Origin of the sequence: Sphingorhabdus sp. (assembly GCF_040079335.1) — a bacterium.
Classification (GTDB): Bacteria; Pseudomonadota; Alphaproteobacteria; order Sphingomonadales; family Sphingomonadaceae; genus Sphingorhabdus_B.
On the sequence record NZ_JBEBKL010000008.1, the window covers coordinates 1 to 57,671 of the forward strand.

Genomic DNA, 57,671 nt, shown 5'->3' on the forward strand with positions numbered 1-57,671 from the left:
AAGATGCCCCCCGCCCGGTCGCGCATCCAAACGCTTTACCGCACGATACACACGCAACAGCGGCCTAATTTGGCACCTTGACACTCGTTCATCTGACAGCAAGGTCGCCTTCAACAGGCTTTTCGCAAGGGCATTTGGAAGGAGTTTATAATGCGTGTCGCAACAAAAAGGGCGGGTGGATTGACCCTGCTCGCAATGCTTACGGTTCCCGTTTCGGGCAGTCTTTATGCACAACAGCAGAGCTATGATCCCATCATAGTGGAGGGCAGTTTGCCCAATCCGAGCACGATGGCCAAGGGGCCTGATATAAAGGGCGTGATTGTTGCCCGTACGGGCGAGAAGCTGAAGGTCAAGACCGAGGACGGCAACAGCACGATTATTGCGATTACCGAAGAAACTAAAGTCAAAACTAGTTCGGGACTGTTCGGAGGGCGCAGCAAATTGGGCAATGACGCATTGCTCAACGGTCTGCCCGTAACCGTCAAAACATTGCAATGGGAAGGCGGGCTCGTCGCTAGTCAGGTTAGCTTCCGTAAAGGCGACTTCAAAACCGCCAATATGATCCGCAACGGCACCGAACAGCAGTTTTCTGAGCAAACCGCCGCGACTGAAGCCTTGCGCGGGCGGATGGGTGATATCGACAAATATAACATCAAGGGCACAACCAACGTCTATTTCGACACTGGCAGGTGGCAGTTGTCTTCGCAGGCCAAATCGGAGCTTTGTTCTGCAGCGTCCGAGGCCGAGGCGACGGACAATGCTCTGATGCTGGTCGTTGGCTACACAGACTCGGTCGGAAGCGAAGACTATAACCAGACGTTGAGTGAAAAGCGTGCCAGCAGCGTGATCAACTATCTGCAGCAAGCGTGTCGCTGGAAACCCTATCGCATGCTGACGCCGACCGGGATGGCTGAATCCGATCCGCTGGCAAGCAATGACACCGAGGAAGGCAAGGCGCAAAACCGCCGTGTTTCGGTGAATATCCTCGTCAGCAAGAGCGTCGACGGGCTATAAAATCTGCAGGGTGGGCTCATGCCCACCCTGAGAGTTACGATTGAACGCAAGTTCAGGCGGGTTTTGCGCCAAATCAATTGGCGCGCCCGTCAAGCGGTGCTAGAGGCGCGGGCGAGTCATATCATATGCACCGCTTTGCAAATCCCGCCCGCTTTCTCGGCATTGCCAGACCGCTGACGCCACTACTGTTGTGGACCGGCCTGCTGCTCGCATTTTGCGCGTGCTGGTGGGGGATCACGCAGGTTCCGGCGGAGCGGTTGCAGGGCGATTCCGTCAAAATCATGTTCGTCCATGTGCCCGCCGCATGGCTCGGCATGGGCGGCTGGACGGGGATTGCAATTGCAAGCATCGTGCAAATTGTGTGGAAGCATCCGCTTGCCGGGGTTTCGGCACGCGCGATTGCGATGCCGGGGGCGGTATTTGCTGCACTCTGCTTAGTTACCGGTTCGATTTGGGGGCGCCCCGCTTGGGGTGCATGGTGGGTGTGGGACGGTCGATTGACCTCGATGCTGATCCTCTTTTTCCTCTATCTGGGTTATATCGCGCTCGCCAATGCCTCGAGCGAAAAGGGCAGCGTCAGTCGCACAGCGGCGGTGTTTGGTATTATCGGTGCGGTCAATATCCCGATCATCAATCGCTCGGTGGTCTGGTGGGAGAGCCAGCATCAAAAGGCCAGCATCACGCTGGGTGGATCGTCTATTGATGCCGCCTATCTCTGGCCACTATTTGCAAGCGCGCTCGGCTTTACTCTGATCTTCGGTGCAGTCGTGCTGATGCGGATGCGAGCGCAGCTCGCCGAAATCCATATCGAGGCGCGGATGCGCCGCATGGCGGAGGATTGATCCGGTGAACCACACGCCTTTCATCATTGCCGCCTTTCTGGTGACCGCACTGGGCACACTGGCACTTGTTGGTCATAGCTGGATCGCGATGCGGAAATCCGAAGCGTTAGCAGACGATCTTAAGAGCCGGAAATGAAGCCCAAGCACCAACGCCTTGTTCTTACGCTGGTCGCGCTGGTTGCGCTGATCGGAGCCGGTCTGCTCGCGGCTTCTGCGTTGCGTGAGGAAGCAAGCTATTTCTATACACCAACCACACTTTCCAAAGCCAAGGTCGAGGAGGGCAAGGCCATCCGGCTGGGCGGGATGGTGCAGCGAGGTTCGATCAAGCGCGATGCGGACGGTGTAACTGTGCGCTTCACTGTGCAGGACCGTGATGCGACGCAGCAGGTGGTCTATCGGGACATCGTTCCAGATCTATTTGTCGAAGGCTCAGGCGTGGTTGCCGACGGCCGACTGGACAAAGACGGCATTTTTGTTGCCGACAAATTGCTCGCCAAACATGACGAAAATTATGTGCCGCGCGAGTTGAAAGACATTGATATGTCGACCGCCGAGAACAGCAAGGACAGCCTCGCCGAATGATCGCAGAGTTCGGCCTTGCAGCGCTTTGGCTTGCGGCGGCGTTTGCGTTGCTGCAAGCCTTTGCGGGAATCGGCCATTGGCGCGGCTTCTCGCCTGCGCTTGCTTCGCTTACCCGGCCGGTGGCGGTGGTGCAGGGAGTGCTGTGCCTGATCGCATTTGGCTGTCTGATATGGCTGTTTGCGGTCACCGATCTGTCGGTGCTGCTCGTCGCCTCAAACAGCCATATCGACAAGCCAATGATCTTCAAGCTGGCAGGCAGCTGGGGCAATCATGAAGGCTCTATGCTGCTGTGGGTGACTGTGTTGTCGCTTGCAGGGGCGGCGATTGCGTTGTTCGAAAAGCGTCTCGACCAGCAGACCTTGGGTGCCGCACTGTTTGCCCAGTCGCTGCTCGGGCTGGGCTTCTTCGCTTTTCTGCTATTCTCGTCCAATCCGTTCGAGCGGCTTGATCCAGCACCGCCAACAGGGGCAGGGCTCAACCCGCTTTTGCAGGATATCGGTCTCGCCTTTCATCCGCCGACGCTCTACATTGGCTATGTCGGGCTTTCGGTGGCGTTCTCCTTTGCGGTGGCCGCCTTGTTGACCGGTAAGGTTGGACCGACCTTCGCCCGCGCCATGCGGCCCTGGGTGCTTCTGGCTTGGATTTTCCTGACGATCGGGATCACCGCTGGCAGCTATTGGGCCTATTATGAGCTCGGCTGGGGCGGCTGGTGGTTTTGGGACCCAGTCGAAAATGCTTCGCTGATGCCCTGGCTTGCGGCAACCGCCTTGTTGCACTCGGTAGCGGTGCTAGCAACACGCGATGCATTACGGGCGTGGACGATCATGCTGGCGTTGGTGGCCTTTGCGATGGCGATGGCCGGGACTTTCCTAGTCCGGTCAGGCATATTAACCAGCGTGCACGCCTTTGCGGTCGATCCTGAACGCGGGGCGTTTATCCTTGGTCTGCTGGCTATCTATGTCGGTGGATCCTTTACCCTGTTCGGGTTACGCATTGGCGTGGTGCGCGAGGGCAAGACTTTTGCCCTGATGAGCCGCGAGGGGGCAATTGTCGGCAACAATATCTTCCTCTCGGTGATCCTCGCTATCGTTCTGGTCGGCACGCTCTGGCCGCTGGCGGCAGAGGCGATGGGGGACAAGATTTCGGTCGGCCCACCTTATTTTAACCGCACCACGGTGCCTATCGCCTTGTTGCTGATGTTATTGCTGATTGTCGGGCCGATGCTGCGCTGGCGCGGTGACCTGCTTTCGCGACACAAGGCTGTTTGGGTGCCGATTGGTATATTCGTGCTTCTGCTCGCCATATTGATGGCGACGCAAGCACGGGCGGGCATCTGGCCGATCCTCTCGCTGTCACTTGCGGCGGCCACCGCTCTGGGTGCAATCCTTCCGCTGATCGGGCGTAGACTGATGCGCATGCCTTTGTCAGTATGGGGCATGGCGCTGGCGCATTTTGGCTTTGCGGTAAGCGTTGCCGGGATGGCGGCAGAGTCTGGGTGGAAGAGCGAGAAGCTTTCGGCGATGCGCGTGGGTGATAGCGTGGTTGTTTCCGGCTGGACGGTCAAACTCGCCGATGTGCGCCCGGTGGTTGGCGACAATTGGGTCGCACTGGAAGGGCAGGTTCAGGTTCGTCGCGGCGACGATGCTTCCGACATGATTCCACAGTCGCGCCTATTTTCGAATCCCAAACAGCAGACCAGCGAAGCCGCCTTGCTTACCCGTTGGGATGGACAGCTTTACGCGGTTATTGCGGCACCTGCAAAAGGTGACACGTCAGACCGCTGGCAGGTTCGCCTCTGGTGGAAGCCGTTTGTGACGCTGATCTGGTTTGGTGGCCTGCTGATTGCATTGGGCGGAGCGCTCGCGCTCATCGGACGGATAGGCTTGTTCCGTCGCAAACGCGCGCGCGGCAATCCCTGGAGCGACGCATGAAAAAGAGCTGGCTGATCTGGGCGCCGCTTGCGCTGTTCGCATTTCTTGGTGGAATTTTCCTCTACGGTCTCATTGAGCCTAAGGACGAATATGTTCGTTCGAAACTGGTCGGGCAGCCATTGCCCGAATTCTCGCTGCCTGCCGCAACTGAAGGCGTAGCAGGCCTTTCGAACAAGGATTTTGCCGACGGAAAGCCGCGCATGCTCAACATCTTTGCCAGTTGGTGCCTGCCGTGTAAGGCCGAGGCACCGTTTCTTGAACAGATCAAAGAGGCGGGGGTCGAGATTCACGCTATCGCTATTAAGGACAAGCCCGAGGATGTTGCGGGCTTTCTGGCCGAACATGGTAACCCCTTTGTTCGCATCGGGGCCGATATGGACATGCTGATCCAGCTCAAGCTGGGCTCGTCCGGCGTGCCGGAAACCTATCTGATCGACGGCAAGGGTCGTATCATCCACCAGCATATCGGCGATATCCGCGCCGAGCATGTTGCGCTTTTGATCGAAAAGCTGAAGGAAGCGGAATGAGGCGGGTGTTGCTGCCCTTGTTGTTGGCGATTTCCGCGGTTCCTGCGGCTGCGCAGGAAGGTGCGCCGCCGCCGCTTGCCAACCAGCAGCTTACCGATCCTGCACAAGAGGCTCGCGCGCTAGAGCTGATGCAGCGGCTGCGCTGCATCCAGTGCCAGGGCCAGTCGATTCATGACAGCGATGCACCAATTGCCGCTGCTATGCGTCATGAGGTGCGCGAACGCATCAAAGCAGGCCAAAGCGAAGCTGAAATCGAAAGCTGGCTCATCGAACGTTATGGCGACTGGATCAGCTTTGCTCCGCCCGCTAGCGGGGGAGGGCTCGTTCTGTGGCTGTTGCCTGTGCTGTTATTAGGCGGCGCGGCACTCGTCGCGCGCGGTCGCTTCATAAAGAGCGTGGCATGAGCGGCTGGGTTGTCATGATAGGGATGGGCCTCGCATCGGCGCTTGTCATACTCGCCTTTGTAAAAGGACGACGGCAATTGTGGCAGCCGGTGCTTGCCACTGTCATCCTCGCCATGGCTGGCTATGCCTGGCAAGGTAGTCCTGCGCTACCTTCGGCCCCGGCCAAGCCGATCGCGGCAGAGCGAGGTGCAGCCGAAGCGCTGATTAAGATGCGCAGCGATATGGATCAGAATTATGGTGTCGCAAAAATGTGGCTGGTGACTGCGGATGGTTTCGCGCGTGACGGCAGCTATGCAGCGGCATCGGGATATATTCAGGCCGGGCTGCGTCAGCATCCAGAGAATGCTGACCTATGGTCGGCGCTTGGCCTTGTGTTGATGCTGGCTTCTGATGGGGAGTTGACGCCGCCAGCAAAACTCGCCTTCGATAAGGCGCGCACATTGGCCCCGAACCTGCCGGCTCCTGATTATTTTGAGGGGCTTGCTGCACTTTTTGATCGCAAGCCCGACCAAACAATTGCCAAATGGAATCAGGTTCTGGGGCGTGCGTCGCCCAAGGCAAAATGGCGTCCAGCGGTTGAGTCGCAGCTTGCCGGGCTTGAATCACTGCTCGCTGGCGCATCGATGTCGTCAGATGAAAAAGAAAAGTAATGAAATTCATATATTTAATTAGATCGAATTTACAACGATAGTGCGTTGTTTGGGCTATGATGGCGTGCTATCGGCGCGCGCTGCGCTCCGATAAGGTGCGAGGAAGCTGAACATCTCGCCTTTGGGGGGCGCATGGCAAATAGCGAAACCGAGATTTCCGAAAACCCGCAGGATCATGCAGGGCACGGCCATAAAAAGGCGTCGCTAATAACTCTATGTATGGGTACGGTTGGCGTCGTCTTTGGCGACATTGGTACCAGCCCGATTTATGCGTTCCGCGAAACTTTTGCCGGCCATCATCCGATCGAGCCCGATCCGATGCACATCATGGGTGTGCTCAGTCTCGTCTTCTGGTCGATGATGCTGGTGGTGACGTTTAAATATGTCTTCACCATCATGAAAGCGGACAACAAGGGGGAGGGCGGAAGCCTCGCCTTGCTCGCGTTGATCAGCCGCAAGACACAGGGTGAAAAGTGGACCGCGCCGATCATCATGCTCGGCGTGTTTGCGACGGCGCTGTTTTACGGTGATTCAATGATTACTCCGGCGATGTCGGTGTTGTCAGCGACTGAGGGTCTCAACTATGTCCATCCCGGCTTCAAGGGCTGGGTGATCCCTATCGCTCTTGCCATCTTGGTCGGCCTGTTTGCAATACAGGCGCGCGGAACGGCAAAGGTCGGTGCGCTCTTCGGGCCGATTATGGTGTTGTATTTCCTGACGCTGTCCGGCCTCGGGCTCATGTATCTGGTCGAAATGCCAGAGATTGTTCTGCATACGCTCAATCCCTGGAACGCGATCAATTTCTTTTATATCGATGGATTCCGGGCCTTTGTGTCGCTCGGCGCGGTCGTGCTCGCGGTAACCGGTGCCGAGGCGCTCTACGCCGATATGGGGCATTTCGGGCGACGGCCGATTAAATTTTCCTGGCTGTGGTTCGTGCTGCCTGCTCTGATGCTCAACTATATGGGGCAGGGGGCGATGATCCTGTCTATGAGCCCGGTTGAGGCGCAGGCGGCGATCAAGGATCCCTTCTTCCTGATGCTGCCCGACGCGCTCAGGCTACCGATTGTTTTCCTTGTCATTCTGGCGACCATCATCGCCAGCCAGGCCGTGATTTCGGGTGCCTTCTCGCTGACCCAGCAGGCAATCCAGCTCGGCTTCATGCCGCGCCTGCGGATATTGCACACCAGCGAGAGCGAGGCAGGGCAAATCTACATCCCGGCGATCAACTGGGGCTTGATGATCATGGTGATCGTCCTCGTGCTCTTCTTCCGCTCGTCGAGCAATCTCGCGGCGGCCTACGGTATTGCGGTGACCGGCGCGATGTTCATCGACACCTGCCTGATCTCGGTGGTGCTGCTTACATTGTGGCAATGGCCGAAGTGGAAGGCGCTGCCGATCCTGGCTGTCTTCTTCATCGTCGACATCGCCTATTTCGGTGCTAACCTGCTCAAGGTGCCGCAGGGCGGCTATTTCCCGCTGCTGATCGGTCTGGTTATATTCACGCTGTTGACCACCTGGTCACGCGGGCGTGCGCTAATGCGTGAACGCATGGCCGAAAGTACGATGCCGATGGAAATTTTCATCAAGTCAGCGAGTGGTAGTGCGCAACGGGTTCCCGGCACAGCAATCTTCATGGCTTCGACCAGCGCGGGCGTTCCGTCGGCGTTGCTGCACAATATCAAACACAACCGCATCCTACACGAACGCGTCATCATCCTGACGGTGGACATCGCGGAAATGCCCTTTGTCGATGAAAGCAAGCGGGCGACCTGCAAGACATTGGGTGAGGGGTTCTACCGAGTCATCCTGCGCTATGGTTTCCTAGAGGAAACCGATGTGCCGGCGGCACTCGCCAAGGTGGATCTGTGTGGTCCGCCATTTGATATGATGCAAACCAGCTTCTTCCTGTCGCGGCAGACCCTGATCGCTTCCAAGGTGCCCGGAATGGCGATCTGGCGCGAGAAAATATTCGCATGGATGTTACGCAACGCCGCAAATGCGATGGAGTTCTTCAAACTGCCGTCGAACCGTGTCGTCGAACTAGGCAGCCAGGTAGAAATCTAGTCCATTTCGGATGGTTATTTGAAAGCAGGTTGCCTCATTCCGAAAACTAAACTAGAACAAATAAGGAACTGGGGAATCTAGAGCTTTGGAAACAAGTCCGCCTTTGCTGCTTTTGTTTGATGTTTCGCAATCTGAAGTGCGCAGCAAATTTGATGCACTTGTTGTTGGTGACCGCAATATGTCGGTTGATCCGCTCGGGCAGGCGGAAAAGTCGAAAACAACAATCCTTTTCGACGGCCTTACTTTTCTGTGCGACTGGAGTGTCAGTCAGCCGAATGTGGCAAGTTCGAAGAAGATCTTCTCGACGATCAGTGACGATATGTTTCGAGGTGCAATGGGGCTCGCACTCCATCCACACATTGATCAAGGTTTAAGGATTCCGGAAATAGCAAAGGCATTTCTGGCGCTGGGCGCTTCTTTCGCCAAGCAACTGGGCGCGATTGGCCTGCTTTGGCGGCCAGCCTCCCTGCAGATCGACCCTGACTATTTTGTTGAAGTAGTCGATTCTTATCTGTCGGGTGGCGTGTTTCCGGTTTTGCCAATCGTCGACTTTGAATTCGAAGATGCTGAGGGTGTTTTGAGGTCGAGTGGTCTGCACCTCTTCTGCGGGCAGGAATTTGAGATCCAGTCAGATCATATGGAACGTCAGGAACTGATCCGCCGGGCAATTCGTCTCGCGCACGACCTAGCGACAAATGGCGCGGTCGAGGAAGAACAGGATGTGCCCGATATTGACGTTGGCAAAATCATTCGTCTGACCCCGAACACCAGCGGGAATTTGCTGAAATGCCAGATTAATTCCAATGTGGAGCAAATTGTAACGCTTGGTTGATTGCTTTCCGCGCCGTCTCCAATAGCTTGGGGCAGCAAAAGGAGGGCAAGCGGGCATGCTATCATTTCGTGAAGTGAAGAAACGCGTCAAAATCCCCGGCTTTCACTGTCACCACATCATACCGCTCGAAATAATCGACAAAGCCGCTTTCCGACCCCTATTTCGCACGATGAGTGAATTGGGGTTCGATTTTGACGATTTCCACCAAAATGGCATGTACCTTCCCTGCACAGAAGCGAATGCTGCAGCGTTTCGGCTTCCACTGCACAGAGGACCGCATCCGGTTTACAATCAGCTTGTTAGTGAGCGCATCGCGGCCTTTGACAGACATGGTCGCAATAGCCAGCTGTTTGAAATACGGCAGCTGCAAGGCGCATTGAAGGCCGCGCTTCGCAAGAATGAGCTTCCGTTGCGCAAGGGCAATCGCAACCCATTCACCTCGAACGCCGATTTCGAATATATGGAAATCGCCGCCTACCGTCTATGGAACCTGCTGCCTTCGCATTGACGCACATTCTGTTGCGCTTTTTTCTGGACGTTTGAAATTTTGTGTGAAAAAGCGCGGGCATCATGAAAGCTCGTTCGCTCTCGCTTCTTCTTCGACTTACGCGCCCTTAGGCGCGTGATAGCCTCCGGCTGCGGCCGGAGCCGCCCTGCCTAAGGGTTATAACGAAAACCAGACCCAGAACATGAGGTGCCAAGGCGCGCCCGAACCATTGAGAAGTAAGATGCTGAACGATCCATCCCGCAAATATCGCGCGTTCCCTCAGGTCGACTTGCCTGATCGCCAATGGCCAAGCCGAACCATCGACAAGGCCCCCCGCTGGCTCTCCACCGACCTTCGTGATGGCAATCAGGCATTGATTGATCCGATGGGCGCCGAGAAGAAAAACCGCTTTTTCGACCTGCTGGTCAAAGTGGGCATCAAGGAAATCGAAGTCGGTTTCCCCTCATCGGGTGCGACCGATTTCGACTTCATCCGCGAACTGGTCGATGGCGATCGTATCCCGGATGATGTGGCGATCCAGAGCCTGACCCAATCACGCCGCGACCTGATTGAAAAGACATTCGAGGCGATGGCGGGCGCGAAGACTGCCATTGTTCATCTGTACAACGCCGTTTCGCCTGCATGGCGGAACATCGTGTTCAATCTCGATAAGGCGGGCGTGAAGGCAATTGCCATCGAGGGTGCAAACATCCTTGCCGAACAGGCCGCGAAATATCCGCAGACCGATTGGCATTTCGAATATTCGCCAGAAACTTTCTCGACCGCCGAACTCGATTTCAGCCTCGAAGTGTGCTCGGCTGTGATGGATATATTGCAGCCGACGCCTGAAAAGCCAATCATCTTCAACCTGCCGGCAACCGTCGAAGCGGCAATGCCCAATATCTATGCCGATCAGATTGAATATTTCGGTCGCAACATTCCCAATCGCGAGGCGGTAGTCATCAGCCTGCATACGCATAACGACCGCGGCACAGGCATTGCAGCGACAGAGCTAGGCTTGCTTGCGGGCGGCGACCGTGTTGAGGGCTGCCTGTTCGGAAATGGTGAGCGCACTGGCAATGTCGATTTGGTTACCGTTGCGCTCAACATGTACACCCAAGGGCTGCACCCGGGTCTCGACTTCTCGGATATCGATGAGGTCATTCAGACGGTAGAATATTGCAACCAGCTGCCCGTCCATCCGCGCCATCCCTACGCTGGCGAACTGGTCTTCACCGCCTTTTCCGGTAGCCATCAGGATGCGATCAAAAAGGGCTTTGCGCATCAGGCAAAGCGCAATGACGAGATTTGGGAAGTGCCCTATTTGCCGATCGATCCTGCCGATTTAGGTCGCAGCTATGAGGCAGTGATCCGCGTCAATTCACAAAGCGGCAAAGGCGGCGTCGCCTGGGTGCTGGAACAGGATTACGGCCTAAAGCTGCCGAAGAAGATGCAGGCCGATTTCTCGCGCACCGTGCAGGAACTATCCGATACGACAGGGCGCGAACTGACCTCTGCCGATATTTGGGGCGCATTCCAGGATCGCTATTTCATTACCAAGTCGGGGCGGTTTGAACTGTTCGACTATGCCGAAAACCATTCCGGAACTGACCGGATTTTCGTTGGCAAACTAAAGGTCGATGGCGAGTTTCGTAGCCTTTCCGGTCGCGGCAATGGCCTGATGTCGAGCGTGATTTCGGCGCTTGCCGATCATGGTGGACCTGAAATGGATATCGTCGATTATAGCGAACATGCAATCGGCCATGGTGCGGGTGCGCAAGCCGCAGCTTATGTCGAATGCCGGAGCGCCGATGGCCGCAGCCTCTTTGGTGCAGGTATCGACACCGATGTCGCTACGGCAACCGTGCGGGCGCTGTTGAGTGCTGCAAACGGCATTTGACAAGGGCAGAGCGTTACGCTCTTTACGGCTTAACCAAGTGATTAAGCCTTAGGAGCCGTTGATGTCTTTGCCCGCCATTTTCAACAAACTGCGTCTGCCGGTTATCGGCTCACCCTTGTTCATCGTATCGGGGCCGGAGCTGGTGATTGCGCAGTGCAAGGCGGGTGTGGTCGGCAGCTTTCCAGCGTTGAATGCGCGTCCAGCGAGCCAGCTCGACGAGTGGCTGCACCAGATTACTGAAGAGCTGGCCGCGCACAACCGCGACAATCCGGATCGTCCGGCGGCCCCTTATGCCGTCAACCAGATCGTCCACCGTTCGAACAACCGGCTTGAGGAGGACATCTCAATCTGCGCTAAATGGCAGGTGCCGGTGACGATTACTTCGCTGGGTGCGCGTGAAGACCTCAATCAGGCTGTGCATGCCTGGGGCGGAATCACATTGCACGATGTGATCGACGATCGCTTTGCGCACAAAGCGATTGAGAAGGGGGCGGATGGCCTCATCCCCGTGGCCGCTGGAGCGGGCGGGCATGCGGGCACGACCTCGCCCTTTGCACTGATGCAGGAAATCCGTGAATGGTTCGATGGGCCGGTGGCGCTCTCGGGTTCGATTGCGCATGGCCAGTCGATCCTTGCAGCACAGGCGATGGGAGCCGATTTCGCTTATATCGGCAGTGCCTTCATCGCGACCAAGGAAGCCAATGCGGTTGAGGGCTATAAGGAAAATATCGTCGAGGCGAAGGCCAGCGACATTGTCTATTCCAGCCTGTTCACCGGTGTTCACGGCAACTATCTGCGCCAATCGATCGTTAAGGCGGGTATGGATCCGGACAATCTACCCGAAGGCGACATCAGCACAATGAACTTCGGTTCGGGTGGCAATACCGAAGCGAAAGCGTGGAAGGATATCTGGGGTTCAGGCCAGGGCATCGGCGCAGTAAAAGAGGTGCAGTCGGTGGCAGACATGGTCGACCGGCTCGAGCGCGAATATCGTGCGGCCAAGGCGCGGCTCGACGGGGCCTATCGCAAGGGCTGGTGATGCTGAATATCGTCGAGTATCGCGACGAACTGGCGGCGCATTTCCACGACATCAACGCGGAGTGGATCAGCACCATGTTTGAAATGGAGGATGTGGATCGCCACGTTCTTCAGCACCCGCGCGCAACCATTATCGACAAGGGCGGTGATATCCTGTTCGTCGAAGTAGAGGGCAGGGGAATTGTCGGTGCAGGTGCGCTCAAATGGTCCGAACCCGGCCAGCTTGAATTGACCAAGATGGGCGTCCGGCCTGAACTGCGCGGATTGAAGGCAGGCGAGTTTCTGCTCAATGCATTGATCGACCGCGCAAGGATCATGCAGCCAGAACGCTTGTATCTGCTCACCAACAAGAGATGCGAAGCTGCTATACACCTCTATGCGAAATGCGGCTTTGAGCATGATGCCGAATTGCTGGCAGAAGCGCAGCATCATTATGCACGATGCGATGTAGCAATGTCCTATCGACGTCAAAGTTGACAAAGCTGACACTAACGTCGCCCCTGATATTTTAGCCATCGTTACGATCAGGGTGACAAATGCTTGACGGACTTGACGCCAAAATTGGCACAAATGAAATGCACGGCTACACAAAATATCCAACACGGCTTCGCAAGGCCGGGATTCGAATTTCAGGAAAAAGATGGGCCAACAACGTCAAAGAGCGGGCCTCTCCGCACGTGCAAAGAGGACAGCAAAGCTGGATGAATGAATCCTACATTTCAAGTAGATATTTGGATGGCAGTCGGGATTTGATCCGGACTTCGATACTATCCTGACCGGGGTTCATTCCTTTTCGAAGGCCGCGCTGATCCGCAATTTCACATCGTCGCCCACCAACGGGACATATTTGGTTATCCCCCACTCGCTACGTTTGATGGTGGTGGCAGCATGGAAACCAATGGTCGCCTTCTTGCTCATTGGGTTGCTTCCTGCGCCTTCAAAACGGGCTTCGAGTTCGACCGGCTTGGTTACGCCCAGCATCGTCAGGTCGCCCTTGATGGCAGCCTTTTGCCCGTCGACGACCACGCTTGTCGAAACAAAGCGGGCGCTCTCAAATTTTGCGACGTCGAAGAAGTCGGCGGTCTTTAGGTGATCGGTGAGGCCTTGACTTGAAGTTGCCACCGAGGCGATCGGGATGGTCACATCTACCTTTGCAGCCGCTGGATTGGCAGGGTCGATCTGCAGCGTGCCTTTGATGTCGCCAAACAAACCGAAATAGTCGTTGAAACCGAAATGATTGACCTGCCAATTCACCTGTGTGTGTCGACCATCGACAACATAGGTTCCGGCAGCGACGCGTGCAGCATCAGCAACCCCGGGAAGCTGCGGAGCGGCATCCTGCTGCGCCAACAGCGGTGCGGCGATAATGAGGGACAGGGCGATCAGGAATTTGCGCATTTTAGGCTCCAGAAAAAAGGGGATGAGGCATTTGCTGCCCCATCCCCCAAAAATGTCAATTGCTAAGCGGCAAAGCGCTTAGTTCTTGGCTTTGTCCACCAGCTTGTTCTTGGCGATCCACGGCATCATCGCACGCAGGCGGGCGCCGGTTTCTTCGATGGGATGCGCGGCAGCGGCCTTGCGCGCGGCCTTTAGTTCGGGCTGGCCAGCGCGGTTGTCGAGCACGAAATTCTTCACGAACCGACCCGACTGGATGTCTTCCAGAACGCGCTTCATTTCCCACTTGGTCTCTTCGGTAATAATACGCGGACCCGTGGTGATGTCGCCATATTCTGCGGTATTCGAGATCGAATAGCGCATATTGGCGATGCCGCCTTCATAGAGCAGATCGACGATAAGCTTGGTTTCGTGCAGGCATTCGAAATAGGCCATTTCGGGAGCATAACCTGCTTCGACCAGCGTTTCGAAACCGGCCTGGATCAGGTGGGTGATGCCACCACACAGCACCGCCTGCTCACCGAACAGGTCGGTTTCGCATTCTTCGCGGAAATTGGTTTCGATAATGCCAGAACGACCGCCGCCGACGGCGCTTGCATAGGCGAGCGCCACGTCATGCGCATTGCCCGAAACATCCTTGTCGACTGCGATCAGGCAGGGGACGCCGCCGCCCTTCTGGTATTCGCTGCGCACGGTGTGACCCGGGCCCTTGGGCGCGATCATGATGACGTCGAGGTCGGCACGCGGTTCAATGAGACCGAAATGGATGTTCAGGCCATGTGCGAAGGCGAGGGCAGCGCCCTTTTTCATATTCGCATGCAGGTCGTCAGCGTAAATGGCTGCCTGATGCTCGTCGGGCGCGAGGATCATCACGACATCGGCCCAAGCAGCCGCTTCGGCATTGGAAAGTACCTTGAAACCGGCGCCTTCAGCTTTGGCGGCAGTTGCCGAACCTGGGCGGAGCGCAATGGCGACATCCTTCACGCCGCTGTCACGCAGATTCTGCGCATGGGCATGACCCTGGCTGCCATAGCCAACGATGGCGACTTTCTTGTCCTTGATTAGTCCAAGGTCGCAATCTGCGTCGTAATAAACCTTCATGATATTCGCTTTCCTCTTTCGGAGTGTGTGGCCAGTGGCCTGATTTAACTTGCTTCGCTTCCGCGCATGAGCCCGACAATTCCTGTACGACCAACCTCGACCAGCCCGACTTCGCGCATCAGCGCGACAAAGGTATCGATCTTGTCCGGTCCGCCGGTGATTTCAAAAATGAAGCTGCCCACGGTCGCGTCGATGACGCGGGCCCGGTAGATGTCAGCAAGCCGCATCGCTTCGACCCGCTTGTCGCCAGCGCCTGCAACCTTGACCAGCGCCAGCTCGCGCTCGACATGCGGGCCTGCGTCGGTGAGGTCGGTGACCTTATGAACTGGAACCAACCGTTCGCACTGCGCGATGATCTGATCAATCACCTCGGGCGGGCCCTTGGTGACGATGGTGATGCGGCTGATCGCATGGTCTTCCGAAATATCGGCCACGGTAAGGCTGTCGATATTATAGCCGCGCGCGGTGAACATGCCTGCGATACGCGCCAGTGTACCCGCTTCGTTGTCGACGGTGAGCGTTAGAACATGCCGCTCAGCAGTTTCTTCCTTGATATGCATTATACGAGCGCCTTCGCTTCGTCGTCCATCGTGCCTGAAACCTCGTCCGAGTGCAGGATCATTTCGGTGTGCGCCGCGCCGCTGGGGATCATCGGGAAACAGTTCGCTTCCTTCGATACGCGGCAGTCAAACATCACCGGCCCGTCATAGGCCAGCATTTCGGCGATGGCATCGTCAAGCTTAGAAGGATCGTCGCAGCGTATGCCTTTCCAGCCATAGGCCTCGGCGAGCGCGACAAAATCGGGCAGGCTGTCTGAATAGCTGTTCGAATAGCGGCTTTCATAGGTGAGCTGCTGCCACTGGCGCACCATGCCCATCCATTCATTGTTCAAAATGAACACCTTGACCGGCAGGCGGTATTGCGAGGCCGTGCCCATTTCCTGGATATTCATCTGGATAGAGGCTTCGCCGGCAATGTCGATCACCAGCGCGTCGGGATTGCCCATCTGCGCGCCGATAGCGGCTGGCAGGCCATAACCCATGGTTCCAAGGCCGCCGCTGGTCAGCCATTTGTTCGGCGATTCGAAATGGAAATGCTGTGCCGCCCACATCTGGTGCTGGCCAACCTCGGTAGTGATGACCGGAGCCTTGTCTTTCGTCAGCTGATACAGCCGCTCGATTGCATATTGCGGCATGATTTCGGACTGGCTCGCCGGATAGTTGAGCGAGCCCACTGAACGCCAGCCCTTGATGCGCGCCCACCATTCGTCCAGTTGCTGCGCCTGCAGTTTGCGGCTGTTCCAGATGGTGATCATCTGGCGGATCGCCTTGCCGACATCGGCAACAATCGGCAAATCAACGCGCACCGTTTTGTTGATCGAGCTGCGGTCGATGTCGATATGTACCTTGATGCTGTTCGGCGAAAAGGCATCGAGACGACCGGTAACGCGGTCGTCAAAGCGGGCGCCGAGGCAGAGCATCACATCGCACTGGTTCATCGCCATATTGGCTTCGTAGGTGCCGTGCATGCCGAGCATACCAAGCCAAGCCGGGTCGGAAGCGGGGAAAGAGCCAAGGCCCATCAAGGTTGAGGTGACGGGTGCGCCAGACAGAGCCGCCAATTCGCGCAACGCCGCACTCGCATCAGGGCCCGAATTGACGATACCGCCACCGGTGTAGAGGATCGGCGCCTTGGCTTTGGCGAGCAGTTCGACTGCCTGCGTGATCGCGGCGAAATCTGCGTCGCCTGCTGGAACATAGCGTTTGGCGGCATTATTGCCGTGGTGATCAAATTCGGCTGTGGCGACCTGCACATTTTTGGGGATGTCGATCACGACTGGGCCGGGGCGGCCTTGTGTGGCGATATGGAAGGCTTCGGCAACGACGGCACCCAGTTCCGCTGGGTCTTTGACCAGATAATTATGTTTGGTGCAGTGGCGGGTGATGCCGATGGTGTCGGCTTCCTGAAACGCGTCCGATCCGATCAAATTGGTGGCAACTTGCCCGGTGATGCACACCATCGGGATTGAATCCATGAAAGCGTCGGCAATTCCGGTGACAGCATTGGTTGCACCGGGGCCGGAGGTGACGAGGACTACGCCGGGTTTGCCGGTCGAGCGGGCATAGCCCTCTGCCGCATGGGCGGCGCCAGCCTCATGACGGACGAGGACGTGGCGAATCTTGGGATGCTGGAAAAGCGCGTCGTAAATCGGCAGCACAGCGCCGCCGGGATAGCCGAAAACGGTGTCCACACCCTGCGCGATCAGGGCTTCGATCAATATATCTGCGCCGGATTTTTCGGCCAATTTCCTATTCCTCATTCAGAGAGACCTGACCTATGTTGCGACGCAGCAAGGTTGGCAAGAGCGGGCTCGTTACGGATTAGAAAATGGCATGTCAACAGTTAAAAATGAAATAATCTTTCAATTTTGCTGAATTCAGAGTCACTATAAACCTCAGCATAGCGAGGCCAGCTGTCAGGTGACTGGTTTCGGAACCAAGTATATTGCCGCTTGGCATATTGGCGGGTGGCGGCCTGCCCCCGAGCGAGGGCTTCGTCGCGATCGATCGCTCCGCGCAGCATCGCTGCGATTTCGGGGACACCAATCGCGCGCATCACTGGCGCTTCAGCGGGCAGGCCGAGCGCCAGCAGCGCCTTTACCTCGTCAACCGCGCCACGTTCCAGCATCTGTTCGAAGCGCAAGTCGCACCGTGCATGCAGCCAGTCGCGCGGCGGCAAGAGGAGGAGGGGGCGCAGCTCAACCGCATCGCCGATCCCGCCCTCGCGCAGCTTGCGCCATTCGACGATGCTCTTGCCTGTCGAACGCATCACTTCGAGCGCGCGTTTGATCCGGCTGTCGTCATTGGGGGAGAGTGCAGCGGCGCTGGTGGCGTCGGTGTCAGCCAGCGCGCGATAAGCCTCGGCTGTGGGCAGGGCACGCACGGCATTGCGTATTTCGGGATCAATCTCCGGTATCGGCGCAATGCCGTCGAGCAGCGTTCGCAGATACATGCCCGTCCCGCCAACCAGCAGCGGCAAACGATCCTCACCCCACGCCACCTCGATCTCGCGCTTCGCATCCTGTGCCCAGCGCGCTGCCGAGCAAGCCTCGCGTCCGTCGAGATAGCCGAACAGCCGGTGCCGCGCACTCGCCATTTCGTCGGCGCTCGGTTGCGCGCTCAGGATCGGCAAGGCGCCATAAACTTGCGCGCTGTCGGCATTGATAATCGTCACTGGCCGCGATTGGGCAAGCCGCAGCGCCAATGCGGTCTTGCCGCTGGCGGTGGGACCGGCAATAAGCGCCACACTTTTGCCCTTGGGCCTTTTTTGCGGATTCGTCATGTCGTCAGCTTCTTCCACAAATATTGCCACACTGATAGCGGCAGATCATCTGGATAGCGGAATGCTATCCGAGGTGGCGGATCGCTTGCGCGACGCCGGGCTGGAACCGGGCGAGCATGATTGGTTGGAGCAGGGCAAAGCCGGAGACCTTGCATTCAAAGGAGCGATTGAAGCCGCGCGCGATGCCCTGCGAGGCGTCGAAAACACTATGGACATTTGCGTCCAGCCCTCAACCAACCGCCGCAAAATGCTGCTCGTGTCGGATATGGACAGCACGATCATCACTATCGAATGTATCGACGAACTGGCCGACTATGCAGGGATAAAAGCGGAAATTGCGGAAATCACCGAACGTGCGATGCAGGGCGAACTGGATTTCGAAGGCGCATTGCGTGGGCGTGTTGCGCTTCTGAAAGGGCTGCACCGCGATACCATTCAACAATGTATCGACGAACGGGTCCGTTTGACGCCCGGCGCAGACATATTGCTGCAGACGATGCGCGGCTGGGGTGCGCACGGCTTGCTGGTTTCGGGTGGCTTCACCGACTTTGTGGCCGCCGTAGTCGATATGGCAGGGTTTGACAGCATGGCGGCGAACCGGCTGGGGATATCGGGCGACTATCTCGACGGCACAGTCGATGGCGATATTGTCGACGCCCGCGAAAAGGCACGGCAACTGCACAACGCGCGGCAGCAATTGGGCATAGCGCCCGAACTCGTTCTATCTGCTGGAGATGGTGCCAATGATATTTTAATGGTGGAGGCAGCGATTGAAGGTGGCGGCATAGGCGCCGCCTTTCATGCCAAGCCTGCGCTTGCCGAAAAGGCCAATTTCGCGATCCGCCACAATGATCTGACGGCTTTGCTATTTGCGCAGGGTGTGCGCCGAAGCGATTGGAATATCGGTTGAACTAGGAGCGCCACGCGCATAGGCTCGTGTCCATGAACAGCAAGCTCCTCATCCTTCTCGCCATCGCCCCGCTCGCCGCCTGCAAGTCGCTTGAAAAGCCGAATTCAAAAGCTGACGCGCGCGCCAACCTTGCGGCCGCCTCGCTGCAATATACCGATGGATCAGGGACCGCGAAATTCCTTCAGGAAAAGGGCGGCGTTCGTGGGAAGCTATGGCTGCAGGTGCCCGGGAAGGGCCGCTATGCAATGCATGTGCATGCGGTTGGCAAATGCGACGGCCCTGACTTTGCGAGCGCAGGCCCGCACTGGAACCCCGAAACCAAAAAGCATGGCCTGCACAATCCGGCAGGGCCGCACAAAGGCGATTTGCCCAATATTGACGCCTATTCAGACATCAATGTGGTTGTCGACTTCTTCCTGCCGGATGTGCGACTAAAAGGTGAGGGGGGAATGCTCGATGCCGATGGTGCGGCGCTGGTGATCCACGAACGTGCCGACGACAATGTCACTGACCCTAGCGGAAATAGCGGAAAGCGGATCGTTTGCGGCGTGATAAACGCCGAATAAGCGCTAGCTTAGTTTGTCGGCGTACAGCAGCGAGCCCGGCGCGAGGCGCGAAAGAACCTGGCCAATATCTTCGAACGAAAAAGCGAAGCAGCCTTGGCTGCGGCCAATCTTGCCCTGTGTCGTAACCATTGACTGGCTGACATAGCGAGCAGGGTGGATCACGATGGCGCGGTTTTCGGCCTGATCATTTTCCGGATCGAGGCCGATCAGGCGACGTGATGCGCCATATTTGCCGTAATAGGTTTCGCCGATCAAATAGGCGCCCGCCGAGGTCGCTTCCGATCCCGGGATATTCGAAAATTGCTGCAACTTGCCGCTATGGCCGCGGTCTGATCCGATACCGTGCGAAACGAGCAAGGTCGTGTTGCTGCCGTCGATCATGTTGAACAGGTGAAAGCGCGGCAAGCCGGAAGGTTGCGAGAAGTCCGCTATGGCCAGAAGTTCGCGGCTGAACACCTTGTCGCCATGTTTGGCAAGGGCAGCGCCAGCGCGGGCAAGCAAACGGGGGTCGAGTTCGACGGGGTTGGTCGACTGGGCAGCTGCACCGGCAAGCGGATAGGAGGCACAAGCGACTCCAGCGCCTGCGAATGCAGCAGTTTGCAGAAATTGACGACGACCCAGCACTTCCATTCCTTTGAAGCTAAGCCACATGGCTTAACAATAGAAGGAGATCAGGTGCATTTTAACGCAAATTTGCGGCATTTCGCCTTGCAACACGGATGAAAGGAAATTTACCATTTCCGTCCATTGGTCGCAAAAGCCGATGCAACAGGCCTGATATCAATTGATTTTGGGGCCAATTTTCCGCATATCTCTACTACTTTCGTAATAATGTGATGCAACAGGGATAAGTGATGTTTGTGGTGACCACGCGTGGAGTGGCCTGGGGCGCTCTAGGATTGCTGCTGGCTGGCCCGGTTGCGGCACAAACTCCTTCGGCGACCGTACCCGCCGTCCAACAGGTTCCGGTAACCGAAACAGCCCCGGCACAGCCCGAAACCGTTGCTCCGCCGACAATCGTTCCCACACCTGCTCCCGTGGTGGAGCCGGTTCCCCCGGTTGTACCTACACCCGAACCAAAGCCGACACCTAAACCCGTCAAAAAGGGCCCGCCCGACAGCCTGAAACCGGGCCAGTTCGTGTGGGAAAATCGCGAAGCCTATGTCAATCCGCTGCGCATGGTGATCGTGCTCGATATCCAACGCATGTATGTGTTCGATGGCGACAGTCTGGTCGGTTTCACGACGGTTTCGACCGGAAAGAAGGGCAAGGAAACGCCGACGGGATATTTCAAAATCCTGCAGAAAAAAATCTATCACGAATCAAACATTTATGCCAACGCGCCGATGCCCTTCATGCAGCGGCTGACATGGGATGGTATTGCGCTCCACGCGGGTCACAACCCCGGCTATCCGGCTTCGCACGGTTGCATCCGTTTGCCCAAAACCTTTGCCAAGTCTCTATTTGATGTGACGGCGATGGACGGCGAAGTCGTCATTCTCGAAAGCCTAAGCAAGCCGAGGCCCAAACCGCAACCTGCGCCCGTCGCGCCGGTCGATCCGGTGCCAGCGGTGCCAGAACAGCCGATTCAGACATCGCCACTGACGACGAACTGACCCTGCGGCAATTTCTTGCTTTCCGTAAGGGCAAGAGCAGTTGACGTTTACGCTAACGTAAACTAATGTCGCTTCTGCCTGTTAGGGAGAAGGTGGCGCGGCGATGAACAATATATTGGCTAATGGAAGACCGGCTGATGCGACAATCGAGACGCCTGACGCGCTCGGCCGCGAGAACTATACGATCTCCGATCTATCTGCCGAATTTGACGTAACGGCTCGCGCGCTGCGTTTCTACGAGGATCAGGGACTGATCTCGCCGGAACGGCAGGGGCTTTCGCGCATCTATTCGAAACGGGATCGCGCCCGTCTGGCCTGGATACTTCGCGCCAAGCGGGTTGGATTCAGCCTTGCCGAAATTCGCGAAATGATCGATCTTTATGATCTGAACGATGGTCGTAATGTCCAGCGTCGCGTTACCATACAAAAGTGCCGCGAACGCGCCGAATTGCTTAAAAAGCAACGGCAGGATCTGGATAGTGCGATCGCCGAACTCAATGATTTTGTCGCCTTGGTCGAACGCGTCGAGGCAGAAGAAACCAAGGCAGCCTGAACTGCCATAACTTAAAGACCAGAGGACGTTATGCCGCAATATAAAGCGCCGGTGCGCGATACGCTTTTCATTCTCAACGAAGTGCTGGGCATCGATAAATATGCCAATATGCCGGGCTTTGAAAATGCCAGCGCCGATATGGTCGAGGCTATCCTGACTGAGGGTGCGAAGTTCGTCGAGAATGAGCTGTTTCCACTAAACGGGGTCGGCGACAAGCAGGGCTGCACCCGCCATGCCGATGGTTCGGTGACGACGCCGGAAGGCTTTAAGGAAGCCTATAGGGCCTATTGCGAAGCGGGCTGGGGTACGCTTTCGGCACCGGTCGAATATGGCGGGCAGGGGATGCCGCACGTCCTTTCGATGGCGTTTGAAGAGTATATGGCAAGCTCGAACATGGCTTTCGGCATGTATCCGGGGCTAACCCACGGTGCGGTATCGGCTATCCTCGTCAAGGGCAGCGATGAGTTGAAGGCGATCTATGCGCCCAATATGATCAGCGGCAAATGGACCGGCACCATGAACCTGACCGAGCCGCATTGCGGCACCGATCTGGGCCTGATCCGCACCAAGGCTGTGCCCAATGGCGATGGCAGCTATGCGATCACCGGCACGAAAATCTTCATTTCGTCGGGCGACCACGATCTGGCCGAGAATATCATCCATCTGGTGCTGGCAAAGACGCCTGATGCGCCGGACAATGTGAAAGGCATTTCGCTTTTCATCGTGCCCAAATTCCTCGTCAACGAAGACGGTTCGCTGGGCGCGCGCAATCCGCTGGGCTGCGGCTCGCTCGAACATAAGATGGGCATTCACGGCAATGCCACCTGTGTGATGAACTATGACGGGGCGACCGGCTATCTGGTGGGTGAGGAGAATAAGGGCCTCGCCGCGATGTTTATCATGATGAACATTGCGCGTCTGGGAGTCGGCCAGCAAGGTTTGGGCGTTGCCGAGGTGGCTTACCAGAACGCCGTGCAATATGCGCATGATCGTCGCCAGGGCCGCGCGCTTACCGGGCCGCAGGATCTGAACGAGAAAGCCGACACGCTGTTCGTCCACCCCGACATCCGCCGGATGCTGATGGATTCGAAGGCGTTCACCGAAGGGATGCGCGCTTTGTGCCTGAACGGAGCGCTGCTGGCTGACATCATCCACAATGGCCAGACTGAGGAAGAACGCACGGTTGCAGACGACCTGCTCTCGCTGCTCACCCCGGTCATCAAAGGCTATGGCACCGACAAGGGCTATGAAGTCGCAACCAATGCGCAGCAGGTCTATGGCGGCCACGGCTATGTCGGTGAATGGGGCATGGAACAATATGTCCGCGATGCCCGCATTACGATGATTTACGAAGGCGCCAATGGCGTGCAGGCGATGGATTTGGTCGGTCGCAAGCTCGCGCAAAATGGCGGGCGTGCCGTGCAGGCATTCTTCAAGCTCGTTGATGACGAATGCGCCGCGGCCAAGGGCAGCAAGCTCGAAGATTTCGCAACCCGGCTTGAAAAGGCCAATGGCGAATTGAAGGCGGCCACGATGTGGTTCATGCAGAATGGCATGGTTAACCCGAACAATGTCGGCGCTGGTGCGCATCATTATATGCACATCATGGGGATCGTGGCGCTCGGCCTGCAATGGCTGCGTATGGCGACGGCTTCGCAAGCTGCGCTCGATGCAGGCAACGGTAATGCCAAATTTTACGAAACCAAGCTGGTGACCGCACGCTATTTTGCCGAGCGTTTCATTCCCGATTGCGGTGCGCTGCGCCGCAAGATCGAGGCGGGCAGCGAAGCGATCATGGCGCTGGAACCGGAGATGTTTGCGGTAGCCTGATATGGCCGCAAAGGCATCCGCCGCAGCGAAACCCGTCGTCGAAGAGGGGCGTAACTGCTGGCGGATTGCCCGTGCGGGCCGGGTGTCGGTGGTGGTCGATGCCGCCGACTATTTCCACTATGTCCGCGAATTGTGCGAAGAGGCGCAGAACCTGCTGCTGTTCATCGGCTGGGATTTTGACTCGCGCATATCGCTTGAACCCGGTGACCGGAGCAGGCGGGCGCGGTTGTCCGGATTCTTCCTGCGGCTGGCGCGTCGTAACCCGCGCCGCCGCATCGCCATCCTGAAATGGCGGTTCGGTGCGCTCAAGCAATTCCTGATCCCCGCCAGCGCATGGACGCTGGCGCGCTGGGCGGCGACGCGGGCGATCGAGTTCAAATTTGACGGCGCGCACCCTGCAGGATGCAGCCATCACCAAAAGATTGTCGTCGTCGACGATTGCCTTGCCGTCTGTGGCGGCATCGATCTGGCCTCGGGCCGATGGGACACTCCGGAACATCTCGACGACGACCCCAAACGCCTGCTGCCCAATGGCAAGCCGCAAGCGCCCTGGCATGACATTACGATGCTGATGGACGGCGAAATTGCCGGGGCGTTGGGCGAACTGGCGCGCGATCGCTGGGATATTGCGGGGGGCAAGAAGTTGCCGCCGGTCCAGTCGATCGAGCCACAATGGCCGGACGACGTGCCGGTGCTGTTCGAAAATGTCGACCTGGCCATCGCCCGCACCCGTGCTCCCTATGGCGACGTAGAGGAGGTGCGGGAGATTGAGACGCTCTATCTCGATATGATCGCGGCGGCCCAGGAGTTCATCTATGTCGAAAACCAGTATCTGACCTCGGCCAAGATTGCCGCCGCCATCGCCACACGCATGGGGGAAGCCAATCCGCCTGACATTGTCGTAGTCATGCCTCGCTCGGCGGAGGGTTGGCTCGAACAGAAAGCGATGGATGCAGCGCGGGTGCAACTGGCGCGGGCCATTGGCAAGGTCGACAAGGGCGATCGCTTCCGCATCTATGTGCCCGTCACCAAGGGCTGTTCCGACATTTACGTCCATGCCAAGCTGATGATTGTCGACGACCGGATCTTGCGGATCGGCTCTGCAAATCTCAACAACCGCTCGCTGGGGCTTGATAGCGAATGCGACATGGTGCTCGATTGTGCGCTGCCGGCGAACAAGGGTGCGGAAAAGGCGATATCTGCACTGCGAACACGGTTGATGGCGGAGCATCTCGGCGTCGAGGAGCATGTCGTCGCCGAAACATTTGCGAAATGCGGCTCGCTGGTCGACACCGTCGAGGCGCTGCGTGGGGCGGGCAAGACGCTCGAACTGCTCGACCTTGAAAAGCCGGGGCCGCTCGACAAGCTGATCGCCGAGAATGAACTGCTCGATCCTGAGCATGCAGAGGGCTTTCTAGAACCGTTGCAGCAGCGCGGATTGCGCAAACGATGGCGCGAAGGCAGGGCACGTATCGCCAAGAGGCTGGCCCGCAGGCGGACGTCGGATCGGTGAACCGCATCAGCGGGACGACAATGTGAGTGCGACGAGCGGTTAAGCCCTTTCGCGGCTCCTCTCGGCGCTTGCTGCTGGTCAACACGCGGCAATGGTCGAAAAGTCCCAATCGACAGGGGGTTGTGCAATCAAGGAGCAACCGATGTCGATAACCCGGAAATGGTCGCAAAATCCCATCCTATGGGCCGCCGCACTGGCGCTTATTCTGCCTTTTGCCTTTGGAACAGTCCACGCAGCCGAGCCTGCAAAACCCGTAAAACCGGCGACCAGCGCCGAAGCACCCGTCTCGCCGCCTACGCTCGACAGCAATGGCGATGGCAAAATGGACGCGTGGGACCGCGACGGCGATGGAAAGGCCGACGCGTGGGACACCAATGGCGATGCCAAGCCTGACCAGTTCGACAATGACGGCGATGGAAAGCCTGACGCCGAACGTTGACCTGTTTCGGCCCGCGGGTCGCTTCAGGTCGGGCCGGAGCCGGGGCGGAGCGATCCGCCCCGGTACATTTCATTCAACCGGCAGGAAATCGGGAACCGAAAGATAGCGTTCGCCGGTATCATAGTTGAAACCAAGCACACGGGTACCTGCGGGCAGTTCCTTGAGCTTCTGTGCAATCGCGGCGAGCGTCGCGCCCGAAGAAATACCAACCAGCATGCCTTCCTCACGCGCTGCACGGCGCGCCATTTCCTTGGCGTCTTCGGGGTCGACCTGAATGACCCCGTCGATCAATTGGGTGTGCAAGTTGGCTGGCATGAAGCCCGCGCCAATGCCCTGGATCGGGTGCGGCCCCGGCTGACCGCCGCTGATCACCGGAGACAGCGTCGGTTCGACGGCATAGACCTTCAGATTGGGCCACGCCTCTTTCAGAAATTTGGCACAGCCGGTGATATGGCCGCCCGTTCCCACGCCGGTAATCAGCACATCAATCGGGCTGTCCTTGAAATCGGCGAGGATTTCAGGGCCGGTCGTGCGCACATGGACGTCGACATTGGCCGGATTTTCAAACTGCTGCGGCATCCAGCTATTGGGGGTGCCTTCGACCAGTTCGATTGCGCGCTCAATCGCACCTTTCATACCCTTTTCGCGCGGCGTCAGGTCAAAGGTCGCGCCATAGGCCAGCATCAGGCGACGACGCTCGATCGACATGCTTTCGGGCATCACAAGCACCAGCTTGTAGCCCTTGACTGCTGCCACCATCGCAAGGCCGACGCCGGTATTGCCGCTGGTCGGCTCGATAATCGTTCCGCCCGGTTTCAGGCTGCCATCCTTTTCTGCCGCCTCGATCATGGCAAGCCCAATACGGTCCTTGATCGATCCACCGGGGTTCGACCGTTCCGATTTTACCCAGACTTCGGCGTCGCCGAACATCCGCTGGAGGCGGATATGCGCGCTGTTGCCGATTGTTTCGAGGATGGAATTGGCCTTCATGCTTTGGGCTCCTTTACTTCACGAAATTGCGGCTCAAACGTCCGGGCGTTTTTGAGTTCGGGGAACAGCTTTGCCCAGATTCCTGTGATAACAATAGCCCCGGCGCCACCGAATACAACTGCTCCGACCGGGCCGAGCAGCGCAGCCGCAAAGCCCGATTGCAGTTCGCCCAATTCGTTGGAGGCTGAAATGGCGAGTCCCGACACCGAACTCACCCGTCCGCGCATCGCATCGGGGGTGTTGAGCTGAACCAGCGAACCGCGCACATAGACCGAGAGCATGTCAGCCGCCCCCAATATGGCGAGCATCGACAACGCTACCGCCATGGATGCGCCCATATCAAGCCTGTCGATCTTGGCATCACCGAACAGGTATTGGCCGATGATGTGCGAATAGCCAAAGCCGATAGTAGTTATGCCGAACACCACCACCGCCCAAAGCATCTTGGCGCCGACATTATGCTTCAATGGCCAAAATGACAGATAAATGGCAACTATCACAGCGCCAAAAGCAGGCGCGGCACGAAGCAGACCCAAACCATCCGGGCCGACGTGCAATATGTCGCGCGCATAAACAGGGAGTAGCGCCGTCGCGCCAGCCAATAAAACGGCGAACAGATCGAGCGTGATCGCGCCCAGCAAAAACCGCTCGGAGAAGGTATATTTCATCCCCTCAACCATCATCCGCACAGGATGCTTTTTCTCCGTCATTGGCGGCGGGAAAACGGGACGCACAGTCGCGATTGAAATGCTCGACAGGATAAGCAGTGCAACCGTCATCCAATAAGAGCCGGAAGCATTTTGTGCGTACATCAAGCCGCCGACTGCAGGGCCGATCACCGATGCACTTTGCCATGCGATAGAACCCAAAGCGATGGCGCGAGGGAGCGATTCCGGCGGGACGATGTTGGGCGCAATTGCCGACATGGCAGGGCCTACGAAGACGCGTGCCACGCCGTGGAAAGCTGCGAGCACGAACAGCAAAGGCAAGGTCAGCGCATCATGATAGGTCAAAAGGCCAAGCCCAAGTGCAACCCCTGCATCGACAATATTGGCGAAAATCGCGACCCGCCGACGTTCGAAACGGTCCGCTGCCCAGCCCGCCACAGGCGTCAGCAAAGCCAGTGGAATGAACTGGAATAGCCCGAGTAATCCGAGTTGAAACGCGGCTGCTTTGGGGGACATGCCATAATCGGTGCGGGCCACATCATAGACCTGCCACGCGATGACCACGACCATCGACATGGTGGCGATCACTGCCATGAAACGCGCCAGCCAATAGCGGCGATAGTCGGGTATGCTGAAAGGATGCGGCGCGGACGACATGCTCGTTCGTCGCCTATCGGCTTCGGTCGGGCATGGCAATCGTGCTGTGCTTGGCGACGCTAAAGTTGCGCTTTGCATGGCGCTCCATGTCGCTCATCGAATTCGCGCTGGAACTGGATCGCAAACAGGTGCAGCATCGCTGCATCATATCTATTCGGGGAGTTACAGCATGAGATTGAAACAGGCGGCCTTGGCCGTATCGCTGGCCGCAATGGCCCTGACCGGCGGCTGCAAGAAAGTCGATGGTGACACTGCGGAGCTGACTGCCAATGATGGCAGCGCATGGGGCGGCTTTGTCGAAACATTTCTTGAAGGCTATTTCAAGGTCAATCCGACTTTTGCCGTCTATCAGGGCAAGCATGAATTTGATGGCCAACTTCCCGATTGGTCGCCCGAGGGCATCAAGGCGGCGGTTGAGTATCGCAAGAAAGCGATTGCCGACGCCAAGGCGATCGACGCATCGAAACTGACCGACGCGCAAAAATTCGAGCGCGACTATCTGGTGCATGCAATGGAAGGCGAACTCTTCTTCCTTGAAGATGCCGATATGCTGCACAAAAATCCGTCGGCCTATGTCGGTGTGCTCGACCCCAATGTCTATATCGCGCGGCCCTATGCCGATGCCGAAACGCGGATGAAGGCGTTTATCAAATATGCCAATAACGTCCCTAAGGCGGCGGAGCAGATCAAGGCGAACCTGAAGCTACCGCTACCTGCCACCTATGTGAAAATCGGCACTGCCGGTTTTGGTGGCTTTGCCGACTATTATACCGGTGACGCCAAAAAAGCCTTTGCGGAGGTGAAGGATGCCGAGCTGCAAAAGCAGTTTGACGAGGCCGCAGCAAAAGCAGCCGCAGCGATGAAGGATCTGGCAGGCTATGTCGGATCGCAGCCGGGAAGTGATGGCGGTTATGCGCTGGGCGCGGACAAGTTCGCCAAGATGGTCTTGAAGACCGAAGGCGTAAATGTTGCGCTCGATGAGCTGGAGGCAATCGGTCGCGCCGATCTGAAGGCTAATCAGGATGCGCTGGCCAAGGCATGCAGTATTTATGCGCCGGGTGCGTCGATGCAGGATTGCATGACCAAGATGGGCATGAACAAGTCGCCAGACGGCCCCGTCGCCGAAGCGCGTCGCCAGTTGCCGCCGCTCCGCAAGTTCCTGATCGACAAGGACATCGTTTCGATCCCCGGCACCGAGGAAGCGCAGGTCGAGGAATCTCCGCCCTATAACCGGCAGAACAGCGCCTATATCGACATCCCCGGGCCCTATGAGAAAGGCCTGCCGTCGGTCTATTATATCTCGCCCCCCGATCCGACTTGGGATCAGGCGACGCAGGACGGTTTCGTCCCCGGAAAGTATGATCTGCTCGGTACTTCGGTGCACGAGGTCTGGCCGGGCCACTTCCTCAACTTCCTCCACTCGAACCGGTCTAAGTCGATCTTTGGCAAGCTGTTCGTCGGCTATGCCTTTGCCGAAGGCTGGGCGCATTATACCGAGGAAATGATGATGGATGCGGGGCTGGGCGACACCACCGCTTCGCCAGAGGAAGCTGCCGAGATGAAGGTCGGTCAGCTGTCAAACGCATTGTTGCGCAATTGCCGTTACCTGTCTGCCATCGGCCTGCACGCGCGCGGGATGACGGTTGCGCAGTCCGAACAGCTGTTCAAAACCGAATGCTATCAGGATGCCGGCAACAGCAAGCAGCAGGCGGCGCGTGGGACTTATGATCCGGCCTATCTCAATTACACGATGGGCAAGCTGATGATCCGCAAGCTGCGCGATGACTGGACCAAGGGCGACCGCAAGAAATGGAAGGCGTTCCACGACGAATTCCTCTCCTATGGCGGCCCGCCCATCCCGATGGTGCGCGCGGCGATGCTGAAGGAAGAGGAAGCCAAGGCGGTCTTTTGATGCAATTAATCCTCTCCCCATCAGGGGAGAGGTATGTAGCCTTGGCGCTGAAAGCGCTTAGGCGAAGTGGAGAGCGGGAGGCTGGGCGCTACCCCTCTCTGCCGCGACTAGGCAGCAAGCTGCCAAGTCTCGCGGTCTCTCCCCTGAAGGGGAGAGACATGGCTCACTCCTTTACGGGCTCATCACTCAAAGGCGTGTTCTTGCCCCACCAGCGGCGCAGACCAGCACCGAGAGGGCTGCGCAACAGCCACACGACCAGCGCGCCAAGCAGCACCCAGGGCAGCCCGCCACCGATCAGCAACAGCAGGAAACTCGCCATCGTCACAAAGCTGGCGATCGCGGTTCCCCACGCCCCGGCAAAGGGATTGCCGCTGCCAAAGCCGGGGATGCCTTCGCCGCCCGAATAACTGAATTCCATCGGCGTGGTCGCCAACTGCTCCTCGCCAGACCGCCGCGTGTCCCGTTCGCCGTCCAGCTGTTCACGGATGCGTTGTGCCTGCTCCTGCAATTCGGTGCGCTCCCGGTCGCCCATGCCGCCTGCTTTCAGCCGCGTTTCGATGCGGGTGAGTTCGGCCTGCAGGTCTGAACTGCGGCGTTGTGAGGCCGAGATTCCGCTGCCGACATCGACGCCCTGGATCTGGCTGTCGACCAATATCCCCTTGGCCTTTTCGACCGAGGCGATGGCATCCTTGCCAAATTTGCGCGCGATTGACGGGTCGAGCTTGAAGGCAAGCGACGCATTCACCTCATCCTCGTCGATCAATGAATAACGCATGCCGGTGATGCGGCAGCGTGACAGGCCCAGTGTTTCGCACGCGGCGGCATGCTCCTCCTGCACCGCTGCGATCTTTGCGTCGGGCACGCGGAAGGCATAGCGATAGTTGAACGCCACCCCCGGTGCCGCACTGACGCGGACATTGGGGCCAGCGACGGCATCGGCGGACATCGGCTCGGATGCGTCCATTTCGGCCATCGGCGCTTCTTCGCGAACATCCATGGTGGACATGGCTTCGCGCGATTTGGTTTCTTCCGCGCCCTGACATCCGGCGAGGATCATTGTTGTAGCAATTAACGGGGTAGCGAGGACGAACACATGGCGTTTCATGATTTCTCTCCCAAGACAGCGGCAACGCACCGCCGACTCGATGAGATGTTATTACATTGCTGATTGCAAGCCTTTGTCGACGCTGCCTTGTTCGGGGCTGAGCTTATGCGCGGGATGGACTTGCTGAAGTCCGCAGAAACTCTAGCAATTCAGTTGAGAAAAACATTTGCGACATTTCCGGCCAAGTCTGTCGTGGGCCGGGGCGGGCTTAACATAAGCTGCAACGTACCACTGCGACTCGATGACGCGCCATCTATCGGAAGCTATTGCGGAACCGTCTCGCCCTGGTTCCACGCAATCCAGTTTTCAAACTCGTCAAAGCGCAAGGGATTGAGGAATTTGATCCCCGCCTGCTTGTCGCGGCTCCAGACCATCGAAACCTTTCGTCGCGAAAGGCCAGCAATGACGAGCGTATAGCTTTCACCGGGTTTCAGCTGCTTGATTTTGCTCAGCCTGACGCCATTGGTCGAAATGTCGATCGCTTCGCATTCAATGGTCTGTTGCTCGGTGACCAGCTTGGCAGGCACATTGCAGCCATAGCGCGGCAAGCGCGGCTTGATCCGCGCGATCGAGATGCCGGATTTTTTCAGCACCGCGTCGACATCGGCCGGTTCGGTGAACTCGATGCCCGCAAACCCGCCATTCTGCCAACGCACTTTCCCGGCGAGCGAGAGGTTGGAGCGGAATTCGATCCGTATCCGATCTTCGGTCGTCAATTTGGCCAGGGTTTCGATATTTGCGCCGCCCGACGAAATATTGTGCACGCGGCATGGCAGTTCGCGCCCAGCGGCGATAATCTTTGCGGTCAGCCTTACCGACAGCTGCCGTTCTTCGTCGCGCCGGTCCGGCGCAGGCATATAGACGAAGTCGTCAGACTCCGCCGCAAAGCCGTTTTTGAACGCTGAACCGCTGTCAAATTCCATATTGCGACCGAACTCCAATAGACTGAAATGCCTGTTTTTGCGGTAACGGCCTGCTTATTGTAAAATTCATCAATCACCTTGGCTAACAGCAAACTGCCCGCGGCAGTGAATGCGGGGCGCTTTCCGTTGTAAATGGGTAGTTTGAATGCTTAACAGTCGGTGAGGCGGGTAAACCGTATCGGGGAGAGAGGCGTGCCAAGCGACGCAGAATTGATGGAAGTCAGCCTGATCGCGGTCGCCGATGCGGGCGTGGAACTGCGCCACCCGCTATTCGCGCGCTGGTTCGCGGCATGGCCCGAACGGCGCGCAACCTTTATCAACACCGATGCCTCTTCGCGCCGGATGACCGACGAGACGCTAGAGATGATGCTGGGCCTCGCCAAGGGGGAGGAGAATTGGGTCTGGCCCCTCGTCGCCGAACTCGCCTTCACCCACCGCAGCTATGGCCGCTTGCCCTGGGTCGAATATGAAAGCTGGATCGACCTGACCATCGACTGCATCGGCGACGCCGCAGGCGCAGCGTGGAGCGCAGAGGCGGATGCTGCGTGGCGACGGCATGGCGAGCGGTTGAAAGTGCTGATCATAGAGGCGCGCGAAGGCTGGGACCGGGCGATGCCGGGGCATATACTGGGGGAATTGCCGACGGTTGGCTGATGCGAACCCATCTCTCCCCTTCAGGGGAGAGATACAAGCCTTACTGCTGAAAGCAGTTAGGCGCAGTTGAGAGGGGGAAGGGTAGCACAACCTCACCGTCCAGCCCCTCTCCGCTGCGACTAGGCGGCAAGCCGCCAAGTCTCGCACCTCTCCCCTATCGGAGAGAGGCCGCAATCGTCGCAAGCACGCTCTCGATATCCTGCATCACGTCCCGATTGGAAAATCGCAGCACGTGATAGCCTTTGCGTTCCAGAAACCGCGTCCGTTCGGCATCATAGGCTCCCTGCGCGCCATGTGTATCACCATCAATTTCGACCACCAGCATCACCGGCGCACGACAGGCAAAGTCGGCGATATACGGCCCAATCACCACCTGCCTGCGAAACTTCGCTCCGCCCAACTGGTCTGCCTTCAGATACGCCCATAGCTTGCGCTCCGGCGGTGTAGCCTCCCGCCGCATCTGCTTTGCCCGACCGATCAGTTTCTGGCTGCGCAATCCCTCTCTCCTTTAGGGGAGAGGTACGAAGTCTTATTGCTGAAAGCAATTAGACGAAGTGGAGAGGGGGAGGTTAAGCGATGTCATCTCTCCCCTTCAGGGGAGAGATACAAGCCTTACTGCTGAAAGCAGTTAGGCGCCGTTGAGAGGGAGAAGGGTGGAGCAAACCTAACCGCCGCAGCCCCTCTCCGCTGCGACTAAGGCCTGCTGCGCAGACCTAAGTCTCACACCTCTCCCCTAAAGGAGAGAGGGGGGGACACGCGGAGGCCTGCCGCACAAAGATGTCCCTCTCCCCTTTAGGGGAGAGGCTAGGAGAGGGGGAGTCTGGCGCCAACATATGTTAGCAAAACCAACCCACCCCGCCGCACCAGCGCAGGCTGGTGCCTATCTCGATTGTCGGTTTAAGCGGAGAAACGCGATGGGCCGCACCTGTTCATCGTTTCATGAAATGCTCTATTTGTAAGAATTCAGATTTGGGTTATCACAAAGCGCATCGAGAGTTTCATTGACCACAAGGGGCAGCAAAGTGAAGTCTGAAGAAAACGACACGCCGTCAAACAATGGCGATTCATCAATCCCTGGGAAGTCACTTATTTTCATTAGCCATGACACGCGCGACGCTGGAATAGCGGAGGCATTCAGCGCATTGCTGAAAAGTGTCAGTGCAGGAGTACTTAAATCATTCAGGTCATCCGATAAAAAAGGAAATCAGGGTATCGAGTTCGGTGTAGAGTGGTATCCAGAGATCATGAAGAAGCTTGAATTGGCTTCAGATGTGGTTTGCCTCCTCACGCCAAATAGTGTGAACCGGCCTTGGATTCTCTACGAAGCAGGTGTCGCAAAAGGAAAGCTGGAAACGCCGGTTCATGGCGTTGCCCTCGGTATCGCACTGCAAGCCGCTAGCTCTGGTCCATTCGCTCAGTTTCAAAACAGCGACGACACAGATGACTCGCTTACACAGTTGGTGATGCAGCTCGTAAGTCGAATTCCGAACGCAGAGCCAGATCGCGATGTCGTTAAAACACAGGTTGCGGCCTTCAAGAGTAAGATTGAGCCTTTATTGAAGGCCAGCGACGGGGCTATACCTCAAGAACAGGACAGTGAAGAAGCTTCAGTGGCCAAGCTTTTTGAAGAAGTGAAGGTGATGTTTCAGGACCTTCCCAGCCGCATTGAGAGACGCTTTGATCCAGAATATTCTCCGGCTATTCGGAATAGAAAACGTCTTTCAAGCAAAGTCTTTTATGAACTTTCGCGAGATTTTGACAAAGAGCTGCCAGACGGGATCGGGCTGTTGATTGTTGCGAGCCAGTTCAAAGACGAATTTCCTTGGCTTTATGAACTCGCGCTTGATGCGTATCGGCAGATGTCGGAGAATGGTGAAGCCTTGGAATCGCTTCAGCGGTTGGATCATGCGCTACATTTGACTTTTCATCACCCCATGATGCGTGAAATTGGATTCAGATCGAAAGACCGTTACATGGATGCCGAACTGATGATGGAATCGATGCATCGGGCAATATCGTTCACACGAGATCGCATCGCTCACCGATCAGCACCTATCGGCTCGGGTTGGACCGATGATCGTATCGAGACTTTGCGATCATTGTGGAATGCAGGAAAGACCGCGTCTGAAATTGCCAAAGCACTCGGCGGTGTAAGTCGTAACGCTGTGCTTGGCAAAGCGCATAGGTTAGGGCTGAAGCCACTGAGCAGCCGAGAGCTTCTCGGAGACGAGGACTTCAATTAGAGTTAGTAACTCACCCCACCGTAACAAAACTATCCATCACCCGCTTCCGCCCGGCCTGCTCAAATTCAATCTCCAGCTTGTTGCCCTCGATATCCTCGATCAGGCCATAGCCAAATTTCTCGTGAAACACGCGCATGCCGATAGCGAGGTCGGTGCGGCCTTGGGCGCCCAGACCCACCGCTGGTTTGTTCGCCTCCTGCACGCGGGACGGCACCGGGTTGAACCCGCCGCTGGTCGCCGCGCGTTGCCATCCGGGGCCGCGTTGGCCGGCCCTTGTCGCGTTGGCCGCCGCCAGATGCGCAAAGGGGTCGGCGCGTTCGGACCAGTTGGCGCGCCATAGCGATGCTCCGCCGGTCATCGTCTGCTCATTCTCGATATGCTCGGCGGGCAATTCGTCAATGAAGCGGCTGGGGATGCTGCTGGTCCATTGGCCGTAAATCCGCCGGTTTGCGGCATGGGTGATGGTGCATTTTTCGCGCGCTCGGGTGATCGCGACATAGGCGAGGCGGCGTTCTTCCTCGACGCTGGCGAGGCCACCTTCGTCCATCGCGCGTTGCGACGGGAAGACGCCATCTTCCCAGCCCACGCAGAAAACATGATTATATTCCAGCCCCTTGGCGGCGTGGATTGTCATGATGGTGACGGCCTCGTCCTGCGCATTGGCGTCATTATCCATTACAAGGCTGACATGTTCGAGGAAATCGCCGAGCGATTCATATTCCTCCATCGCGCGGACGAGTTCCTTGAGGTTTTCGAGCCGTCCCGATGCCTCGACGCTGCGTTCGGCCTGCAGCATCGCGGTATAGCCGCTGTCTTCCAGCACCAGTTCGGTCAATGCGGACGGGGGCAGGGTGGTGGCGCTATCGCGCCAGCGCGCAATGTCTATCACGAGATCGGATAAGGATTTACGCGCCTTGCCGGTCAGTTCGTCGGTACCAATTATGCGCGCGGCGGCGACGCTTAAGGGTGCGCGTTCGGCGCGGGCGACGCGATGGATTTTCTCGACCGCCTTGTCGCCTATGCCGCGTTTCGGCGTGTTGACGATGCGTTCAAAGGCCAGGTCGTCGGCCGGCTGGTTGATGACGCGTAAGTAAGCGATCGCGTCGCGGATTTCGGCGCGTTCGTAAAAGCGGAAGCCGCCGATAATCTTGTAGTTGAGGCCGATCTGAATGAAGCGGTCTTCAAATTCGCGCGTCTGGAACTGCGCGCGAACGAGGATCGCGATATCGTTCAGTGAGACCTTTTTATATTGCAGCGCCTCTATCTCGTCGCCGATGCGGCGCGCCTCTTCGGGGCCATCCCACACGCCCAAGATGCGCACCTTTTCACCGCTGTCGAGATCGGTCCACAACGTCTTGCCCAACCGACCGCTGTTGGCCGAAATCAGGCCCGAGGCGGCGGCGAGGATGTGCGGGGTGGAGCGGTAATTCTGTTCAAGCCGGATGATTTTTGCGCCGGGAAAATCCTTTTCAAAGCGCAATATGTTGGCGACCTCCGCCCCGCGCCAGCTGTAGATCGACTGGTCATCATCGCCGACACAGGCGATATTCTTGCGCTTCTGCGCGAGCAGCCGCAGCCAGAGATATTGGACAGCGTTGGTATCCTGATATTCGTCGACGAGGATATATTTGAACTTCTCCTGATACTCCTCAAGCACATCGCGGTGGTTTTTGAGAAGCGTCAAATTGTGCAGCAACAGGTCGCCAAAATCGCAGGCGTTGAGTTCGCGCAGGCGCGCCTGATAGACGGTGTACATCGCCTGACCTTTGCCTTCGGCATAGAGCGCGCTCTCGCCGGCATCGAGATCGGCGGGGGTTAGCCCCTTATTCTTCCAGCGATCGATAAAGCCCGCCAGTTGCCGCGCGGGCCAGCGCTTTTCATCAAGATTGGCGGCCTCGATAAGCTGTTTGAGCAGCCTTATCTGGTCGTCGGTGTCGATGATGGTGAAGTTGCTTTTTAAGCCGAGCAGTTCGGCATGCCGCCGCAGCATCTTCGCGCCGGTCGAGTGGAAGGTGCCGAGCCATGGCATGCCTTCCACCGCATCGCCGATCATCCGGCCCATCCGCTCCTTCATCTCGCGCGCCGCCTTGTTCGTAAAGGTAACGGCGAGGATTTCGGACGGCCAAGCCAGCCGCTCCGCAATGATATGCGCGAGCCGCGCGGTGAGCGCGGCGGTCTTGCCCGTGCCCGCCCCTGCCAGCACCAGCACCGGGCCTTGCGTGGTCAGCACAGCCTCTCGCTGCGGCGGGTTCAGGCCGTCGAGCCAGGGATATTGCGGGGCAGGGGCGTTGTGAGTCACGCGCGAACGATTAGGGAACATGGGCGGCGGGGGCAATGCACTTTTCCGCTTTCCTTTGCGCGCGGGCGATGCCAGCAAGGGCGGCATGACACAGGGGGCAATGCAGGGCGCATCGCACAAGCGCATTTTGGGCGCGGCGATGGCGGGGACGGCGGTCGAATTTTACGACTTCTATATTTTTGCAACCGCGGCCTCGCTGGTCTTCGGGCCGTTGTTCTTCCCGACCTCGAGCCCCGAGGCGCAGTTGCTGCAAAGCTGGCTGACCTTTGCTTTAGCCTTCATCGCAAGGCCTGTCGGGGCGCTGGTGTTCGGCCATTATGGCGACCGCATCGGGCGTAAGGCGACTTTGGTCTGGTCGTTGATGATCATGGGGGTTTCGACCTTTTGCATCGCGTTGCTGCCGTCCTATGCGGTGGCGGGGTGGATCGCGCCTGCGCTGCTGTGCGTGCTGCGCTTCGGGCAGGGCTTCGGCCTTGGCGGCGAATGGGGTGGGGCCGCCTTGCTCGCGGTCGAAAATGCGCCCGAGGGTAAGAAAGCCCGTTATGGCATGTTCCCGCAACTGGGCGCGCCAGTGGGGTTCATTCTTTCGAACGGGTTGTTCCTGATATTGGGGCTGTTTCTCAGCGATGCCGATTTCCGTGAGTGGGGCTGGCGGATACCCTTTTTGCTGAGCGCTTTGCTTGTCGGTATCGGCCTTTGGGTCCGGTTGAAATTGACCGAGACGCCCGCCTTCGCCGCCGCACTCGAAGAAGCGCCGCCGCCCAAGGTGCCCGTCGCTGAAGTAATGCGCACGCATCCGTTGCAGCTATTCGGTGGCACCTTTGCGGCCATCGCATGCTTCGCCATCTTCTACCTTTCGACCGCCTTTGCACTCGGTTATGGTACAACCAAGCTGGGCATCGCGCGGGAGGATTTTCTGGGCGTGCAGCTGGTCGCGATCCTGTTCATGGCGGCGGGGATTATTATCTCCGGCTATTGGGCGGACCGGACGCGGCCCGCTTTTGTGCTGGGCGTTGGCTGTACCGCGATGTTCATCGCCAGTTTCACCACAGCGCCGTGGCTGGGTAGCGGAGACCTGTTTCTGACGGGTGTGTATCTGTCGCTGCTGTTGTTTGTGATGGGGCTGGTTTACGGCCCGCTTGGTGCGTGGCTGCCGGGATTGTTCCCGGCGCGGGTGCGCTATACCGGCGCGTCAATCTGCTTCAACGCGGCGGGGATTTTGGGCGGGGCGCTGGCGCCCAATATTGCGCTGAAACTTTCCGAGAGCGGCCTCAAATATGTCGGCTATTATCTCGCGGTGATTGCGGTGCTCAGCCTGTTCGGCCTGCTACTTTTGAAATCGCGCGACGAGGCGGCCGTCTAGGATCGCAAGCCCGACGGCGATCAATCCGGCTCCAGCAATCTGACCGCCCGACAGGCTCTCGCCGAGAAAGGCGATGCCGAGGATGACGGCTAGGATGGGCATGAGGAAAGCCACCAGCTGCGCATTCGACGCCCCCGAACGGTCGATCAGCCGGAAATAGAGCGTATAGGCCAGCGCGGTCGAGAAGATCGCCAGTGTCACGCCCGCCAGCGTGGAATCGAGGCCCGGCATGGCCATCGTCCAGGGCTGGTCCATCACCGCGACAATCGGCACCATCATCAGCGCGGCCATCATCGTCTGCCCGGTCGCGACCGCCATCGGCGTCAGCTCGGTTTGAGACAGGCGGCGGCCATAGATCGCGGCAAAGCTGTAGAAGATGGTCGAGACGATACACGCCAATTGCGCGAGCAGATTGTTCGAAAGCCCTTTCATCGCCTCGGGCCCGACCATCACGACGATCCCTGCCATGCCAACGAGCACCCCAATGATGCGCGCTGGGGTCGCCTTTTCATCGCTGGTCAGGAAGTGGGCTGTGATCACGCCCCATAACGGGGTGGTGGCGTTCAGGATCGAGGCATAACCGCTGTCCAGATATTGCTGCCCCCAAAAGAAGAGGATGAAGGGCAGGGCGCAATTGAGCGCGCCAACTATCGCCAGCAGTCCCCAGATGCGCGGCTCGGTCGGCAGACGTTCGCCCATCAACCGCATCGCAATCCACATCGGCGGCACAGCAAGCGCGAGGCGCATGAAGACCAAAGTGATCGGCGGATAGCTACGCAGCCCGACCTCAATCAGGAAAAAGGCCCCGCCCCAAAGGATCGACAATATGGCAATCAGCAACCAGCCGGTGCTATCGAGTTTTGGGGTGGAGGTCATGCCCTCGCCTAGCCAGTGCGCCGTCACCGAACAAGAGTATATCTTTGCCGCTTCGTGATGCTAAACCTGCAAACGTCTAGCGAGGAATGGCCATGCGGAACATCGTGCGGAGTGCAATTCTGATCTGCGCATCGGCGCTGCTTCCTCTTCAGGGGATAGCGGCAAAATCTTTGGAATCCAGGCTCGACGTCCGTGTCAAAGCGGGCATGACGCAAACCCAGACGCAGGGCGTCGCGATCGCTTTCATTGAGAATGGCACTGTAAAACTGGTCAAAAGCTGGGGCAAGCGCAATGCCAAAGGCGAGCCGCTGACCACCGATAGCGTCATGTATGGCGCCTCGCTGACCAAGGCGGTGTTTGCTTACACCGTGATGCAGTTGGTTGAAGAAGGCAGGCTCGATCTCGATACTTCGATTGCGCACTATTTGCCCAAACCATTGCCGGATTATGCAGATGAGGAAGAGAAATATGCTGGCTGGCATCATCTTGCGGGCGACGATCGCTGGCGTAAGCTGACACCGCGTATCTTGCTAACGCACAGTTCTGGCTTTTCCAATTTCGGTTTTCTCGAACCTGATCGGAAACTGAAATTCCACTTCGATCCCGGCACGCGCTATGCCTATTCGGGTGATGGCCTTATCCTGTTGCAATTTGTGATAGAGCGCGGATTGGGTCTGGATTTGGGTCAGGAAATGCAGCGGCGGGTGTTCGACCGCTTTGGTATGAAAAAGACCAGCATGATCTGGCGACCGGACTTTGCAACAAACCTCGCCGATGGGTGGAGAATGGATGGCAGCACCGAGCAGCATGACGAGCGCAGCAAAACGCGCGCAGCGGGATCGATGGACACCACCATAAGTGATTTCGCCAAATTCGCGGCGGGCTATGTCAAAGGGCAGGGACTGAGCAAAACCTCACGTAAAGATCTGACGACGGCGCACCTGTCTATCACCACCATTTCGCAATTCCCGTCGCTTCAGCCTGAAGCCGCCCCGGAAGCGAGGATCGAGAGCTTGGCGGCAGGTCTAGCCGTTATATCATTTGCCGGGCCGCAGGGGCGTGGCTTTTTCAAAGGCGGGCATAATGATTCGACCGGCAACATGTGGGTCTGCGTCGAAAAGCGGAAAAGCTGTGTCGTTATTCTTTCCAACGATGTTCGTGCGGAACCGATGTTTCCGGCGATTGTGAAGTTGGTGCTGGGCGAAACGGGCATGCCATGGGCATGGGAATATGGTGCTCAGGATTGGACGAAGGACTGAGGCTATACGGGCCGCAATAGTGTGAGCCGCGCCTTGCCAATGTCGCGGGTGGTGTCGATTTCGAAGCCCTTGACGACTGTGTCTTCGCGGTTGCCGGTTTCTATGCTGACCAATGCGCCGGATGCCACCCAGCCCAGTCGGGAAAGCTTGTCGAGTGCGACCGCACCCGCGCCGGTGCCATAAGGCGGGTCCATCAGGATCAGGTCATAGGCCTTTCGTGCAGGGCCGAGCATCAGCGCGGATCCGCGCTTGATTTCGCTTTGCGGGCCCGCGCCTAATTTGGCGATATTGGTTTCGAGCGCATCCAAAGCGGCCTTGTCCTGTTCGACAAAAACGCAATGCGCAGCGCCGCGCGACAGCGCCTCCAGCCCCAACGCGCCCGACCCCGAAAACAGATCGAGCACCTGCAGGCCTTCAAATGAACCGAGGCGGCTGGTGAGCATTGAGAAGAGCGTCTCGCGGGTGCGGTCGGCGGTCGGGCGTGTGGTATCGCCTTTGGGCGCGATCAGCGGACGCGAACGCCAGGTGCCGGAAATAATCCTCATGCTTTCAGTGTATTCCTGAATTCGATCAAATCCACCCGCCGGACTTCGCCGACATCACCGGGAGCCATATCGCCCAAGACGAACGGGCCATAGCGCGTGCGGATCAGACGGCTGACTTCCAGCCCGAAATGTTCGAGCACACGACGGACTTCGCGGTTCTTGCCTTCGGTCAGCGTCATTTCCAGCCAGCCATTGCGCCCGGTGCGGCGCTCCAGATTGGCGTCGATCTTTCCATAACGAACGCCTTCGATTTCAATGCCGTGGATCAGCTCCTCGAGCTCGGTCTGGCTGATGTCGCCAAAACAACGCGCGCGATAGGTGCGTTCAACACCGGTTGAAGGCATTTCCATCTGGCGTTTGAACTCGCCGTCATTGGTCAGCAGCAGCAGCCCTTCGGTGTTCAAATCGAGGCGTCCGATTGGCATCAGCCGCGGCAGATCCTTGGGCAGGATATCGTAGATCGTTTTGCGCCCGCTGAAATCACGCTCTGCGGTCAGGCAGCCTTCGGGTTTGTGGAACAGATAAAGTTGCGTCGGCGCGGGCTGGCCGACCGCCTTCCCATCAACCGCGACACCGTGCAGCGACTTGAGCAAAGTTGCAGGCGTTTCCACCGCGACACCGTTAAGCGTGATCCGCTTGTCAGCGATCATCCGTTCAATTTCACGACGCGAGGCAACCCCCGCGCGGGCGAGCAGTTTGGCGATGCGTTCTTCACCATCGGCTCGTTCTAGCGCGCCTTTGCTTGGCGCGGCATCCGGCCGTGGTTTGCGCACCGGTTTTGCGTCCCAGCGCAGCTTGGGCGGCTTTGCCGGGCGCGCGGGGGCTTTGCCCGATGCAGGGCCTTTGGCGGGTGGGCGTTTGGAGGGAGGTTGAGCCATGCGCGCGCCATGCCCCAGTTGGTTGTAAAAGTCACGCGGCTGTTGGTGCAGGCGGGTGAAAGACATTGGCGGTTCAGGATTTTGCGGTTAGGTCTTGTCGACAAGAATATCGGGGAGGTCGCATGTCGGTAGATTTAATCCGCTTCATCATTTTTGCGGCAGTCATTGGCGGGGTCATCATCGCTGCGCTGACGATTAAATCGTTCCGGCCCTATCTTCGCAAAGCACCGCTGGTCGCATTCCTGCTCGGTATTTCGAGCGGCTTCCCGCTGACCCTTTTGATTGCGACCATGACCTTTTGGCTAGCGCGTGTCGGTATAGATACTGCAACAATCGGCTTTGCTGTCGCTCTCGGCATTCCCTATACCTTGAAATTCCTGTGGGCACCGTTGATCGACAAGCTGCCTTTGCCATTTCTGACCAAGACTTTTGGTCAACGGCGAGGCTGGCTTTTCCTGGTTCAAGGACTGCTGTTCGTATCGATCTGGCAATTGGGCGCGAGCAATCCACAACCCGGCAATATGGGTGTTTTTGCGGTCTGGGCGCTGATTACTGCATTCCTTTCGGCAACGCAGGATATCGTAATCGACGCCTATCGTATCGAGATATTGGACGAAGAGGAATTCGCCCATGGAACGGCAACAAACCAGTTCGGCTATCGCACCGGTAATCTGATTGCGGGTGCTGGCACGATCTATTTCGCATCTAACGAAGGACTGGGGCTGGGTTGGGCGACGGCCTATGGCCTGACGGCTTTTTGTATCATTCCAGCGATCGTCGGTGCGTTTATTATTGGGCCGGGCAAATTTGTCGATCGCTACGCCGAAGCATCAGGATTGAAGCCACGCGAGTGGCTGCGTGAAACGGTGGTCAATCCGTTCCGCGAATTCCTGACGCGACACGGGGCTTTTATCATTCTGGGTTTCGTGCTGGTCTACAAAGTCGGCGATGCAATGGGGCAGGCGATGTTGGGACCGATGATCGTCGATCTCGGCTTTTCCGACACCGACTATATCACCGCCAACAAGATTTGGGGCTATGCCGCGCTGATCGTTGGCTCTGCAATTGGAGCGCCATTTATCCTGTGGCTGGGTATGGGTCGGGCATTGCTGATTTCGGGGCTGTTGATGATGCTATCGAACACGATGTTCATGATCCTCGCCGCGATGGGGGACAATTACTGGATGATGGTGGCTGCGATCTGCACCGAGAATGTGACCAGCGGGATTGGTTTGACCGTGTTCACAACCTATTTGTCCGGGCTGTCCAGCATTGCCTATACTGCCACGCAATTTGCGCTGCTCTCATCCTTTGCGGGCGTGGGCCGCACATTCATGGCGGGTCCGGCGGGGATCATCGCCGAAAAGTTCGGCTGGTTCGGTTTCTGGGGCTTTACTGTGGCGGCGGCGATACCCGGCATGATCCTGCTTTGGGTGCTGTGGAGCAAGGGCTATGTGGTGCAAGGCATTCGGCAAACTGACGCGGTAGAGCATGAGGCACCCAAGGAACCGGTGGGGCCATTTCGCATTTTGGGTTTCGTTCTCGTTATTGCAGGACTCATTGGTCTGCTCTTGTCACAACCGCTCGAACTGTCAGCCAATCTCACCTGGGCCGCTGCGGGAGTGCTGTTGCTTGGCGGCTTGCTTGCCTGGAAGGGGCAGCCTGCTGCGCCAACCAAGATTTAGGGCAAGGTGTTGCAAGCTTGCGAGGCCAGCCCAAATCTAGTCAGGTATTTGACCGTTTAGACGCAACACTTCGCCTGCAAGGTACAGCGAGCCGCAAATTAAAACAGTGTCCGGACTTTTTTCAGCGAGTTTGTCGAAGGCCTTGGTAACATTTTCTGCCCATTCTACAGGCATGGCAGATCGATAGGCTGTGACCGGATGATATTCGTGGTTCGGAACGGGAATGGCGATAATACTATCCAACTCGCCTTCGAGCCAGTGAAGCAAGGATAGCGGATCCTTGTTGGCCAGCATGCCGATAATCAGATGCACCGGCCGATCATATTGCTGGAAGAACTGGCCTATGGCGGCCCCGGCATCGGCATTGTGCCCTCCATCCAGCCAAATCTCGGCATCGGGCAGCAAGCTGGTCAATGGTCCGGGGGACAGTTTTTGCAGACGCGCGGGCCATTTTGCCCGGCCCATCGCCATTTCAAAGGCGCTTTCCGGAATTTTTACCGCCTGCTGGTGACGCAGCATGGCGATGGCGAGCGCCGCATTCTGCGCTTGATGCGGCCCGGGGAGTGCCGGGAGCGGCACGCTAATTGTACCGAATTCATCGCGATAGTGCAGCTCGCGCCGATAACTGGAGGCATTCCATTCCACGCCATTTGCAATCAGCGTCGAACCGGTGGTTCGTGCGTGAGCCGAAATAATGTCGTGCACGGGTCGATCATATTTCTGGATCACCAGAGGCACGCCAGCTTTTGCGATGCCAGCCTTTTCCCAGCCGATGCGGACAAAAGGATCCTTGGGCGTTCCATCCTCCGGCGCGAGAAGAAAGCCTTCATGGTCTATGCCGAGCGAGGCGATGCCGCAGACAGCTGGCTTCTTGATCACATTGGTCGCATCAAGCCGCCCGCCTAGGCCGACCTCTATGATGCAAGCATCGGCGGGCGTGCGTGAAAAAGCGAGGAAGGCGGCTGCGGTGGTGACTTCGAAAAAGCTCGCCTGTAATCCTTCGGCATGGTCGAGCACTTCGGATAACAGCGCGGCCAACGCTTCATCCTCGATCAACTTTCCGGCCACTCTGATCCGTTCGTTGAACCGCACCAGATGCGGGCTGGAATAGACATGCGCTTTTAGGCCCGCCGCCTCGAACGCACTGCGTAGAAAGGCGCAGGTTGATCCCTTGCCGTTCGTGCCCGCGACATGGAACACCGGGGGCAGCCTGTCCTGTGGATTGCCCAGCCTCTCACACAGCGCAGCAATCCGCTCCAGCCCCAACGTATCGCGCCCGGGCGACAGCGCCGCCAGCCGGTCTAATTGCGCCTGGACGGCGGGAGAATCGGACTTTGCGTGGTCGGCCAAGGTTGGGAACTAAGCCGCCTTTTTGCCGGCGGTCAGATAATCGACCAACCGTGCCAAAGTGGCTTTCAGTTCGTGCCGGTGGGTCACCATGTCGACCATGCCATGTTCGAGTAGATATTCGGCGCGCTGGAAGCCTTCGGGCAGTTTTTCGCGGATCGTCTGTTCGATCACGCGCTGCCCAGCAAAGCCGATAAGCGCGCCGGGTTCGGCAATCTGGATATCGCCCAGCATCGCATAGCTGGCGGTGACGCCGCCGGTGGTCGGGTCGGTCAGCACGACGATATAGGGTAGCCCAGCCTCGCGCAGCATTTGGATCGCAACCGTGGTGCGGGGCATCTGCATCAGGCTGAGAATGCCCTCCTGCATGCGTGCGCCGCCTGCAGCGGTGAAGATGATATAGGGGCATTTTGCCTTCAGCGCTTCCTGCGCGGCGGCGATGAAGGCCTCGCCCACAGCCATGCCCATCGATCCGCCCATGAAGGCAAAATCCTGCACACTGACGACAGCGCTATGGCCATCAATCTTTCCGCGCGCGCTGACGAGTGCGTCCTGCTCGCCGGTTGAGGTGCGGGCGGCTTTGATGCGGTCGGGATATTTCTTGCTGTCTTTGAACTTCAACGGGTCTTCAACGACACGCGGCATGGGTAGCACGGTGAAGCTGTCCGCATCGAAAATCGCAGCAAAACGCTCTGCCGGGCCGATGCGGCCATGGAAATCGCATTTCGGGCACACTGACTGGTTTTCCTCATATTCCTTGAGGAAGATCATCGTGTTGCAGCCCTTGCACTTGTGCCACAGCGTTTCTGCCGTTTCGCGCTTGGCGATGAAGGGGATGGCGTTGCGGACGCGGGTGACCCAGTTCATTTTTCCTACCTACCCTTGAAATTTCACCGTAGCCCTGAGCTTGTCGAAGGGCGCCTTTAAGTAGGGCGCTATGCTGTGAAGCGTGCTTCGACAGGCTCAGCACTACGGTTTTGTAATTAGCTACGCGCGGAATTGATAGCCGCTTTCAACGAAGCCACATAATCGCGAACCGGGCCAGCGGCGTTACTCCCATGTTCGGCGATGATTTCGACGATGGCAGAGCCGACCACGACGCCGTCAGCGACCTTGGCGATCGCGGCGGCCTGTTCGGGGGTGCGCACACCGAACCCCACAGCGACGGGAATGTCGGTTGCGGCCTTGAGGCGCGCGACGGCTTCCTCAATGCTCGCTTGCGCCGCCTGTTGCAGCCCGGTGATCCCGGCGACCGAGACATAATAGAGGAAGCCGCTTGATCCATCGAGCACCGTGGGCAGGCGCGCTGCATCGGTGGTGGGGGTGGCGAGCCGGATGAGGTCGACGCCCGCGCTGCGCAGGGCAGGGCCAAGCTCGGCATCCTCCTCGGGCGGAATGTCGACGCAGATGACGCCATCGACACCTGCCTTAAAACATTCGGCAGCGAACCATTCGCTCCCCCGGATCGTCATCGGATTGGCATAGCCCATCAGCACCAACGGAACCTGCGGGTGCCGCGCGCGGAAGGCGGTGGCGATGGCGAAGATATCCGCCGTCGTCGTGCCAGCCTCAAGGCTGCGGATATTGGCTTTCTGGATCGCGGGGCCATCAGCCATCGGATCGGTGAAGGGCATTCCCAGCTCAATCACATCGGCACCGCCCGCGACCAGCGCGTCGAGATTGGCAGCGGTGTCGCCGTCGCCTGCGGTGATGAAGGTGACGAGCGCGGGGTGGGCTTTGGTGAAGGCAGAGGAGAGGCGGGTCATATTTTTGGTTTCCACCATGCGTAGATCAGTGTCAGTAAAGAAGCTAGAAATGTCGCCAATCCAGCTTCCAAGAAAGAAGTTCGCATAGGCGGCCAACAATCGTAGCAATTTTTAGGCATTTTAGTTTCGAACCGTTTTTCGAAATAGGCCTGGTCGTTGATTGACCAATGGTGTTGGTACGTCATGGTCTCGACAACGTCATATCCGATGACAATCGCCGCGGCTAAGATGCCAATAATGCCCGCAAGCAAGCGCCAATCGCGCTTCATATCTCCGTCCCCAAAGCCTCGGCCACGGTGAAAATATCCTTGTCCCCGCGTCCGCACAAATTGGCCAAGATAATCTGGTCACGGCCCATCGTCGGTGCCACTTTTGCCACCGCTGCAATTGCATGCGAAGGCTCCAGCGCTGGAATGATGCCTTCGGTGCGGCAGAGCAGCTGGAAGCCTTCAAGCGCCTCGGTGTCGGTCACGCTGTCATAACGCACCCGGCCGATTTCCTTGAGCCAGCTATGCTCCGGCCCGATGCCGGGATAGTCGAGGCCCGCGCTGATTGAATGCGCCTCGGCGATCTGGCCGTCTTCATCCTGCAGCAAATAGGTCTTGTTGCCATGGAGGATGCCGGGGCGTCCGCCTGCGAGGCTTGCGGCATGTTCCTTGTCCAGCCCGTGGCCCGCTGCCTCGATGCCCAGCATCGCCACATCGGCATCGTCGAGGAAGGGATGAAACAGCCCGATGGCGTTCGATCCACCACCGATGGCTGCCACCAGCAGGTCGGGCAGGCGGTTGATGCGGCTCAGCATCTGGGCACGCGCTTCCTTGCCGATCACGCTCTGGAAATCGCGGACCAGTTCGGGATAGGGATGCGGGCCAGCGGCGGTGCCGATGATGTAGAAAGTGTCGTGCACATTGGCGACCCAGTCGCGCAGCGCCTCGTTCATCGCGTCCTTCAGCGTGTTGGCACCGCTGGTGACGGGCACCACTTCGGCACCGAGCAGCTTCATGCGGAAGACATTGGGCTGCTGCCGCTCGACATCCTTTGCGCCCATATAGATGACGCAGGGCAGGCCGAAGCGTGCGCAGACGGTAGCGGTGGCAACGCCATGCTGGCCAGCGCCGGTCTCCGCGATAATCCGCGTCTTGCCCATGCGGATGGCGAGCAGGATCTGGCCGATGCAATTGTTGATTTTGTGCGCGCCGGTATGGTTCAGCTCATCACGCTTGAACCAGACTTGCGCACCCTTTCCCGCGGGCGCGCCCTTGCGCAATTCCTCGGTCAGCCGCTCGGCATAATAAAGCGGGCTTGGCCTGCCGACATAATGTTCGAGCAGATCGTCAAACTGCGCGGCGAACGCAGGGTCCTGCTTTGCTGCGCGATATTCGCGCTCCAGATCGAGCACGAGCGGCATCAGCGTTTCGGCGACATAGCGGCCGCCAAATTGGCCGAAATGCCCGCGCTCGTCGGGCTGGTTCATGAAAGAGTTCAGATTTGGATCAGGCTTTGTCATAGGCGCGGACCGCTTGGCAGAAGGCCGCAATCTTGTCCATATCCTTGACGCCGGGAGCGCTCTCCACGCCCGAAGAAACATCGACCAGCGGCGCACGCGTTGCGCACAGGGCATCCGCGACATTGTCCGGCGTCAAGCCTCCTGCAAGGCCCCAAGGGATGCGATGTTCAAATTGGGTCAGCAATGACCAGTCAACACGCGTACCTGTTCCACCGGGCAAGGTCTGCGCAGGTGCGTCGTACAGGACCATATCGACCACATCGTCATATTTGTCCGCATTGATCAGCGTCTGCCGGTTTTTGAGGCCCAGCGCCTTCCAAATATGTGCATCGGTGTGCTGGCTCACAAGGTTAAGCCATTCGGGCGTTTCGCCCCCATGAAACTGGACGACGTCGGGGCGGACCATGTCCAGCGCCTTTTGCGTCAATTCCGGTTCAGCGTTGACCAGCAGCAGCACAACCTTGAGGCTAGGCGGCGTGCGCATCCGCAGTGCGGTGGCGAGTTCCAGACTGACATGGCGCGGGCTTTTTTCGTAATGGACAAGACCAATATGCGTCGCCCCAGCCTTAGCCGCGGCGTCGATGGCGGCTTCGTTCGAAAGCCCGCAGATTTTGATTTGGGTTCGCAAAATATCTCTCAACTTTTTCGTCGCCCCGCACTTGATGCGGGGCTTGGCTTTTGTGTTGGCTGCTCCGGTGCTTAAAAGCCTAACCCCGTGTCAAGCACGGGGTGACGACGAGGGCTAGTGGAAGGAGTCAAAGCGTCCCCACAATCGCGCGTGCAGCAGCATCGGGGTCTTCAGCTTTGGTAATAGGCCGCCCAATCACCAGCACACTCGCTCCATCGTCGCGCGCCTGACGCGGCGTGACGATGCGTTTCTGGTCGGCGGTGCTGGCACCGGCGGGTCGCAATCCGGGGACGACGAAAAAGCCGTCTTTCCAAGTCTTCCGCGCGGATTTGACCTCCTGACCCGAGCAAACGATACCGTCGAGGCCCGCTTCCTGCGCCAATGCGGCAAGGCGTTCGACCTGGCTGTGCGGATCATCGGGGACGCCGACACGGCTGAGGTCATGATCGTCAAGGCTGGTCAGCACGGTCACGCCCACCACCTTGGTGTGCGAACCGGCGGCGGCCTTGGCATCTTCCATCATCGCACGACCGCCGCTAGCGTGGATGGTCACAATGGCGGGTTCGAGCGTATTGATCGCCTGCATAGCCTTGGCCACGGTGTTCGGAATGTCATGCAGTTTCAGGTCGAGGAAAATGGGAAGGCCCAGTTTCTGCACCTCATGCACACCGTGATGGCCGTTAGCGCAGAAGAATTCGAGGCCCAGTTTCACCCCGCCGACATGCGCCTTGATCTTGCGGACGAGTTCAAGCGCTTCGTCGAGCAAGGGTGTATCGATCGCGACATAGACGGGATTACTCATGCTGTTGTTCCCTGTGCCGGCGTGCCAAGCGGGATGTTGGCCGCCATTGTCTTCGCGCCGCTTTCCAGCGTCGCGATGCGGCGGGTGAGGCGGTAACGTACGGTGCGATGCCATATCCACAGCGGTAGGAAACCCAGCAGGAAGCTGGCGCCCATGACGGCAGGCAATTTGCTATCGAGCCACAGGCCGTTCCACAACTTCATCGAAACCGGCTGCCAGTTGTTGATTGCAAACACGGTGAAGCCGACGAGGAAAATGACCCAGAATAGGGTTTTCAGGAACGACATTCGCGGCTTCTCCTTTGTCTGTTTGCAGGCAGCTTAAGGGAAGGGGGGCAAGGATTCCAGTATGAATCCTCCCCATCGACTTGCGATGGGGGAGCCGCAGGCGTGGCGCAGCCACAGCGGGACCGTTCGGCGCGTAGCGTCGAATGGTGGAGGGGATTTCCACGTCGCAATTCCCCTCCGTCAGTTGCTGCGCAACTGCCACCTCCCCATCGCAAGTCGATGGGGAGGATTTTTTACCCAAAAACCCGCGCGAAAATCGTGTCGACATGTTTCAGATGATAACCGAGGTCGAATTTTTCTTCGATTTCTCGCGGCGACAACGCCTTGGTCACATCGGGGTCGGCCTTCAGCAGTTCGAGCAGCGACAGTGCACCATCCGATTCCCATACCTTCATCGCGTTGCGCTGCACCAGCAGATAGCTGTCTTCGCGGCTGACACCCGCTTGCGTCAGGGCAAGCAACACGCGTTGCGAGTGGACCAGCCCGCCCATCTTGTCCAAATTCTTCTGCATGCGCTCTGGATAGACGAGCAGCTTGTCGATCACGCCGGTGAGGCGGCCGAGCGCGAAGTCGAGCGTGATCGTCGCATCGGGCCCAATATAGCGTTCGACCGAGCTGTGGCTGATGTCGCGTTCATGCCAAAGTGCCACATTTTCCATTGCGGGAATGGAATAGCTGCGCACCATACGGGCAAGACCCGTGAGGTTTTCGGTGAGCACCGGGTTCCGCTTGTGCGGCATCGCCGACGAACCCTTTTGGCCGGGTGAGAAATATTCCTCCGCCTCCAGCACTTCGGTGCGCTGCAGGTGGCGGACTTCGACAGCCAGTCGTTCGACTGACGAGGCGATGACGCCCAAAGTTGCGAAGAACATCGCATGGCGATCACGCGGGATGACTTGTGTCGATACAGGCTCGACCGATAGGCCAAGCTTTGCCGCCACATGCTCCTCAACGCGCGGGTCGATATTGGCGAAGGTTCCGACTGCGCCCGAAATCGCGCAGGTCGCGATATCCTTGCGCGCGGCGATCAGGCGATCCTTGCAGCGTGAAAATTCGGCATAAGCCTCGGCCATTTTAAGGCCAAAGGTGACGGGCTCAGCGTGGATGCCGTGGCTGCGGCCGATGCACGGCGTCATTTTATGTTCAAAGGCGCGGCGCTTGATGGCTTCGAGAAGCGCACCGAGGTCTGCCAGCAGCAGATCCGAAGCGCTCGCCAGTTGCACGGCTAGGCAGGTATCGAGCACGTCACTCGACGTCATTCCCTGGTGCATGAAACGGGCTTCGTCTCCGACTTGTTCGGCGACCCACGTCAGAAAGGCGATCACGTCATGCTTGGTAACGGCTTCGATAGCGTCGATGGCCGCCACATCGATGGATGGATTGGTTGCCCACCATTTCCACAGCGCGTCTGCGGCTGATTTTGGCACTACGCCAAGGTTGGCCAATGCCTCGGTCGCATGCGCCTCAATCTCGAACCAGATTTTGAAGCGGTTTTCGGGCTCCCAGATGGCAACCATATCGGGGCGGGCGTAGCGGGGGACCATGTGCGGGCTTTCTGCAGAGAGGCGTGGAGTCGCACGCGCCGTTAGCAGGCGGCAGACACAGCGTCAAAAGCGCAACGAAAAAGGGCGGCGCAATCGCACCGCCCTTTTCGTGTATTTGATTGGCCGACTTAGAATTCGTACGATACGCGACCATAGAGGAAACGACCGCTGAAACCGAAGGGCGACTGCGAGCTGTACGGCAGGAACGAGTTGTTCAGGCCATAATTCACCCCATCAACCGTGCCGAAGGGCAGGCGATCGGGATAGACGTCGAACAGATTATTCGCGCCGATGGCGAGCGAAAGCTTTTCCATCGGCTTGACGCGCAGTTCAAGGTCGGTGACCCATTTGGGCGACAGGAAGATGTCCCCCGGAACATCGCCCGGCGCCAGTGCGATATTGTTGTTGTTCGCCGCCGTCGAGAAGCTGCTCGGCAGGAAGACTTCGCCATAACGGTTGGTGCGCAGCGTCAGACCGAACATGTCATAATCCCAATCAAGGCTGAAGTTCAGTTTGTTCTTGGGTTGACCGTCGGTCAGGCGAAAGCTTTCCTGACGTGCAAACAGCCGCTGGGCGGTAAAGCCAGAGAAGACGCGGCGGTCGGTAATCTTGGTATTGTTCAGATTGTAACCAGCGCTCAGACGGACCGTACCCATTCCGAAATCTGGAACGCGGTAGCTTGCGACAATGTCCAGACCTTCGGTCTTGGTGTCGATGCCGTTGATGAAGAAACGGGCCGAACTGACCCCGGTTACGCCCGCTGCAGTCAGCAAGTTAACGACGTCAGCGCCGGTCAGGTTCTCGGTCAGCGTGATGCGGTCTTTGATCTTGATGTTATAATAGTCGACGGTGAGATTGAGGCCTTCAAGCATGTTGAAGGTCACGCCGCCGCCGATGTTCACCGACTTTTCAGGCTCAAGCGGCTGAGCGCCAAGTGCGACTGCCACCGGTGAAGAAACCGGGAAGGTGCCGACTTCTATCAACACGCCGCCGACATTGTTTGTCGATGTAGTCGCGAAGGCCTGCTGCGCAAGGCTGGGAGCGCGGAAGCCGGTCGAAATCGATCCGCGGAAGGCGAGGCCGTCGATCGGTTCAAAGCGTGCCGCAGCCTTACCGTTCACGGTGCTACCAAAGTCGCTATAATGTTCATAGCGACCAGCCAGCTGCAGTGTGAAGCTGGAGCTTAGGTCAGCGTCGAGTTCGACATAACCAGCATAGCTATCACGCGATTCATCGGTGGCATTGGCCGGGCGGAAGCCGGGGAACACCTGCGAACCGCCAGCAGCATTGAATGGTGCTGCCGAGAAGGGACCATTGATGTAGCTTTGCAGTTCGCCTGCGACGATCTTGTAATTCTCGTCGCGATATTCGCCACCAAAGGCAAGTGAGACGCTATCGCCGATGCCCAGATCAAGGTCACGACGCATGTCGAGATTGACCGTCGTCTGGCCAGCGCGCATGCCGCCTGCATTGAAACGGCGGGCACTGTCTGTACCGCCGATCGAGGTGTTGACGCTGTTTTCGACCTTGTAGTTCAAAAGGTTGGAGCCATAGACCAGCGACAGGTCATAGTCCCAGGCGCCCAGTGCGCCACGCAGGCCAGCAGCTGCTGAGATGTCGACTATCTCGCTGACGATCAAGGGCAGGAATCCGTCGGCGTAGATAGGCACAAATGTTGTGGTCGAAGCGGCCCAGTCGCGATTGCGGACGTCGGACGAGCGCCGATAGAAGCCCGCGCCATTGCCGTCACGGACGCCATAGCTGCCGAAGGTGTAGAATTCGATGTTGTCCGACAGATCATAGCCCGCGTTCAGGAAGAAATTCAGGTCTTTCGAAACACCATCGCCATAACGGTGAGCATAACGGTTGAACGTTGCTTCACGCGGGTCACCCGCTGCGAAATAGTTGCGGCGGATATCCGGCCCCGAACGGTTGGTCGGCGAGCGATCTTTATATTCGGCGGTGAAGTTCAGATAACCACTGTCGCCGACAGGCAGACCAAAGTTGGACGCAAAGGTATAGGTGTCGCCATCGCGACGTTTGCGGTCTTGTCCGGTATAAGTGATTACCGGGTTGTCCGCTGCACCGGTCGTCAATGCGACGGCATCAACTTGGCCGACATCTTCCATTGTCGTGATATATTTGCCGTAGGTCGCTTGAGCACGGCCACCTACGCCCTTTTTCAGCTGGACGTTGATCACGCCTGCAATCGCGTCCGAACCGTAAAGCGACGCGGCGCCATCGCGCAGCACTTCGATACGTTCAATCGCAAGCGGCGGGATGGTGTTCATGTCAACCGCGGTCGAACCGCGGCCGACCGAACCGTTGAGGTTGATCAGTGACGACTGGTGGCGGCGCTTGCCGTTGACGAGCACCAGCACCTGATCAGGGGCGAGGCCGCGCAATGTAGCCGGACGGAGTGAGTCCGTTCCATCAGTCAGCGACGGCTGCGGGAAATTGAACGAGGGAACCAGCTGGTTGAGCAGACGGTTGGTTTCGGTCGAACCGCTGTTCACCAGATCGGCGGCGGACAGCACATCCACCGGAACAGGGCTGTCCGCCACGGTGCGGTCGGTGCGGCGGGTGCCGGTGACGATGATCGCTGGTTGGTCTGCTGCGTCGTCGGCTTGTGCTTCATCCTGCGCATAGGCCGGGGCGGCTGTTGCAACCAGCATGGCGGTGAATGAGGCGGAGATTGAAAGGAGCGATCCGAAGTTGGATTTTTTCATTGTTTTGTCCTTTGTCCAGTTCAGGAGATTAAGTACGTAAGATGTTGCCACTATTGCAAAGGCATGGCTAGCGCAGGCGCAATTTCCATTCATTTTCTGTCATTCCTGTGTCATTATTGCAACGCAGCATAAATACGCCCGCCGACGCAGAATTCTGTGGATTGATGCAATCCGCGCTATGCGGTGACTCGCTGGCTCGCTATCGGAGCGGGGATGGCTGATACCACCGACACAGACTTGCCCGCCGAAGATCCGTTCGACCAGATCGTGAATGCGCCATTCGATGCGGCGATTTCCGAACGCTATCTGATTTACGCGATGTCGACGATCACCGCGCGGTCATTGCCCGATCTGCGCGACGGGTTGAAACCGGTGCATCGCCGCTTGCTGTGGGCGATGCGCCAGCTGAAGCTCGAACCTTCGAGTGGGTACAAGAAATGTGCGCGCGTTGTCGGCGACGTCATCGGTAAATATCACCCGCATGGCGATCAGTCGGTCTATGACGCGATGGTTCGCCTCGCGCAGACTTTCTCGCTGCGTTACCCTTTGGTCGATGGGCAGGGAAATTTCGGCAATATCGACGGCGATAATGCAGCCGCCTATCGCTATACCGAAGCCAAGCTGACCAAGACCGCGATCGAGCTGATGCAAGGGCTCGATGAAAATGCAACCGACTTCAAACCAACCTATAATGGCGAGGATGAAGAGCCGGAAGTAATGCCCGGCCTCTTCCCCAATCTGCTCGCCAATGGTGCGAGCGGGATTGCGGTGGGCATGGCGACCAGCATTCCTTCGCACAATGCGGCGGAAGTGATTGATGCAGCAATGCTGCTGATCGACGAACCCAAAGCGACGCACGATCAGTTGATGCAGATTGTTCAAGGACCAGACTTCGCCACTGGAGGCGTGCTGGTGGACAGCCGCGAAACGATCAGTTTGGCTTATGCGACAGGTCGCGGTGCATTGCGGGTGCGCGCGCGCTTCCATGCCGCCGACGCCAAGGAAGCAGCGGACCGTGAAGCCGGTATCGAACGGCTATCGGGCGGCACCTGGCAATTGGTGATCAGCGAGATTCCGTATCAGGTGCAAAAGGGCAAGCTGATCGAGCAGATTGCCCAACTGATCGCGGACAAGAAGCTGCCGATCCTCGACGATGTGCGCGATGAATCAGATGCCGACATTCGCATCGTATTGGTTCCCAAAAGCCGCAACGTCGATCCCGAAGATCTGAAGAATGCGCTGTTCCGTCTGACCGACCTTGAAACGCGCTTCGGGCTCAACATGAATGTGCTCGATGCCAACCGCGTACCCAAGGTGATGGGGCTGGGCGAGGTGCTGCGCGAATGGCTGACGCACCAGATAGAGGTGCTGGTTCGCCGATCGCAACATCGCCTCGAAAAAATCGACGCACGGCTCGAACTGCTCGAAGGCTATATCATCGCCTATCTCAACCTCGACCGGATCATCGAGATCATCCGGACAGAGGATGAACCCAAGCCTGTGATGATGGCCGAATTCCAGTTGACCGACCGGCAGGCCGAGGCGATCCTCAACATGCGGTTGCGCTCCCTGCGCAAGCTGGAAGAAATGGAACTGCGCCGTGAGCGTGACGAACTGCATGCCGAGCGCGAAGAACTGGTCAAGCTGATCGAAAGCCCGGCGCGGCAACGGACACGTTTGAAGAAGGATCTGACCAAACTGCGCATCGGCTATGCCGAAGACACCGATCTTGGGCGCAGACGCACGTCACTGATCGAAGCGGCACCCGCGCGAGAAATTTCGCTTGAGGCTTTTGTAGAGCGCGAGCCGGTCACCGTCATCCTTTCCAAGCGCGGCTGGATCAAGGCGATGAAGGGTCATGCGGACCTGTCGGCCAAGGCGGATTACAAGTTCAAGGAAGGCGATGCGCAGGCGCAGGTCTTCCATGCGCAGACCACCGACAAGATCCTTGTCGCCACTGCCAATGGCCGTTTTTACACCATCGGTGCAGACAAGCTGCCCGGCGCACGCGGCTTCGGTGAGCCGTTGGGTACCATGATCGATATCGAGGCGGGAAATGATGTCCTCACGCTCTTGCCCGTTACGTCCGGTGGCCGGATGCTGCTCGCAGCATCGACGGGCAAAGGATTCCTTTGCAAAATGGAAGACGTTGTCGCTGAGACCCGCAAGGGCAGAGGCGTCGTAACTCTGAAACCCGGCGCGCGGCTGCAGGTTGTGCGGCTTGCTCCTGCGGAGACTTCGGAGGAAACCGCCGCAAAGGATCAGTATGTCGCTGTCGTTGGAGATAACCGCAAACTGGTGATCTTTCCGATGAACGAAATTCCGGAAATGGCGAAGGGGCAGGGCGTCACCTTGCAACGCTATAAGGATGGCGGGCTGTCTGATGCTGTTTGCTTCAATCTGAGTGAAGGGTTGAGCTGGACAATGGGCGGCGACAGCGGTCGGACAAGAACCGAAACGGACCTGACGCAGTGGCGTGTAGCACGCGGGGCCGCAGGACGGCTTCCACCGCAGGGATTTCCGAGGAACAACCGCTTTGATTAACGGCTGCAGGCAGCCGAATTAGCCTTTTGTTCTATATCTCCCGTGAAGCAAATATTTACATGTTTCGCGTAATTCCTTCCCAATGAGGATGTGGGATAACAAAACATTTACCCACGGGTCGCCAGCCTCTCTGACGTCTAAACTCGTCCAGAGAACTGTTCCCGAAGGAGAGGAAGCGAGCCATGCCTGGCTGAACTCGCTGCCTATTGCTGCAGCGATCTATCGCGTAGATATCAGCGGTGCAAAGCGCATCGCGACCAATGGGCAATTTGATTATCTCGCGCTCGGTCGGGCTCGTGATGCCGGATTCGATCCTTGCTACTTCAATGACTTGATCCTTGATATGGTTGACAACGACCGACAGGAGCATTTCGAACGTTGGCGCTCGCCAGATAAAATTCAGCCGCTTGACGTCGAAATCAATGTCTCGCGTTTTGGCAATGAAGTGCCGCATGTTCTAGTGTCGCTGGTTGATCGCACCGCCGAGGTGCAGGGTAATGTCAATCTGCGCCGTGAAATGATGAATGACAGTCTGACAGGCTTTGCGAATCGCATCGGATTTGAGGAACGCATCGCCGATGCTGTCGATGAGATGCAGCGCGCCGGCGGCGACAAAAAATTTGCGCTCATCATGTTCGACTTAGCACGGTTCAGCCGGATCAATGAATCGGTTGGCGTATTGGCGGGGGATGAGCTGATCATCACGGTCGCAAAACGGCTGACGTCAAGACTTCGGAGCAGCGAAATAATTGGTCGCCTCGGCGGCAATGAATTTGCCCTTTTTGCCCCGGTTGACGATTTGCGCGGCGCCGAGGCGATCGCATCGCGGGTCGTGAAAGCTTTTGACGACCCGTGCAAATTGTCGAACCTGGAAATCCAGATCGATTGCGCTGTTGCCGCAGCTATGGGAGATTCGACCAC

The 57,671-nt window shown here is 57.9% G+C and carries 53 protein-coding genes and 1 pseudogene (1 of these 54 running past the window's edge); 29 read left to right on the forward strand and 25 right to left on the reverse strand.

The annotated features are described in order from the left end of the window. The first annotated feature begins 150 nt into the window (after positions 1–150). From ABL922_RS04000 to ABL922_RS04065, 14 genes are all read left to right on the forward strand, one after another. Positions 151–1,014: an OmpA family protein gene (locus ABL922_RS04000; RefSeq protein ID WP_349022914.1), complete on the forward strand. Its 864-nt coding sequence runs from the start codon at positions 151–153 to the stop codon at positions 1,012–1,014. 125 nt (positions 1,015–1,139) lie between these two features. Beyond that, a complete protein-coding gene (gene ccmC, locus ABL922_RS04005) occupies positions 1,140–1,856 on the forward strand; it encodes a heme ABC transporter permease CcmC (RefSeq protein WP_349022915.1) in 717 nt (238 codons plus the stop codon). 4 nt (positions 1,857–1,860) lie between these two features. After that, entirely contained in the window at positions 1,861–1,992 is a 132-nt protein-coding gene (locus ABL922_RS04010) for a hypothetical protein (protein ID WP_349022916.1), read from the forward strand. Beyond that, positions 1,989–2,438: a cytochrome c maturation protein CcmE gene (gene ccmE, locus ABL922_RS04015; protein WP_349022917.1), complete on the forward strand. Its 450-nt coding sequence runs from the start codon at positions 1,989–1,991 to the stop codon at positions 2,436–2,438. The genes ABL922_RS04010 and ccmE overlap by 4 nt, the downstream gene beginning before the upstream one ends. After that, the gene (locus ABL922_RS04020; protein WP_349022918.1) at positions 2,435–4,369 is read left to right on the forward strand and encodes a heme lyase CcmF/NrfE family subunit; all 1,935 of its coding nucleotides are present in this window, start codon (positions 2,435–2,437) and stop codon (positions 4,367–4,369) included. The genes ccmE and ABL922_RS04020 overlap by 4 nt, the downstream gene beginning before the upstream one ends. Then, positions 4,366–4,896, forward strand: coding sequence for a redoxin family protein (locus tag ABL922_RS04025; RefSeq protein WP_349022919.1), 531 nt, complete (start codon positions 4,366–4,368; stop codon positions 4,894–4,896). The genes ABL922_RS04020 and ABL922_RS04025 overlap by 4 nt, the downstream gene beginning before the upstream one ends. Further along, positions 4,893–5,300 carry a cytochrome c-type biogenesis protein gene (locus ABL922_RS04030; protein ID WP_349022920.1) on the forward strand — a complete coding sequence of 136 codons (408 nt, stop codon included), beginning with the start codon at positions 4,893–4,895 and terminating at the stop codon, positions 5,298–5,300. The genes ABL922_RS04025 and ABL922_RS04030 overlap by 4 nt, the downstream gene beginning before the upstream one ends. Then, on the forward strand, positions 5,297–5,950 hold the full coding sequence (locus tag ABL922_RS04035) for a cytochrome C biosynthesis protein (protein ID WP_349022921.1): 654 nt from the start codon (positions 5,297–5,299) through the stop codon (positions 5,948–5,950). Before ABL922_RS04030 ends, ABL922_RS04035 begins: the two co-directional genes overlap by 4 nt. A 132-nt stretch (positions 5,951–6,082) precedes the next feature. Further along, entirely contained in the window at positions 6,083–8,017 is a 1,935-nt protein-coding gene (locus ABL922_RS04040) for a potassium transporter Kup (protein WP_349022922.1), read from the forward strand. An 85-nt stretch (positions 8,018–8,102) separates the two neighbouring features. Beyond that, positions 8,103–8,849, forward strand: a complete 747-nt coding sequence (locus ABL922_RS04045; protein ID WP_349022923.1) for a hypothetical protein — start codon at positions 8,103–8,105, stop codon at positions 8,847–8,849. 55 nt (positions 8,850–8,904) lie between these two features. Further along, complete coding sequence (locus ABL922_RS04050; RefSeq protein WP_349022924.1) at positions 8,905–9,357, forward strand: AHH domain-containing protein; 453 nt, start codon at positions 8,905–8,907, stop codon at positions 9,355–9,357. Between the two features lie 220 nt (positions 9,358–9,577). Beyond that, on the forward strand, positions 9,578–11,236 hold the full coding sequence (gene leuA / locus ABL922_RS04055) for a 2-isopropylmalate synthase (protein ID WP_349022925.1): 1,659 nt from the start codon (positions 9,578–9,580) through the stop codon (positions 11,234–11,236). 61 nt (positions 11,237–11,297) lie between these two features. Beyond that, on the forward strand, positions 11,298–12,275 hold the full coding sequence (locus ABL922_RS04060; RefSeq protein ID WP_349022926.1) for a nitronate monooxygenase family protein: 978 nt from the start codon (positions 11,298–11,300) through the stop codon (positions 12,273–12,275). Then, positions 12,275–12,751, forward strand: a complete 477-nt coding sequence (locus tag ABL922_RS04065; RefSeq protein ID WP_349022927.1) for a GNAT family N-acetyltransferase — start codon at positions 12,275–12,277, stop codon at positions 12,749–12,751. The genes ABL922_RS04060 and ABL922_RS04065 overlap by 1 nt, the downstream gene beginning before the upstream one ends. Before the next feature lie 306 nt (positions 12,752–13,057). Here ABL922_RS04065 and ABL922_RS04070 read toward each other — a convergent pair whose 3' ends face one another. From ABL922_RS04070 to miaA, 5 genes are all read right to left on the reverse strand, one after another. Further along, positions 13,058–13,672, reverse strand: a complete 615-nt coding sequence (locus tag ABL922_RS04070; RefSeq protein WP_349022928.1) for a YceI family protein — start codon at positions 13,670–13,672, stop codon at positions 13,058–13,060. 78 nt (positions 13,673–13,750) lie between these two features. After that, a complete protein-coding gene (gene ilvC, locus ABL922_RS04075; protein WP_349022929.1) occupies positions 13,751–14,770 on the reverse strand; it encodes a ketol-acid reductoisomerase in 1,020 nt (339 codons plus the stop codon). A gap of 44 nt (positions 14,771–14,814) precedes the next feature. Further along, complete coding sequence (gene ilvN / locus ABL922_RS04080) at positions 14,815–15,330, reverse strand: acetolactate synthase small subunit (protein ID WP_349022930.1); 516 nt, start codon at positions 15,328–15,330, stop codon at positions 14,815–14,817. Continuing rightward, complete coding sequence (locus tag ABL922_RS04085; protein ID WP_349022931.1) at positions 15,330–17,075, reverse strand: acetolactate synthase 3 large subunit; 1,746 nt, start codon at positions 17,073–17,075, stop codon at positions 15,330–15,332. Before ABL922_RS04085 ends, ilvN begins: the two co-directional genes overlap by 1 nt. 98 nt (positions 17,076–17,173) lie before the next feature. Beyond that, positions 17,174–18,112, reverse strand: coding sequence for a tRNA (adenosine(37)-N6)-dimethylallyltransferase MiaA (gene miaA / locus ABL922_RS04090; RefSeq protein WP_349022932.1), 939 nt, complete (start codon positions 18,110–18,112; stop codon positions 17,174–17,176). On the opposite strand from miaA, the gene serB reads away from it, so the two are divergent. Next, positions 18,111–19,022, forward strand: a complete 912-nt coding sequence (gene serB / locus ABL922_RS04095; protein WP_349022933.1) for a phosphoserine phosphatase SerB — start codon at positions 18,111–18,113, stop codon at positions 19,020–19,022. The two genes, miaA and serB, sit on opposite strands and share 2 nt — an antisense overlap. 32 nt (positions 19,023–19,054) lie before the next feature. Continuing rightward, positions 19,055–19,588, forward strand: coding sequence for a superoxide dismutase family protein (locus tag ABL922_RS04100; RefSeq protein WP_349022934.1), 534 nt, complete (start codon positions 19,055–19,057; stop codon positions 19,586–19,588). A 3-nt stretch (positions 19,589–19,591) separates the two neighbouring features. On the opposite strand, the gene ABL922_RS04105 is transcribed toward ABL922_RS04100, so the two are convergent. After that, positions 19,592–20,212 carry a murein L,D-transpeptidase catalytic domain-containing protein gene (locus ABL922_RS04105; RefSeq protein WP_349022935.1) on the reverse strand — a complete coding sequence of 207 codons (621 nt, stop codon included), beginning with the start codon at positions 20,210–20,212 and terminating at the stop codon, positions 19,592–19,594. A gap of 230 nt (positions 20,213–20,442) precedes the next feature. On the opposite strand from ABL922_RS04105, the gene ABL922_RS04110 reads away from it, so the two are divergent. From ABL922_RS04110 to ABL922_RS04130, 5 genes are all read left to right on the forward strand, one after another. Further along, a complete protein-coding gene (locus tag ABL922_RS04110; RefSeq protein WP_349022936.1) occupies positions 20,443–21,204 on the forward strand; it encodes a L,D-transpeptidase family protein in 762 nt (253 codons plus the stop codon). A gap of 103 nt (positions 21,205–21,307) precedes the next feature. Continuing rightward, positions 21,308–21,757, forward strand: a complete 450-nt coding sequence (locus ABL922_RS04115; protein ID WP_349022937.1) for a MerR family DNA-binding transcriptional regulator — start codon at positions 21,308–21,310, stop codon at positions 21,755–21,757. A 30-nt stretch (positions 21,758–21,787) separates the two neighbouring features. Next, positions 21,788–23,587 (forward strand): acyl-CoA dehydrogenase C-terminal domain-containing protein, encoded by a 1,800-nt coding sequence (locus ABL922_RS04120; protein WP_349022938.1) that lies wholly within the window; start codon positions 21,788–21,790, stop codon positions 23,585–23,587. Position 23,588: 1 nt separating this feature from the next. Further along, a complete protein-coding gene (locus ABL922_RS04125; protein WP_349022939.1) occupies positions 23,589–25,100 on the forward strand; it encodes a phospholipase D-like domain-containing protein in 1,512 nt (503 codons plus the stop codon). 142 nt (positions 25,101–25,242) lie between these two features. Continuing rightward, a complete protein-coding gene (locus ABL922_RS04130; RefSeq protein ID WP_349022940.1) occupies positions 25,243–25,539 on the forward strand; it encodes a hypothetical protein in 297 nt (98 codons plus the stop codon). Between the two features lie 69 nt (positions 25,540–25,608). On the opposite strand, the gene cysK is transcribed toward ABL922_RS04130, so the two are convergent. Together cysK and ABL922_RS04140 are read right to left on the reverse strand one after the other, a co-directional pair. Beyond that, the gene (cysK, locus tag ABL922_RS04135) at positions 25,609–26,529 is read right to left on the reverse strand and encodes a cysteine synthase A (protein WP_349022941.1); all 921 of its coding nucleotides are present in this window, start codon (positions 26,527–26,529) and stop codon (positions 25,609–25,611) included. Next, positions 26,526–27,854: an MFS transporter gene (locus ABL922_RS04140; protein ID WP_349022942.1), complete on the reverse strand. Its 1,329-nt coding sequence runs from the start codon at positions 27,852–27,854 to the stop codon at positions 26,526–26,528. Before ABL922_RS04140 ends, cysK begins: the two co-directional genes overlap by 4 nt. On the opposite strand from ABL922_RS04140, the gene ABL922_RS04145 reads away from it, so the two are divergent. Continuing rightward, a complete protein-coding gene (locus ABL922_RS04145) occupies positions 27,853–29,766 on the forward strand; it encodes a DUF885 domain-containing protein (protein ID WP_349022943.1) in 1,914 nt (637 codons plus the stop codon). The genes ABL922_RS04140 and ABL922_RS04145 overlap by 2 nt on opposite strands. 163 nt (positions 29,767–29,929) lie before the next feature. Here ABL922_RS04145 and ABL922_RS04150 read toward each other — a convergent pair whose 3' ends face one another. Continuing rightward, positions 29,930–30,871 (reverse strand): DUF4349 domain-containing protein, encoded by a 942-nt coding sequence (locus tag ABL922_RS04150; protein WP_349022944.1) that lies wholly within the window; start codon positions 30,869–30,871, stop codon positions 29,930–29,932. A gap of 263 nt (positions 30,872–31,134) precedes the next feature. After that, entirely contained in the window at positions 31,135–31,794 is a 660-nt protein-coding gene (locus tag ABL922_RS04155; RefSeq protein WP_349022945.1) for a PilZ domain-containing protein, read from the reverse strand. 192 nt (positions 31,795–31,986) lie between these two features. On the opposite strand from ABL922_RS04155, the gene ABL922_RS04160 reads away from it, so the two are divergent. Next, positions 31,987–32,448, forward strand: coding sequence for a hypothetical protein (locus tag ABL922_RS04160; RefSeq protein WP_349022946.1), 462 nt, complete (start codon positions 31,987–31,989; stop codon positions 32,446–32,448). A gap of 154 nt (positions 32,449–32,602) precedes the next feature. On the opposite strand, the gene ABL922_RS04165 is transcribed toward ABL922_RS04160, so the two are convergent. Further along, entirely contained in the window at positions 32,603–32,944 is a 342-nt protein-coding gene (locus ABL922_RS04165; RefSeq protein ID WP_349022947.1) for a DUF559 domain-containing protein, read from the reverse strand. Between the two features lie 1,558 nt (positions 32,945–34,502). Between ABL922_RS04165 and ABL922_RS04170 the strand changes: the two are divergent. Further along, a pseudogene (locus ABL922_RS04170) lies at positions 34,503–34,646 on the forward strand (GcrA family cell cycle regulator); the annotation flags it as partial. A gap of 55 nt (positions 34,647–34,701) precedes the next feature. On the opposite strand, the gene ABL922_RS04175 reads toward ABL922_RS04170, so the two are convergent. Continuing rightward, on the reverse strand, positions 34,702–36,990 hold the full coding sequence (locus ABL922_RS04175; RefSeq protein WP_349022948.1) for a UvrD-helicase domain-containing protein: 2,289 nt from the start codon (positions 36,988–36,990) through the stop codon (positions 34,702–34,704). A gap of 85 nt (positions 36,991–37,075) precedes the next feature. Between ABL922_RS04175 and ABL922_RS04180 the strand changes: the two genes are divergently transcribed. After that, entirely contained in the window at positions 37,076–38,353 is a 1,278-nt protein-coding gene (locus ABL922_RS04180) for an MFS transporter (RefSeq protein WP_349022949.1), read from the forward strand. On the opposite strand, the gene ABL922_RS04185 is transcribed toward ABL922_RS04180, so the two are convergent. Further along, complete coding sequence (locus ABL922_RS04185; protein ID WP_349022950.1) at positions 38,318–39,229, reverse strand: EamA family transporter; 912 nt, start codon at positions 39,227–39,229, stop codon at positions 38,318–38,320. The two genes, ABL922_RS04180 and ABL922_RS04185, sit on opposite strands and share 36 nt — an antisense overlap. Positions 39,230–39,321: 92 nt before the next feature. Here ABL922_RS04185 and ABL922_RS04190 point away from each other — a divergent pair, with 92 nt between their 5' ends. Further along, entirely contained in the window at positions 39,322–40,488 is a 1,167-nt protein-coding gene (locus tag ABL922_RS04190) for a serine hydrolase domain-containing protein (protein ID WP_349022951.1), read from the forward strand. Between the two features lie 2 nt (positions 40,489–40,490). Here ABL922_RS04190 and rsmD read toward each other — a convergent pair whose 3' ends face one another. Together rsmD and ABL922_RS04200 are read right to left on the reverse strand one after the other, a co-directional pair. Continuing rightward, positions 40,491–41,033 (reverse strand): 16S rRNA (guanine(966)-N(2))-methyltransferase RsmD, encoded by a 543-nt coding sequence (gene rsmD / locus ABL922_RS04195; RefSeq protein WP_349022952.1) that lies wholly within the window; start codon positions 41,031–41,033, stop codon positions 40,491–40,493. Beyond that, positions 41,030–41,977 carry a pseudouridine synthase gene (locus tag ABL922_RS04200; RefSeq protein ID WP_349022953.1) on the reverse strand — a complete coding sequence of 316 codons (948 nt, stop codon included), beginning with the start codon at positions 41,975–41,977 and terminating at the stop codon, positions 41,030–41,032. The genes rsmD and ABL922_RS04200 overlap by 4 nt, the downstream gene beginning before the upstream one ends. Positions 41,978–42,033: 56 nt before the next feature. Here ABL922_RS04200 and ABL922_RS04205 point away from each other — a divergent pair, with 56 nt between their 5' ends. Further along, positions 42,034–43,596, forward strand: a complete 1,563-nt coding sequence (locus ABL922_RS04205) for an MFS transporter (protein WP_349022954.1) — start codon at positions 42,034–42,036, stop codon at positions 43,594–43,596. A gap of 36 nt (positions 43,597–43,632) precedes the next feature. Here the strand turns inward: ABL922_RS04205 and ABL922_RS04210 are convergent, their stop codons facing one another. The 10 genes from ABL922_RS04210 to ABL922_RS04255 form a co-directional block, all read right to left on the reverse strand. Then, entirely contained in the window at positions 43,633–44,946 is a 1,314-nt protein-coding gene (locus ABL922_RS04210; protein ID WP_349022955.1) for a folylpolyglutamate synthase/dihydrofolate synthase family protein, read from the reverse strand. A gap of 9 nt (positions 44,947–44,955) precedes the next feature. Continuing rightward, positions 44,956–45,810, reverse strand: a complete 855-nt coding sequence (gene accD / locus ABL922_RS04215) for an acetyl-CoA carboxylase, carboxyltransferase subunit beta (protein ID WP_349022956.1) — start codon at positions 45,808–45,810, stop codon at positions 44,956–44,958. 116 nt (positions 45,811–45,926) lie between these two features. Next, positions 45,927–46,709 (reverse strand): tryptophan synthase subunit alpha, encoded by a 783-nt coding sequence (trpA, locus tag ABL922_RS04220; RefSeq protein ID WP_349022975.1) that lies wholly within the window; start codon positions 46,707–46,709, stop codon positions 45,927–45,929. Next, positions 46,706–46,978: a hypothetical protein gene (locus ABL922_RS04225; RefSeq protein ID WP_349022957.1), complete on the reverse strand. Its 273-nt coding sequence runs from the start codon at positions 46,976–46,978 to the stop codon at positions 46,706–46,708. The genes trpA and ABL922_RS04225 overlap by 4 nt, the downstream gene beginning before the upstream one ends. Next, positions 46,975–48,216: a tryptophan synthase subunit beta gene (gene trpB / locus ABL922_RS04230; RefSeq protein ID WP_349022958.1), complete on the reverse strand. Its 1,242-nt coding sequence runs from the start codon at positions 48,214–48,216 to the stop codon at positions 46,975–46,977. The genes ABL922_RS04225 and trpB overlap by 4 nt, the downstream gene beginning before the upstream one ends. After that, on the reverse strand, positions 48,203–48,844 hold the full coding sequence (locus tag ABL922_RS04235; protein WP_349022959.1) for a phosphoribosylanthranilate isomerase: 642 nt from the start codon (positions 48,842–48,844) through the stop codon (positions 48,203–48,205). The genes trpB and ABL922_RS04235 overlap by 14 nt, the downstream gene beginning before the upstream one ends. A gap of 127 nt (positions 48,845–48,971) precedes the next feature. Beyond that, complete coding sequence (pyrF, locus tag ABL922_RS04240; protein ID WP_349022960.1) at positions 48,972–49,646, reverse strand: orotidine-5'-phosphate decarboxylase; 675 nt, start codon at positions 49,644–49,646, stop codon at positions 48,972–48,974. Further along, positions 49,643–49,933 (reverse strand): hypothetical protein, encoded by a 291-nt coding sequence (locus tag ABL922_RS04245; protein WP_349022961.1) that lies wholly within the window; start codon positions 49,931–49,933, stop codon positions 49,643–49,645. Before ABL922_RS04245 ends, pyrF begins: the two co-directional genes overlap by 4 nt. A 233-nt stretch (positions 49,934–50,166) precedes the next feature. Next, a complete protein-coding gene (purB, locus tag ABL922_RS04250; protein WP_349022962.1) occupies positions 50,167–51,477 on the reverse strand; it encodes an adenylosuccinate lyase in 1,311 nt (436 codons plus the stop codon). A gap of 128 nt (positions 51,478–51,605) precedes the next feature. Beyond that, a complete protein-coding gene (locus tag ABL922_RS04255; protein ID WP_349022963.1) occupies positions 51,606–54,206 on the reverse strand; it encodes a TonB-dependent receptor in 2,601 nt (866 codons plus the stop codon). Between the two features lie 213 nt (positions 54,207–54,419). Between ABL922_RS04255 and parC the strand changes: the two genes are divergently transcribed. Both parC and ABL922_RS04265 read left to right on the forward strand, forming a co-directional pair. Then, entirely contained in the window at positions 54,420–56,750 is a 2,331-nt protein-coding gene (gene parC / locus ABL922_RS04260) for a DNA topoisomerase IV subunit A (RefSeq protein WP_349022964.1), read from the forward strand. Between the two features lie 88 nt (positions 56,751–56,838). Continuing rightward, positions 56,839–57,671, forward strand: the start of a protein-coding gene (locus ABL922_RS04265; RefSeq protein ID WP_349022965.1) for a bifunctional diguanylate cyclase/phosphodiesterase. It continues 898 nt past the right edge of the window; 833 of the gene's 1,731 nt are visible here — the first part of the coding sequence; its start codon is at positions 56,839–56,841; its stop codon lies off the right edge, out of view.

Bases quoted from the DNA above. Each gene is read 5' to 3' on its own strand.
- ABL922_RS04150 (WP_349022944.1), bottom strand. From the start codon at position 30,871: ATGAAACGCCATGTGTTCGTCCTCGCTACCCCGTTAATTGCTACAACA.
- ABL922_RS04025 (WP_349022919.1), top strand. From the start codon at position 4,366: ATGAAAAAGAGCTGGCTGATCTGGGCGCCGCTTGCGCTGTTCGCATTT.
- ABL922_RS04065 (WP_349022927.1), top strand. From the start codon at position 12,275: ATGCTGAATATCGTCGAGTATCGCGACGAACTGGCGGCGCATTTCCAC.
- serB (WP_349022933.1), top strand. From the start codon at position 18,111: ATGTCGTCAGCTTCTTCCACAAATATTGCCACACTGATAGCGGCAGAT.
- ABL922_RS04145 (WP_349022943.1), top strand. From the start codon at position 27,853: ATGCTCGTTCGTCGCCTATCGGCTTCGGTCGGGCATGGCAATCGTGCT.
- ABL922_RS04125 (WP_349022939.1), top strand. From the start codon at position 23,589: ATGGCCGCAAAGGCATCCGCCGCAGCGAAACCCGTCGTCGAAGAGGGG.
- ccmC (WP_349022915.1), top strand. From the start codon at position 1,140: ATGCACCGCTTTGCAAATCCCGCCCGCTTTCTCGGCATTGCCAGACCG.
- ABL922_RS04200 (WP_349022953.1), bottom strand. From the start codon at position 41,977: ATGTCTTTCACCCGCCTGCACCAACAGCCGCGTGACTTTTACAACCAA.
- ABL922_RS04060 (WP_349022926.1), top strand. From the start codon at position 11,298: ATGTCTTTGCCCGCCATTTTCAACAAACTGCGTCTGCCGGTTATCGGC.
- rsmD (WP_349022952.1), bottom strand. From the start codon at position 41,033: ATGAGGATTATTTCCGGCACCTGGCGTTCGCGTCCGCTGATCGCGCCC.
- ABL922_RS04110 (WP_349022936.1), top strand. From the start codon at position 20,443: ATGTTTGTGGTGACCACGCGTGGAGTGGCCTGGGGCGCTCTAGGATTG.
- pyrF (WP_349022960.1), bottom strand. From the start codon at position 49,646: ATGAGTAATCCCGTCTATGTCGCGATCGATACACCCTTGCTCGACGAA.
- parC (WP_349022964.1), top strand. From the start codon at position 54,420: ATGGCTGATACCACCGACACAGACTTGCCCGCCGAAGATCCGTTCGAC.
- ABL922_RS04140 (WP_349022942.1), bottom strand. From the start codon at position 27,854: ATGTCGTCCGCGCCGCATCCTTTCAGCATACCCGACTATCGCCGCTAT.
- ABL922_RS04205 (WP_349022954.1), top strand. From the start codon at position 42,034: ATGTCGGTAGATTTAATCCGCTTCATCATTTTTGCGGCAGTCATTGGC.
- ABL922_RS04050 (WP_349022924.1), top strand. From the start codon at position 8,905: ATGCTATCATTTCGTGAAGTGAAGAAACGCGTCAAAATCCCCGGCTTT.
- ABL922_RS04040 (WP_349022922.1), top strand. From the start codon at position 6,083: ATGGCAAATAGCGAAACCGAGATTTCCGAAAACCCGCAGGATCATGCA.
- ABL922_RS04000 (WP_349022914.1), top strand. From the start codon at position 151: ATGCGTGTCGCAACAAAAAGGGCGGGTGGATTGACCCTGCTCGCAATG.
- ABL922_RS04130 (WP_349022940.1), top strand. From the start codon at position 25,243: ATGTCGATAACCCGGAAATGGTCGCAAAATCCCATCCTATGGGCCGCC.
- trpB (WP_349022958.1), bottom strand. From the start codon at position 48,216: ATGACAAAGCCTGATCCAAATCTGAACTCTTTCATGAACCAGCCCGAC.
- ABL922_RS04035 (WP_349022921.1), top strand. From the start codon at position 5,297: ATGAGCGGCTGGGTTGTCATGATAGGGATGGGCCTCGCATCGGCGCTT.
- leuA (WP_349022925.1), top strand. From the start codon at position 9,578: ATGCTGAACGATCCATCCCGCAAATATCGCGCGTTCCCTCAGGTCGAC.
- ABL922_RS04070 (WP_349022928.1), bottom strand. From the start codon at position 13,672: ATGCGCAAATTCCTGATCGCCCTGTCCCTCATTATCGCCGCACCGCTG.
- miaA (WP_349022932.1), bottom strand. From the start codon at position 18,112: ATGACGAATCCGCAAAAAAGGCCCAAGGGCAAAAGTGTGGCGCTTATT.
- ABL922_RS04185 (WP_349022950.1), bottom strand. From the start codon at position 39,229: ATGACCTCCACCCCAAAACTCGATAGCACCGGCTGGTTGCTGATTGCC.
- ABL922_RS04030 (WP_349022920.1), top strand. From the start codon at position 4,893: ATGAGGCGGGTGTTGCTGCCCTTGTTGTTGGCGATTTCCGCGGTTCCT.
- ABL922_RS04115 (WP_349022937.1), top strand. From the start codon at position 21,308: ATGAACAATATATTGGCTAATGGAAGACCGGCTGATGCGACAATCGAG.
- ABL922_RS04255 (WP_349022963.1), bottom strand. From the start codon at position 54,206: ATGAAAAAATCCAACTTCGGATCGCTCCTTTCAATCTCCGCCTCATTC.
- ABL922_RS04180 (WP_349022949.1), top strand. From the start codon at position 37,076: ATGACACAGGGGGCAATGCAGGGCGCATCGCACAAGCGCATTTTGGGC.
- ABL922_RS04020 (WP_349022918.1), top strand. From the start codon at position 2,435: ATGATCGCAGAGTTCGGCCTTGCAGCGCTTTGGCTTGCGGCGGCGTTT.
- ilvN (WP_349022930.1), bottom strand. From the start codon at position 15,330: ATGCATATCAAGGAAGAAACTGCTGAGCGGCATGTTCTAACGCTCACC.
- ABL922_RS04100 (WP_349022934.1), top strand. From the start codon at position 19,055: ATGAACAGCAAGCTCCTCATCCTTCTCGCCATCGCCCCGCTCGCCGCC.
- ABL922_RS04120 (WP_349022938.1), top strand. From the start codon at position 21,788: ATGCCGCAATATAAAGCGCCGGTGCGCGATACGCTTTTCATTCTCAAC.
- ilvC (WP_349022929.1), bottom strand. From the start codon at position 14,770: ATGAAGGTTTATTACGACGCAGATTGCGACCTTGGACTAATCAAGGAC.
- ABL922_RS04225 (WP_349022957.1), bottom strand. From the start codon at position 46,978: ATGAAGCGCGATTGGCGCTTGCTTGCGGGCATTATTGGCATCTTAGCC.
- accD (WP_349022956.1), bottom strand. From the start codon at position 45,810: ATGAACTGGGTCACCCGCGTCCGCAACGCCATCCCCTTCATCGCCAAG.
- trpA (WP_349022975.1), bottom strand. From the start codon at position 46,709: ATGACCCGCCTCTCCTCTGCCTTCACCAAAGCCCACCCCGCGCTCGTC.
- cysK (WP_349022941.1), bottom strand. From the start codon at position 26,529: ATGAAGGCCAATTCCATCCTCGAAACAATCGGCAACAGCGCGCATATC.
- purB (WP_349022962.1), bottom strand. From the start codon at position 51,477: ATGGTCCCCCGCTACGCCCGCCCCGATATGGTTGCCATCTGGGAGCCC.
- ABL922_RS04245 (WP_349022961.1), bottom strand. From the start codon at position 49,933: ATGTCGTTCCTGAAAACCCTATTCTGGGTCATTTTCCTCGTCGGCTTC.
- ABL922_RS04155 (WP_349022945.1), bottom strand. From the start codon at position 31,794: ATGGAATTTGACAGCGGTTCAGCGTTCAAAAACGGCTTTGCGGCGGAG.
- ABL922_RS04190 (WP_349022951.1), top strand. From the start codon at position 39,322: ATGCGGAACATCGTGCGGAGTGCAATTCTGATCTGCGCATCGGCGCTG.
- ccmE (WP_349022917.1), top strand. From the start codon at position 1,989: ATGAAGCCCAAGCACCAACGCCTTGTTCTTACGCTGGTCGCGCTGGTT.